Genomic DNA, 54,884 nt, shown 5'->3' with positions numbered 1-54,884 from the left:
GAGCTGGCCCAGGCGGCCCGGCGCTGCGTCGAGGACGGCCTGCGGCCCGAGCAGGTGGATGAGGCGGCCCTGGGCGCCCGGCTCTGGACGGCCGGTGTGCCCGATGTGGACCTGCTCATCCGCACCAGCGGGGAACACCGCATCTCGAACTTCCTGCTCTGGCAGTCCGCCTACGCTGAACTCCACATGACCGACCTCCTCTGGCCCGACTTCGGTCCCGCGGAACTGCAGCAAGCACTCGACGACTACGCCCAGCGCGAACGACGCTTCGGGGGGATCTGATGGAACGGACCACGCCCAAGGTGGACACGAAGAACATGACCGTGCGCGTGAGCACGGCCCTGGTCTTCGGGGTCTTCTTCTTCAGCCTCCTCTGGCTCGGCGACCGGCCCTGGGCCCCCTGGACCTACCTGGCCCTCATGGCCCTGGCCACCGTCATGGGCGTGCGCGAGCTGACCCTCATGGCCCGGGTGCGGGGCTTCAACCCCTCCCTGGTCACCGGATCCCTGGTGGGCTGCGGCATCCTGGCCCACTTCTTCCTCGCCACGGGCAGCCACGATCCCCTGCCCCTCTGGCTCGTCTTCGCCGCCGGAGCCCTGGTGATCCACTTCGGCGCCCTCTTCTTCGATCCGAAGCTGGAAGAGGCCCTGCCGAGCCAGGCCATCACCTGGCTGGGCGCCCTCTACCTGGGCTTCGGCCTGGGCTTCCAGCAGAAGCTCTTCATGCTGCAGGGCACCCTGCCCAAAACCGGCAGCCGCCTCATCCTGGCCCTCTTCATCATCACCTGGTTCGGCGACACCGCCGCCTACTTCGTGGGCAGCTACTTCGGGCGCCGCAAGCTGGCCCCCAAGGTCAGCCCCAAGAAGAGCTGGGAAGGGGCCTTCGGCAACCTGGGCGGCAACCTCCTGGGCGCCTTCCTCATGCAGGCCACGGTCTGCCCCGAGTGGTCCCTGGTGGATGTGGTGTCGCTGGGCCTGCTGCTGGGCATCGCGGGCCAGCTGGGCGATCTGGTGGAAAGCACCTGGAAGCGCAGCGCCGGCGTGAAGGATTCCTGCGTGGGCGTGAGCATCCCGGGCCACGGCGGCATCCTCGACCGCGTCGACAGCCTGGTCTTCGCGGCGCCGGTGCTCTATGCCTATGTCCACTTCGTGCACGGGTTCAATTAAGTGAGGGCGATCGCCCTCCTCGGCTCCACCGGGAGCATCGGCACCTCCACGCTGGCGGTGGTGCAGGCCCACCCCGAGCGGCTCCGCGTGGTGGCGCTGGCCGCGGGACGGAACCGGGAGCTGCTGAAGGACCAGTGCGAGACCTTCCGACCGCGCTGCGTGTCCGTGGGGTCCAGGGAGGATGCGGACTGGCTGCGGTCCGCCCTTTCCTACCGGCCGGAAGTCCATTGGGGTGACGAGGGCCTCCTGGCCTGCGCCCTCCATGCCGAGGCCGACACGGTGGTGGCGGCCATCGTGGGCAGCGCCGGGCTGGCCAGCACCGAGGCCGCGCTCAGGGCCGGGCGCCGGGTCTGCGTGGCCAACAAGGAGTCCTTGGTGGTGGGCGGCGCCCTCATGCACGAGGCGGCCCTGGCCGGCGGGGGGGAGTTGCTGCCCGTGGACAGCGAGCATGCGGCCCTGCACCAGCTGCTGGACGGGCGCGACCCGGCCTCCATCCGCGAGGTGCGCATCACCGCCAGCGGCGGTCCCTTCCGCGACTGGCCCCTGGCCCGCATCCAGGCCGCCACCATCGAAGAGGCCCTCAACCATCCCACCTGGAAGATGGGACCCAAGATCACCATCGACAGCGCCACCCTCATGAACAAGGGTCTGGAGGTCATCGAGGCCTCCGTCCTGTTCGGCCTCCGGGCGGACCAGGTGGCCGTCACCGTGCATCCCCAGAGCCAAGTGCATGCGATGGTCGGCTTCCACGACGGCAGCTACCAGCTGCAGGTCTGCGCCAACGACATGAAGCTGCCCATCCAGTACTGCCTGCTCTACCCGGACAAGCAGCCGGGCCCCGTGGCGCCCTACCCCTGGGAGGAGGCCCGCGCCTGGACCTTCGAGGCCCCGGATCTGGATCGCTTCCCCTGCCTGGGGCTGGCCTTCGAGGCCCTGCGGGAGGGCGGCACCGCCCCGGCCCTCCTGAATGCCGCCAACGAGGTGGCCGTGGCCGCTTTCCTCCAAGGGCGCCTCGGATTCTGGGACATCCAGGCCTGCAACCGGGACACCTTGTCCCGGCTCCCCGCAGAACCCCTGGGGTCGCTCCCCCAAGTGCTGGATGCAGACCAGGCCGCGAGGCGTCATGCTGAAGGATGGGTCCGAGCCCGGACCTGATCTTCGGGTGTCCATGAACCGTCTTCGCCTCTCTCTGTCGTCTGTCTTCGCCCTCGCCGCCGTGTCCGTCCTCGCCTTCAAGCTGCCCGGCGTCGGCTTCTGGGGCCCCATCCTGATGCTGGGCGGCCTGATCTTCCTCCACGAGGGAGGGCATTTCCTGGCGGCCAAGAGCATGGGCATGCCCGTGGAGGTCTTCTCCCTGGGCTTCGGCACCCGCCTCTTCGGCTTCAAGTGGCGCGAGACGGATGTGCGCCTCTCCCTCCTGCCCCTGGGCGGCTATGTGAAGCTGGCGGGCTTCAATCCCGAGGAACCCGGCGCCGAGGATCCCTACGGCTTCCTGCAGCAGCCCTTCCGCAAGCGCATGCTCTTCTACAGCGGCGGCATTCTGGCGAACCTGGCCACCACGCTGGTGCTCTTCACCGCCGTGGGCATCCACCAGGCGCGCGTCACCAAGGTGCTGGAAACCTGGACCGTGGTCGAGGTGGTCCCCGGCAGCGCGGCCGAGCAGGGCGGCCTCAAGGCCGGCGACGAGCTCCGCGGCATCGGGGATCTGAGCTTCCCGGGCACGGAGTGGGAGACCGCCGTGGCCTACATCCAGGCGCACGCGGATCAGCCCGTCCCCTTCCGCCTCACCCGCGAGGGCAAGCCCCTGGACCTCCCCCTCACGCCCCGCGCCGAGGGCGGCAAGGGCCGCCTGGGCTTCATGCCCCTGCCCGTGCCCACGCCCCTGGAGTTCCGCCCCTTCCGGCCCGGCGACCTGCTGGAAGGTGGCCGTTACGCCGTGGGCACCTCCTGGCGCCTCACGGGCCAGGTCTTCGGCTTCCTCAAGCGGCTCGTCAGCTTCCAGGCCAAGAGTGCCGAAGTGGCCGGGCCCATCGGCATCATCCGCCAGGGCAGCCGCGCCGCCCAGCACGGCTGGGAGACCTTCCTCTTCATGTGCGGCGCCATCAGCCTGCAGCTGGCCATCCTCAACGCCCTGCCCATTCCGGCCCTGGATGGCGGCCACATGGCCCTGCTGGCCTACGAAAAGCTCCGCCGCAAAGACCTGACCATCGAGCTGAAGGAGAAGATCCTCACGGGAGGCTTCCTCCTGCTGGCCTCCCTCATGGCCCTGGTGATCTTCCTCGACCTCCTGAAGCTGAGGAAGTAGGCCCAGCCCCTAGCCAGCCCCTGGCCGACCCGCATATACCCGCGTCAAACCCGCGGCAGCAGGATCCGGAAGGTGCTGCCCTGGTCGGGTGTGCTCTCCACCTGCAGGGCCCCCCGGTGCTGCTTCACGATGCCGTGGACCAGGGCGAGGCCGAGGCCCGTGCCCTTGCCCTTCCCCTTGGTGGTGAAGAAGGGCTCGAAGATGTGATCCACCAGCTCCGGGGCCATGCCGCAGCCCGTGTCGCGCACCTGGATCGCCACATACTCGCCCGGTTCGGCCCCATCCCAGGCCGCGCCATCCCCCGCCGCCAGGACCGCGTTCCGGGTTTCCAGCTCGATGCGGCCCTGCTCCCGGATCGCGTCCCGGGCATTGATGACCAGGTTCGTCACCACCTGCCGGAGCTGGGTGGGATCCACCTTCGCGGGCCAGAGCTCCGGCCCCGGCCTCCAGTCGAGCTTGATGCGGTCCCCCACCAACCCTCCCAGCACGCCAAGCATGGAGGCCACGGTCTCGTTCAGATCCACGGCCTCGGGGTGGACGGGTTGGCGCCGGGCGAAGGCCAGCATCTGCTCGGTCAGCTCGGCCGAGTGGCGGGCGGCCTTGACGATGTCCGCCAGGTACTTCCGCTCGGGCCGGTCCTCGGCCATCTGGTAGAGGGCCAGGTCTGCGTTGGCGAGGATGACGCTGAGCATGTTGTTGTAGTCGTGCGCCACGCCCCCCGCGAAGCGGCCCATGGTCTCCATCTTCTGGGCCTGGTGGAGCTGGGCCTCGAGCCGCGCCCGCTCCCGGCTGTGGCTGTCCTGGGCGGTGATGTCCCGGCCGATGCCGAGCACCCCCACCATGGCCCCGCTGGCATCGCGCATGGGGGTCTTGAGCGTCTCCAGGAGCACCCGTTCCCCGGTATCGGCCAGGGTCACCCACTCCTCGTTCACGCGCGGAGCGCCGGCTTCCATGGCCTCCCGGTCCTTCTGGCGGAAGAAGTCCGCCAGGTCCTTGGCGACGAAGTCGTAATCGGTCTTCCCCAGGATGGCCGCCTCCTTCGCCCCGAAGAACCGCTCGAAGGCGTGGTTGCAGGCGAGGTAGACGCCCTCAGGGTTCTTCAGCCAGACCAGGTCCGGGATGGCGTGGACCAGGGTGTCCAGCTGCGCCTCGCGGGTGGCGAGGCCCGCCACCAGGCGCTTCACCATGACGAACAGCATGGCGGCGGTCACGCCCACGAAGAGCCAGCCCTTGAGGATGCTCAGGCGCGTCATCCAGGCCACGCTGGGCGCCACCACCTCCACGAGGCGGTCGGAGAGCAGGATCCACAGCCCCGAGATCACCGCGTACCAGCCGGCGATCCTGGCGGCACCGGCCGTGGCGGCCACCGGCGTCGGCGGGCGGATCGAGGGGGACTCGGGCATGGGGGTCGTCCAGCTGCCAAGAGGCTAGCGCACTCCGGCGGTCCGCGGCGCGACGCAGGTCACAGTCCCATCACAGCCCCATCACAACCCCAGGCGCTCCTTCAGCCTCGGGGTCACGCTGCGGCTCACCTCGAGGTCCAGGCCCTCGCCCACGCGCACCGCGGCGCGGCCACCCTCCAGCGGCCGGAGGCCCAGCACCGCCTCCGGCCGCAGGAGCAGATGCCGCTGGATGCGCACAAGCTCCACACCCGGAAAGGCCGCCTCGACCTCCGCCAGGGTGGTCCAGGCGGTCCGATGGCGCTGCGGGGTGCCCTGGGCCGGTGCCCAGGCCCAGACGACCTCCTCCTCCACCTCGAAGTGGGTGGTGCGCCGGAGGTCGAGGAACACATGGCCCTCCCCGGCCTTCACGGGGAAGCGGAGGGAGGGCGCCGGGGGAGCCTCGGCGCGCCGGGGGGCGCCCTCCCGCAGGCGCGCCAGCGTCCGGGCCAGGCGGTCGGCGGAGATGGGCTTCAGGAGGTAGTCCGCAGCCGCCGCCTCGAAGGCCCGCACCGCATGTTCCGAGTGGGCGGTGACGAACACCACGGGCGGACCCTGGCGGCCGTCCGCCAGCTCGGCGGCCACCTCCAGCCCCGTGGCCCCCGGCATCTGAATGTCCAGGAACAACGCGTCCACATCCTTGGGCTCCCGCAGCCAGGCCAACACCGCGGCACCATCCGCCAACTCCGCCTTCACCTCGCAGCCGGCCTCCCGCAGCAGCCGCGCCAGCCGGGTCCGCGCCAGGGGTTCGTCGTCGGCCAGGGCCACACGCAGGGGTTTCATCGGCGCACCTCCAGATGCGGCAGGTCCACGGTGGCCACGGTGCGGTCGCCTTCGGAGCGCAGGTGGAGGGTCGCCGCCGGACCGTAGGCCAGCCGCAGCCGGGCTTCCAGGTTGCGCAGGCCCACCCCCGTGCCGGGCACCAGGCCCAGGCCGCGGCCCGAGTTCTCCACCCGCAGGCGGAGGCCGGCCCCTTCACGGTGGAGGGAGATCACCAGCTCTCCGCCCTCCGGGTGGGGCGCGATGCCGTGCTTCAGGGCGTTTTCCACCAGGGGCTGCAGCAGGAAGGGCGGCGCGGGCACCGCGTCGCAGGCCGGATCCCAGTCCCAGCGGACCCGCAGGCGGGCGCCAAGCCGAAGCCCCTCCACCGCCAGGAAGCGCTGCACCAGGCTGCGCTCCTCACCCAGGGGTGCCGTGGCCCGGTCCCCATGGCGGAGGAGGGCCCGGTACAGCTCGGACAGATCCAGAATGGCCTGCTCGGCCGCCAGGGGATCCTGCCGCACCAGCTCCGCAAGCCCGTTCAGGGAGTTGAACAGGACATGGGGGCTCAGCTGGCCCCGCAGCAGCACCCATTGGGCCTCGTCCAGCTTCGCCGCCATGGCCGCCTTTTCCTCGCCCGTGATCACCGAGAACGAGATGATGCCCCCGATGATGGTCATCATGGGCGCCCCCACGAAGAGGTTGACCATGAGGATCCCCCGGAAGCTGCCCTTGGCCCCCTGCGCCAGCCCCAGGGCCTCGGCCTTCAGGTTGGCGTGGCGCACCATGAACCAGCTGAGGGTGACCAGCACCAGCACCACCAGCGCATTGAAGAGCAGGGCCTGGGCCAGCCCGCGCCCGAGGGGCGCCCGGGAGCGGTCATCCCCGGTCCAGCGCCAGGGCAGGGGGCTGAGGAAGCCATAGGAGAACGACACCAGGAAGGGCATCAGCAGCGCGTTGGCCACGGCCCCCGGGTGCTTGAGCTGGACCGAGGCCGGCACCAGCACGAACTGGAAGGCTGTGAACAGCAGGGCGAAGGCCAGCACCACGGCCCAGGGCGTCCGCTGGCGCAGACGCTCCCGGAAGTGCTGTTGGAGGGGGCCGAGGCGCATGGTGCAAGCATGCCCGAGGCCCGGTCTTCTTCGTAGGCCCCGAGTGGGCGCTTCCGGCGGGCGGGTCCCGGGGGCCGCCGGGGGGCCCGGAGCCTCCGCCCAGCCGGGCCCGGAACGGAACGCCCCCGGCCGGCACCCAATCAGCACTGCCAATCCCACCCGGAGCCCCCATGCGCCGTCTGTTCATACCCGCCATCCCCGCCATGCTCGCCCTCGCCACAGGCCTGTCCCTGTCCGCCGCCGAAAGGAAGGTGCCCATGTCCCTGCACGAACTCACCCTCAACACCCTGGAAGGCAAGCCCCAGTCCCTCGCCGCCTACAAGGGCAAGGTGGTGCTGGCCGTGAATGTGGCCAGTGAGTGCGGCTACACGCCCCAGTACGCGGGACTCCAGAAGCTCTACCGCGAGTACAAGGACCGGGGGCTGGTCGTCCTCGGCTTCCCCTGCAACCAGTTCGGCGGCCAGGAGCCCGGCACCGCCACCCAGATCGAGGCGTTCTGCCAGAAGAACTACGGCGTCACCTTCCCCCTCTTCGAGAAGCTCGAGGTGAAAGGCCCCGGCCAGGCCCCCGTGTACCAGTTCCTCACCGCCAAGCACGGTGAACCGGCCTGGAACTTCCACAAGTACCTCGTCGGCAAGGACGGGCAGGTGATCCAGGCCTTCAGCAGCAAGGTGACCCCCGACGGCCCCGAGCTGAAAGCCGCCCTCGAGGCGGCGCTGAAATAGGCTGCTCGCGGAAGGCGCGGAAACCAAAGCACAGGGTTTCCCTTCCGCGTGGTCCCCGACCAGTTACTTGAGGGTCACCACGGCCGCCGGAGGCGCTTCGCGCATCTCGAGGTAGAGCGCCTTCACGCCGTTGATGAGGAACTGCATGGCCACGGCGGCGAGGATCAGGCCCATGAGCTTGTTCACCACCTTGGTGCCGATGGCGCCCAGGCGGGAGAACACCGCCGGGGCCTTGCGCAGGAAGAGATAGACGATCCAGGTGTTCAGCAGGATGGCCACGAGCACCACGCCGTACTCCAGCCAGGTCACGCCCGCGATCATGCCCATCACCGTGGACAGGGTGCCGGGCCCCGCCACCAGTGGAATGCCGAAGGGGATGATGGCGAAGTCCTCGGGCAGCTTGCGGCTGGCCTCGGCCTTCTCATCTTCGGTGCTGCGCTCGCGGGGGTCCTCGCCGTAGAGCATGGAGATGGCCCGGTAGAGCACCAGCACGCCGCCCACGAAGCGCATGGCCAGGGCCGTGAAGCCGAAGATGCTGAAGATGAACTGCCCCACCAGCGCGAAGGCCAGCATGGCCGCCCCCGCCGTGAGGGCGGCCTTCTTGGCGCTGCGGCGCAGGGCCGGACTTTCCATGCCCGTGGTGGCGCTGGCGAAGATGGCCGCCGCGCTGATGGGGTTGAGCACCGAGAACAGCGAAGTCGCCACGCCGAGGGCGAAGGACCAGGTGGGCAGGGGGCCGAGGTGGGGCATGGGGCCATGGTAGCGGGAGGAGAAGCTGAAAACGGAAGACTGGAGTCAGGACTCCGGACTTCAGACCTCGGTCCCCCCGCTACCATGGCCCCATGCGTGACCTCGAGGCCCTCCGGGACCAGCACAAGCGCCGCCTGGCCTGGATGCCCTGGCTCTACTTCGCTTTGAAACCCCGCCACCGGGCCTGGGCTGAGGCTTGGCAGGGCGAAGTGCAAGCTCAGTTGCTGGCCCAGGAGACCGTTCAGCTCGGCCAGGGCTGCTTCATCGCGCCGGACGCCGCCATCTTCGGCGAACCCGGCCGGGCCGTGGTGATCGGCGACCGCTGCGCCATCGCCGCCCAGGCCTTCCTCCACGGGCCCATCACCCTGGGCGACGATGTCAGCGTGAACGCGGCGGCCCGGCTCGATGGCGGGCGCAAGGGCATCGCCATCGGCGACGGCACCCGCATCGCCAGCGGCGCGGCGATCTACGCCTTCGACCACGGCCTGAAGCCGGACCGCGACATCAAGGACCAGCCCGTGCGCTCGCGGGGCATCCGCATCGGCCGCGATGTGTGGATCGGCGCCAATGCCGGCATCACAGACGGCGTCACCCTGGGCGACCACGCCGTGGTGGCCATGGGCGCCGTGGTGACGAAGGATGTGCCCGAGTGGGCCATCGTGGCCGGCGTTCCCGCGACAGTGGTGGGGGACCGCCGCACCCGCTGACGCGTCGCCCTTTGCCACACCAGGACCGCCCCGTGTTGCACGACGCGCGGCACCGCTCCCTGTGGAAATCGCCAAAGAGCTGCCATCAAACGCCTTTTCGGCTTGGCACGGGTTGTGACCTTCCCAAGTGCGGGGCGGATGCCGCCCCACCCCCGAAGGAGGTCCCATGCGACGCCTGGTCCTGCTTGCCCTCGTGACCCTCGCGGCCTTCCCCCTGTCCGCCCACGGCCCCTGGCGCGGCCCCCGCCGCGTGGTGGTGGTCGAGGACTCCTGCCGTCCCTACCGGAGCTGGGAGGGGAGCCGGCGCTGGGACGATGACCGCTGGGAACACCGCGGCCGCTACCGCCACGACGACTGCGACGAAGGTCGCGTGATCTTCCGGCCCCTGCCTCGACCGCTGGCGCCGCCCTTCCAGGGGCGCGTGGAGCTCTGGATCCGATGATTCCGGCCATTTGACAGCCTTTGTCCAACCACCCTCCCGACACTGGGAGGGTGGTGCGAGGCTCCCCATTCAGATTTTTTTCGATCCCGGCCTTGACGAAGACGAAAAAAAGACGAATACTGGGTGAACGGGACAAACGGAGCCCCCATGCGGACCCCCTTTCGCAGTTTCGGCTACAAGTTCAGCGGCTACTTCATGGAGTACGGCCCCATCGAGGCCGACAGCCTGGATGCGGCCAAGGCCCAGATCCGGCGCCGCCTCGGCGTGAGCCGCCTCCCCCTGGGCTTCCAGATCTGGGATCTGACGGAGCGCCCCCTCACCCGCTGGCGGGTGGACGCCGCCAGCTGATCTCCGGCGTCCCGTGGCGCCAGGTTCTTTGGCCCTTTTGGGTCAGCCCCGGTGGGCCTTCCACCAGGCCCGTCCCGCGGCCACATCCTGGGCGATCTGGTCCCGCAGCTCGTCCACGGAGGCGAAGCGCACCTCGCCGCGGATGCGGTGGAGGAAGCGCACCTCCAGGCGGGTACCGTAGAGGTCGCCCTCGAAGCCGGGCAGGTGGGTCTCCACCGTGAGCCGCCGGCCCTCGAAGGTGGGCTTCTCGCCCACATTGGTGAGGCCCAGGCGGGAGCCGCCGTGATGCGGCAGGTGCACCTCGGTCACATAGACCCCGAAGGCCGGCAGCTGCTCCTGCTCCCAGGCCAGGTTCGCCGTGGGAAAGCCCAGGTGGCGGCCCCGGCGGTCGCCCTCCACCACCACGCCCGTGAGGGTGTAGGGATGGCCCAAGAGGTCGGCCGCGGCCTCGACTTCCCCGCGGTCCAGGGCTTCGCGGATGCGGGTGCTGGACAGCCGCCCCCCGTCCGGGGCGAGCAGCGCCAGCGTGTGCACCTGGCAGTTGTGGGTGGCGCCCCAGGCCTCCAGCGTCGCCACGGTGCCGCTGCGGTCGCGGCCGAACGCGAAGGCCCGGCCCACATAGAGCTCCATCGGCACGAGGGCCCGCCCCAGGGCGTCCAGGAAGGCCCCGGGGCTCAGTTCGGAAAAGGCCCGGCTGAAAGGGATCACCCAGGCCAGGTCCATGCCTTCGGCTTCAAAGGCCGCCAGCCGCTGCTCGAGCGTCATCAGCAGCTTCGGCTTGCGCTGGGGCGCGACGATCACCGTGGGGTGGGGGTCGAAGGTCACCACCGCCGCCTTCAGGCCCAGGGCCTTCGCCCGGGCCGCCGCGAGGCGCAGCAGCTCCCGGTGCCCCGCGTGCACGCCATCGAAATTGCCCAGGGTGACCACGAAGGGCCCGGAAGCGGGGGCTGCCTCCAGCGTGCGGCGCCACACTTCCATCATTCAGTCCCACCCTGTTCGGCAGGCCAGGCCAGGCTGGCCACGACGCTTCCCGCCAGCACCGAGGCGATCACCAGCAGGCTGTACTGCACGGGGATGTGAACCCACTCCGCGATGCACATCTTCACGCCCACAAAGGAGAGCACCACCGCCAGGCCCGTCTTCAAGCGGTGGAAGCGGTCCATCATCTTGGCCAGCAGGAAGTAGAGGCTCCGCAGGCCCATGATGGCGAAGATGTTCGAGGTGTAGACCACGAAGGGATCGCGGCTCACGGCCAGCACCGCGGGGATGGAATCCACGGCGAACACCAGATCCGTCACCTCGATGGTGATGAGCACCAGCAGCATGGGCGTGGCGAAGTGGCGACCGTTCTTCTTCGTCCAGAAGTGCTCGTGGCCGCCCTTCTCATCGTAGGGCACGAAGCGCCGGAAGGCCCGCACCATGGGGTTCTGCGTGGGATCCGATTCCGAATCCTTCAGCAGCAGCATCTTCACGCCCGTGTAGATCAGGAAGGCGCCGAAGACATACATCATCCACTCGAAGCGGTTCAGCAGGGCCGTGCCCGCCAGGATCATGGCGGCGCGCATGATGAGGGCCCCGAACACGCCCCAGAACAGCACCCGGTGCTGGTGGCGCAGGTCCACCTGGAAGCTCTGGAACACGAGGACGAACACGAAGAGGTTGTCCACGCTGAGCGACTTCTCCAGCACATAGCCCGTGAACCACTCCAGGCCCTTCTGCGTGCCCTCCGCCTGGAAGATCAGCAGGTTGAAGATGAGGGCCAGCGTGATCCACACCGCGCTCCAGATCCCCGCCTCCCGCATGGAGGGCGCGTGAACCCGCCGGTTGAAGACGCCCAGATCCAGGGCCAGCATCATGAACACGAAAGCATGGAAGCCCACCCAGGCCCACCAGGGAGCGGCTTGCAACAGTGCGTCGACCAAGAATCCTCCAGACCTTCCAGCTTAACGAACCGGGGAAGGGGGGGCCCCTTCCCGCCCGTCAGCTCCCCACCGCTGCGCCACCTCGTGGTGGCCAGTCGTTGCGCCCCGCGGGGACCATGGCCGATCATGGCCCCGTGAGCCTCCCCCGCCTCTTCCTCGATGTTCCGCCCCCGGCGCCCGCCGCCGAGAACCTGGCCCTGCCCCTGGGGGCCGAGGCCGCGCGCCACCTCAAGGCCCTGCGCCTGAAGCCCGGCGCGGCCCTGGAGCTGGTGCTGGCCGACCAGGTCTGGACCGCCGACCTGGCGGAACTGGACCGCGGCCAGGCCGTGGCCCGCCTGGTGGCCCCCCTGCGCGAGGATCGCGAACCCCCCGTGGCCCTGGCGGCCTGCCTGCCCATCCCCGCCCAGCTCAGCCTCTTCGACGAGTGGCTGCCGCCCCTGGTGGAGCTGGGCGTCACGCTGATCCAGCCCGTGGTCTATGCCCGCAGCGAGTTCGACGCCGCCAAGACCGCCGCCCGCATGGAGCGCTGGACCCGCCTGATCCAGTCCGCCTGCGAGCAGAGCCACCGCAGCCGCCGTCCGGAGCTGCGGACCCCGATCCCCTTCGCGGGCCTGCTGGCCTGGGAGGCCCCCCAGAAATGGGTGGCCTACGAGCTGGCCACAGGGGAGGCGAACCCCGCCCTCCGCCGGGAGGCCCTGGCCTTCACCAGCGGTCCCGAGGGCGGCATCACCGAGGCCGAATTCGCGGCCCTGGCCGCCGCCGGCTGGGCGCCCGTGAGCCTGGGCCGCAGCATCCTCCGGGCCGTCACGGCCCCCGTGGCCCTCCTGGGGGCGGTGCAGTTCGAGCTGGGCAGGCCTTGAGGGCCCGGTCACACCCGATCAAGTAATTTATAACTATTCAAAATGAATGATTTGGATCGCTCAAGAATGCGCCCGCGCCGCCGATGAGTCTCTTTGTGCCCGGTCCGGCGTGCGTTCGGACGGCCCCGAGGAGAATCTTCCATGAAGCTTGTGACCCTTCTGTCTGCCGCCGCCCTGATGACCGCCTCCCTGTCCGCCGGTGACTACGATGCCCTCGGCAAGGCCATGCGCTCCACCTGGCCCCAGATGTCCACCGTGGCCGTGGTCTGCGACTCCGCCCACAGCAAGGGCGCCGTGGATGCCATCAGCGGCGCCATGACCGGCATGAAGATCATCGTCATCGATGTGAAGGGCCCCCAGGACATGGGCAAGGCCCTCGGCACCCTCGGCGGCCGCCGCCCCGATGCGGTGGTGCTGGTGGCGGGCGACAAGGTGGCCGGCGACGGCACCAGCGCCGCCTCCTTCCTGATCCAGCGCATGGCCGCCTCCAAGGTCCCCACCCTGGCCACCACCGAGGCGGGCGTCCGCCAGGGGGCCGTGCTCGGCGTGGGCCCCGGCACCGGCGGCAAGCTCCTGGGCAATGCCAAGGTGGCGGGCGTGGCCGGCGTGAGCCTCCCCGCCAACGCCAGCCAGATCTGAGCGATCTGACCCGGCCACACCCCAACTTGCGAGGTATGCTGGAGGCTCCCCCGGGAGCCTCCATGCGTGTACTGCCGCCTTCCTTGGCCGCCGGCCTTCTCCTTCCGGCCGCCCTGCTCGCCCAGAGCCCGGCGGGCCCCCATCAGGCCACCATCCAGGAAGCCCCCCTCCGCGCCCACCTGGCCTTCCTGGCCGATGACCTGCTGGAGGGCCGCGGCACGGGCCAGCGCGGGGCCGAGCTCACCGTGCGCTACCTGGAGACCCAGATGGAGGCCCTGGGCCTGCGCCCCGCCAAGGGCGACAGCTACCGGCAGCCCGTCTCCCTGCTGGGCCTGCGCACCCTCACGGGCCGCAGCACCCTCAGCTTCCTGGGGGGCGGGGCCTGCGCCACGCCGGCCTTCGGCACCGACATCGTCTATGGGGCCGGGCTGGACCGGGCCGAGCAGGCCTTCGACGCCCCCGTGGTCTTCGTGGGCTACGGCATCAGCTCCGCCCTGGATCGCTGGGACGACTACAAGGGCCTGGATGTGAAGGGCAAGGTGCTGCTCATGCTGGTGAACGAGCCCGCGCCCACCGCCGACGAGCCCCACCTCTTCGACGGCCCCGACCTCAGCTACCAGGGCCGCTGGACCTACAAGTTCGAGGAGGCCGCCCGGCACGGCGCCCTGGGCGTGCTGCTGGTCCACACCACCCCCGCCGCCAGCTACGGCTGGCCCGTGGTGCGCAACGGCTGGGACGCCGAGCGCTTCCAGCTGGCCCAGGGCCCCCTGGGCACGCCCCTCCAGGGCTGGGTCACGGAGGACCTGGCCCGCGCCCTCGCCCAGCAGGGCGGGCAGGAGCTGGACGCCCTGCGGGCCCAGGCCCAGCGCCGCGACTTCCGCCCCGTGGCCCTCGACCTGCGCCTGAAGGGCACCCTCCACAGCGCCGTGCGCACCGTGACGCAATTCAATGTGGCGGGCGTGGTGCCCGGCACCGACCCGGCCCTGAAGGCCGAGACGGTGATCTACTCCGCCCACTGGGATCACCTGGGCCGCGGCACCTCGGCCGACACCCACCCCGATCACGACGACATCTACAACGGCGCCGTGGACAACGCCTCGGGCTGCGCGGCCCTGCTGGCCATGGCCCAGACGGCCCTGCACGCGCCCGCCAAGCGCAGCCAGATGTTCCTCTTCGTCTGCGCCGAGGAGCAGGGCCTGCTGGGCTCGAAGGCCTACGCCGCCGATCCCCTCTGGCCCCTGGCGAAGACCGCCGCCGACCTGAACCTGGACAGCCTCAACTTCGTGGCCCCCACCCGGGACATCGGCCTGCCCTTCGCCAACCGCAGCACCCTGGGCGACCTGGGCGTGGCCGTGGCCAAGGCCTCGGGCCTGACGGTGGCCCCCCCGCGCCCCGACCTGGGCGGCGGCTACTTCCGCTCCGATCACTTCAGCTTCGTGCAGGCCGGCGTGCCCGCCCTCTCCGTGGGCGGCGGCCGCGACTACCTGGGCGCCGATCCCGCCGCCCTGAAGGCCAAGGCCGCCGCCTACGGCAAGCGCTACCACCAGGTGACCGACGAGTACGACCCCACCTGGGACCTGCGTGGCATGGTGCAGCAGACCCAGTTCACCTTCGACCTGGGCCAGGCCGTGGCCAACGCCCCCACCAAGCCCTCGTTCAAGTCCGCCCGTTAATTCGCGCGAAAACCCGACCCTTCCCCCGCCAATCCTTCGAGTATCCTGGGGCGAATCCCCCCAGGAGCCCGAGATGTCGGCTCAGCCCCAGCTTGTCGAGCGGTCGAGAGTAATGGGGTTCGTCCGCCTTTGTTCAGGTTTGCATAACCATTGGTGGAATCATCCATTCAAGCTTATTTCAATATTTATACCGAACCATAACCATCTTGGGCGACCTCTCTGCGCGGCGGGGCTAGTCGTCTAATTCTTAGTTAGGCCTCACCAACTTTCTACCCCTGCTTGTCCGCAGTTACCGTTCGCCCGTCGAACCAACACCGTTCGCAGTGGCCCACCCAGAAACACTAAGACTCTTGTCATCATCATCCATCCTGGTCGGCAACCTGGGTCCACGCCCAGCTTTTAAAGCCTTTGGGTCCACAGTTTCTGAAGGTCTGTTCTTTCCCTTTCAAATCTAGGAGCCGCGAATTCGGGCGTTCTCTCTCCCTCGCATCTCGCCGTGCCTAACCTCTCGCTCAAGCGGACCCAGGCGCAAGCGCCTGGTCCGCTTAGCTTCATTCGTTAGGCGTCGCCCCAGCATTGTTCACCATGGAGGTTCAGGCCGTGGATGCGAACCAAGTCCTCAAAGCTGCCCAAGCCACTCTCACGGGCTCAATGCCGTTCTCCGAGATCGTTGCAAGTCTCATAGGCAATGGAGTGGAGTATTACTTGGTGGATTACGCCTCTAAGTCATTTACCTTCTATAGCGCTGAAGGTGCTGCGGCGCATGCTCCACTTTCTTTCGAGGATCTTCCAGCCATCGCAGAAGACTTCGACAAGGTCTCACTGCGAGCCGCCATTGTTGATAGCCAGCAACATGGCCAGAAATTTCGAGATTTCTCCAAACGAGCTGTCGCTGCCGGAGTCCAAGGCTACCTTGCCTTCCTCCGAGGGCAGCGTGTGACCTATTTCGGTCGTCAGGGAGATCAACATACTGAATGGTTCCCCGGCGCCAAGCCCAGCGATGCCTAACCCTCAGCTCAACTCGGACCCCGCCTGCATTGCCTTCCGCTCTCTCTCAGCAGTTCGCTTCCTCGGCTCCGCTCAGCGCCTCGGTGCAGGAGGGTCCGGTTAGCTTCATTCGTTAGGCATCTCGCATGGAGCGTCAGTGCCAGATAAAAAGTATGACGACTCGAGACCGGTAATCCCTGCGGAATTAGCTAGGGCGGTGAAGGTCGAGGCCGGGCACAACTGTGCAATTAGACATTGCCCAGAGCACACATATCTAGAAATACATCACATTAATGAGAACAGAGTAGACAATCGGCTTGAAAACCTGATCCTGCTATGTGATAAGCATCATAAGATGGCTCATGCGGGTGTAATTGATAAAAAATCGCTTCATGAATATAAAAGTTTTCTCAAGTCGAATAATAAAGGAACATTATTGCAAAGATTCGAGAAATTGGAATCAATGGTGGCGGGTTCAAGAATGATTCCGCCCGTTGAAGAAACCTCAAATAAAACAATCAATCTTGTTTTGGAAGAGGCAGTACTTTTAGGAAACAAGCTGTGGAATACACCCAAAGGTAATGAACTGGGGCAGCAAATATTTTCTTTGGTTCGAAAACATGGCGCCCAGATGGGTATCGATTCGATCGACTTGATGGTGAGAAGAGGCGATTCATACTCTCGAACCGGACTATTCGGCCTTAGCATTCTTTATGATGAATTTTTTGATTATGCAAAATCCTTAAACCTGATTAATCACTTTGAAGGCGACGGGTTGCATGAGGTGGCTTTCTATTGTGCGCTTCGCGAACACTTTGCGGATGAAGAGGATTTTTCTGCTTGCCTGCGGTCGCCCGAGTTTGAATGGGGAGGACTCAAAGTTGGTTGCGATAAAGGTTATTTATTATCTAAATACCCAAATCGGGGAGCATCTGTCGTCTTGGATTGTTTAATATTTAAAGACCGGGGTAACGATGCCTAACCCTCCGCTCAACTCGGACCCCTCCTACATTGCCTTCCGCTCTCTCTCAGCTTCTCGCTTCCTCGGCTTCGCTCAGCGCCTCGGGGCAGGCGGGGCCGGTTAGCTTCATTCGTTAGGCAGCTCATGAATCCAACTGAATCGCCGGTAGGTGCAAATGGCTCAGAGTTCGTCATCGAGCTCTCTGGTCTCCTCCTGTTCATGAAGAGATTCCTTCAGCTCGGAGCAGTCTTAGCGCTGGCTAGTGGTCTCTATGACTCCATAAACCAGCGAAGCCTTTGGCACCTCGCCACTGCAATCCTCAACGGAGGGATATATTTTGCCCTCGCCACCTATGCCATTCGCACTTTCCCAAGAAAAGTTAGTCTTGAAGGTGATTCAGTCGTTTTTCACAAGGTTCCAACGACATGGTTCAACATTGGGCCAATCCTGGTTCCCCTTGGCATCACGCAACGGCTTGTTTGCCCCAAGGCTTCGGTAGCGCTTGAATGGATCGGCCGTTCCCTAGCCTTGAACGATATGAGCGAAGGCAAATCTATTCACCTTGCATCTGGTAAATACGCCGACCAATTGGCAGCCTGGTTCGCCAACGCGGGTATCACTGCGCCAATCGGTGGCTAAAGGTGTTCGCGTCGCGGCCTAACCCTCCGCTCAACTCGGACCCCGCCTGCATTGCCTTCCGCTCTTTCTCTTCGTTCCGCTTCCTCGGCTTCGTTCAGCGCCTCGGTGCAGGCGGGTCCGGTTAGCTTCATTCGTTAGGCCAATCCCATGGTTCTTACACCACTACCTAAAGACCTTTTGATTTACCATTCGGCCAAGCAGTTCTCAGTCGGTGCCGGAGCTATCGAGAAATTCACTCGCATTCCAGATTCAACAATGTTTGCAGTTCAGCCTTTTATTGTGTGCGCCGCATTTTCAGTCGAGCTTTACTTGAAGTGCCTTTTAGAAATTTCTGGAAAATCAAATGTCAAAGGCCATGACCTTTTAAAGTTATTTAGCCAACTACCAACCAAGGACAAAGAGGGAATTCTATTTTTCATTCGTGGTGCCTATGTCAATTTGTCTCTTCCGCTCACCTTTCTCGAAGAGCGCCTTGCTGAACTGGGAGAGGCATTTGTTGAATGGAGGTATGTGCATGAAGATAAAATTCTCTCGATAGATGTCCATTTTCTTCGCCAGTTCGCATGGGGCTGCCGGGAACATATTCACAATCTTCGCCCCGATTGGCCTAACCTTCCGCTCAACTCGGACCCTATCGCTGCGCGATAGGGTCCTCAAACAATTAAGCAACTGTGTTCCGCAGCAATAGGGCCAGTTAGCTGCTTTCGTTAGGAAGCCCCACTCCTAGGATCGATCCAATGGAAACCGAAGTTCAACCCTCCGAAGAGTCTCGTCAATCAATCATCGATTCAGAGCACTTGAAGATGCTCTCCCTGGGCTACTACATCAGCGCTGGTGTTTGCGCATTCTTTTCCCTCTTTGGGGCAATGTATATGTTTATGGGCGTACTGTTCATCACTTCATTCAAAAACATGCCAAGTAACGGGCCCAACAGTGCTCCACCGCCAGAATTTGGATGGATTTTCTTTGGTATGGGCGCCTTCATGTTCCTTCTCATGATTGCAATGGCTTCCATGAAATTCATGGTCGCTCGCCGCATTCAGCGCCGGACTTCTCGGACATTCTGCATGGTGATTGCAGGTATATCTTGCCTCGAAATTCCGTATGGCACGGCCCTCGGTGTTCTTTCTTTGGTGGTGTTTAATCGCGAATCCGTCATCAATCTATTCTCAGCCAACCAGCCTTCCTGACCCTCCACTCACCTCGGACTCCGCCAGCATGGTCTTCACCCCCTTTCAATCCTTGATGTCCTCATCCCTGTTCGGCACCTCGATGGGGCAGGTCTGGTTTGCTGCATCTCGCAGGTAGAGCCTGATTCCAGACCCCTGACCTGGAGGCCTTCGCCCATGTTCCTCCCCCTTCCGCCGCCTCCAGCCCAAGTGCCGGTTCAGACCTCCGCCCCGGCCAGCCGAGCCTCGGCGGAGCTGCCCCTGTTGCCGGGCTCGGATCCCCGGGTGCTGGGGGCCTACCGGTGGTCCTTGGCCCACTCGCCCAGCCTGCGGCAGCTGGTGCGGCAGCTGGCGGCGGCGGAGCGGAAGGCCCGCTACCGGCTGGTGCCGGGGCTGGAGCCGAACTACGGCCGCCTGCTGGTGCTCCCCACGGAGACCGACTACGAGGTGGATGTGCAGGTGCCCATCCTGGCCTGGAACCGCTGCGGCGATGCCCTGGAGCCCTGGATCGCCAGCGCCCTCTACCTGGCCCTGGAGACCGCCGCCAAGGGGAAGTTCCGGGCCACCCGGGATGAGCACCGCCTGCTGTTCCTGAAGGAGACCATGCAGGGCGCCTTCGCCTTCCAGGCGCTGGTCCGCCGCGAGCTGGCCCTGGCCGACCCGGTGCGCCTGAAGGACCTGCCGGACGGGAAGAAGCTCTACGACTCGGGCTTCGCCCCCGCGCGGGATCCCTCGGGCAGCCCCCGGCGCCGCGCGCTGCCCGCCGAGGCCTCCGTCGAGGTCACCGCCGGGGTCTCCGCCGCCATGCTTGAGGGCGTGCCCTTCGCGGTGCCGGCCCCGCCTCCCGCCGCCAAGGCCGGCGGGCTACCCCTGGCGCCTGGATCGGACCCCCAGATCCTGAGGGTCACCCGGTGGACCCTGGCCCACTCCCCCAGCCTGCAGGCGCTCGTCCAGCGGCTGGCCGCGGCCGACCGCAAGGCCCGCTACCGGCTCGCGCCGGGGCTGGATGCCCACTACGGCCGCCTGCTCGTGCAGGCCACGGACGAGGAGTACGAGGTCGAGATCCAGGTGCCGATCCTGCCCTGGAGCCGCTGCGGCGATGCCCTGGAGCCCTGGATCGCCAGCGCCCTCTACCTGGCCCTGGAGACGGCCACCCAGGGGAAGTTCCAGGAGACCGGCGACGAGAACCGCCTGCGCTTCCTGCGGGAGACCCGGAACGCCGCCTTCACCTTCCAGGCCCTGGTGCGCCGCGAGCTGGTGCTCGCCGACCCCGAGCGCCTGAAGGACCTGCCCAACGGGGAGGCCCTGTACGACTCGGCCTTCGCCCGGCCGAAGGATCCCCCGGGTGGCCCCGCGCGCCGGGCCCTCCCGCCGGAGTCGCCAGATCCGTCGTTGCCACCGGTGCTGTCGGTGCCGCCGCGGGCGCCTGGGCCGCGCTAACCTGACCCCGGCCTTTCCCGGAGCCCCCATGAAGCTCAAGCTCACCAGCGTGTTCGTGCAGGACCAGGCCGCGGCGCTGCGGTTCTACACCGAGACCCTCGGCTTCGTGAAAAAGACCGACATCCCCATGGGCGAGGTCCGCTGGCTGACGGTGGTCTCCCCGGAGGGCCCCGACGACCTGGAGCTGCTGCTGGAGCCCATGGGCCACCCGGCCGCCCCCACCTTCCAGGCGGCCATGTTCGAGGCGGGGATCCCCCTGGCGGCCTTCGCCACGGAGGACATCCAGGCGGACTACCAGCGGCTGCTGGGGCAGGGCGTGACCTTCCGCATGCCCCCCACCGAGGCCGGGCCGGCCACGGTGGCCGTGTTCGAGGACACCTGCGGGAACCTGCTCCAGCTGTACCAGGTCTAGCGGAACCAATCCCCTTCCCAGGCCCCGAAAAGGTGTCATCGTCGGGCCCGGAACCTGGAAGGGGGTGCGGCATGATGCTGGACTGGGAAGCCTACCGAACGCAGCTGGGTTCGACCCTCGGCGAGATGGGCCGGCTGAGCCCCGGGACGATCCGCGGCTACCGCGAGCTAGGCGAGGCCGGGGGAAAGACGGGGCACCTGGACGCCAAGACGCGGGAGCTCATCGCCCTGGGCGTGGCGGTCACCCGCCAGTGCGACGGCTGCATCGCCACCCACACGGAGCTGGCGGCGCGGCACGGGGCCACCCGGGAAGAGGTCATGGAGGCCCTGGGCGTGGCCATCGCCGTGAATGCCGGCGCCGCCCTGGTCTACTCGGCCCGGGTCATGGACGCCTTCGCCACCGTGGCGCCGAAGGCGGAATAACCCCGACGGGCCGCTCAGCCCCGGCTGACCGCGAAGGCCTGGAAGCCCTCGCCCTCCCAGCGCAGGGGGTGGGGCCGGAAGAAGGCGGTGGTGGCGCCATCCGCATCCGCCCCCAGGGCTGCGGGCCAGACGGCGGCGGGGCGCAGGTCCGGCCGGGCCTCGGCCAGCCACTCGCGATGGGCCTCGCCCTCTTCGGGCAGCCAGGAGCACACGGCGAAGATCAGGAGCCCGCCCGGGGCCAGGCGGTCGGCCGCGGCGGCCAGCAGACGGCGCTGGAGGCCCGTCAGCCGGGGCAGGTCGTCGTGGGCCAGCCAGGGCCACTCGGGGTGCTTCTGCAGGGTGCCGCTGCCGCTGCAGGGCGCGTCCAGCAGGATGAGGTCGAAGGTGGCGTCGGTGGTTTCGAGCCACTCGGCGGCGTCGGCCTGGATCACCTGGGCCTCGAGGCCCCGCTGCTGGAGGGTCTGGCGCAGCCGGGCCACGCGGCGGGGATGCACCTCCAGGGCCGTGAGCGCGGCACTGGGGTGGCGCAGGGCCAGGGTGGTGGTCTTGCCGCCGGGGGCGGCGCAGGCATCGAGGATGCGGGTGACGGGGCGCTCCCAGGCATAGGCCAGCAGGGCCTGGGAGCTGCGGTCCTGCACCATCCCCTGGGCCGCCTCCAGCCAGGGACGGGGGAAGGGGGCCTCGTCCGCCAAGCGGAGGCAGCCGGGCAGGTCCGCATCGGGCGTGAGGCCCTCGGGGGCCTCGCCCGCCAGCAGGCGGAAGGCGGGACGGGGCGGTCGCTGCAGGCGGGTCCAGAGGGTTTCCAGCTCGGCTTCAGCCAACTCCGGGGCCCGGTGGGGGGCCTGGTGGGGGGCCAGGGCCGCCCGCAGGGCCCGCTCGGCGGCGGCCGGGCGGTCCAGGGTGGCGGGCAGGGCGTCCAGCGCCGCGGCCAGGGCCGCACGATCCTTGGCGGCCCGGCGCAGGAGGGCGTTCACCAGGCCCTTGTGGGGCACGAAGCCCAGATCGCGGTCCGCCGCGAGATCCACGGATTCGTTCACGGCGGCGTGGTCGCTCACGCCGGGCAGCCAGGCCAGCTGGGCCAGCCCCATGGCCAGGGTCACCCGGGTGCCCAGGGGCACGCCGCGGCTGGGATCCTTGAGCTGGGGCGTCACCCAGGCCTGGAGCCGGCCCCAGCGCCGCAGGCAGAGGCCGAGCAGGGCCTGGGCCAGGTGCGCGTCCTCGCCCAGGTCGCGGTCCCAGATGTCCGGCACCCGGCCCTTCTCCCCGAAGACCTCGTGCAGGGCGTGGGCGACATGGAGGCGGGCGGGCGTGGGCATGGGGCTCCGAAAGGCAGAACCCCGATTATCCCGCGTTGGGGCCCAGGGTCCGATTTCAAATTCCACGGCACCGCGACGAAGGCCATCCGGGATGCACCGCAAGGAAAGGGCCCGCAGGGCGATGTGGTTCATCGTCCAAGGGCCCTGACGCCGCGGGGCGCCCGGATGGCCTCGTCCCGAAGGGCTGGGTGGGCAGCTGTCGCGATGCTGCGTCAGGCTCCTCGACCTTGGAACCACCAAGGCCATCGTCGCCTTCCTTGCTTCGCTCGGCTGCCCGCCCAGCGCGGCGTCGTGGAATTTGAAAACAGACCCTACAGCTCCTTGAGGATTTCCGCCTTCTTGGCCTCGTAGTCCTTCTTGTCCAGCAGGCCCTTCTTGTAGAGCTCCTGGAGCTTCTGCAGGCGTGCCTCGGGGCTGGCCTGGGCGGCGGGTCCACGCTCGGACTTGGGCTCTGCCCTGGACTCGGACCTCGTCTCGGGCCTTGATTCAGGCTTGACCTCGGCCCGGGCCGGGGTGGCCTCCGCGCGGCGCAGGGCCTCCTGCAGGCCGATGGCATCCTGGCACTCCCGCAGGGCCGTCTGGAAGATGCTGGCGTCGGGCTGCATGTCCAGGGCTGCGCGGAGGTAGGGCAGGGCCTCCTCGTACTGACCCTGGCTGAAGCGGATGATGCCGACATTGTATTGGGCCCGGGGGTAGTACTTGGGCTTCTGGCCCTTGTCCCGCTTCGACTGCTCCAGCCCGTCCAGGGCCAGGTCCAGGGCGCCGCGCAGGTCGCGGGCCTTGAGGCGGTCGTGGGCCTTGGCCATGCCGAAGACCTCGTCGTCGAAGAAGGTGAGCTTCCGCACCTCGCTCCAGGCCAGGAGCATGCGCAGCACCTTCACCTTGGCGGTCTCGAAGGCCAGGCGCCGCACCTCGGAATCGCGGGGATAGGCGGGGAAGCCCTCGTACGAGGTGTTGCTCAGGCTCGGGGCATCCTCCAGGCGCTGGGCGCCGAAGACGCGGCCGGTGCTGAGATCCACCACCTGCACGGTGGCGCTGAAATCCAGGCTGGTGATGCTGGTCCGCTTGAGGCGCACGATCTCCTGCTTGGTCTTGTAGTCGGTGCTGCGCTCCTCTTTGACGGACTGGTTGCGGCTGAGGTCGGAGCGGTTCACATTCACGATCACCAGCACGCTGGGGCCCAGCAGCTTGCCCAGTTTGGCGATGGTGGCGGGCTCCACGAAGCCGCTGGCGCCCAGCTCCTGCTCCTTCAGCACCGCGTCGAGGTGGGCGCGGTCCACCACCTCCACCTGGCGGCTCTGCACCAGGTCGGCCGTGAGGGCGTCCGCCAGCTCGCGGGAGTTGAGGTCGCGGGAGGGTGCGAAGGCCAGGCGCTCCACCTTGAGCCCCAGGCCCGGCGGGTGGACCACCGTCACCTCGACCTTGGGGTTGGCCAGCTCGCTCCAGAACTGGGCCTGGACGGGCAGGGACAGCAGGGCCAGGGTCGTGGGGATCAGCAGCCGCATGGGGACTCCGGAGGGCCGCCCCAGGCTAGCATGAGGCGGCCTGTGGCATGCTGGGCGCAGGCTTCCCGAGGAGTACCCCATGGCCCACCGCTATCCCCTCACCCTCGCCTGGACCGGCAGCACCCACGACGCTTCCTACACCCGCAACGCCACCGTCACGGCCCCCGGCAAGCACCCCATCGCCGTCAGCAGTGCGGCGGAGTACGCGGGCGAGGTCACCCGCTGGAACCCCGAGGACCTGCTGGGCTCGGCCCTCGCCACCTGCCACATGCTCACCTTCCTGGCCCTCTGCGCCAAGGCGAAGGTCGATGTGGTGGGCTACGAGGATCACGCGGAGTCCGTGCTGGACACCGTGGACAAGGTCACGCGCATCACCCAGGTGCACCTCCGCCCCGTCATCCGGGTGCCCCGCGGCACCAGCATGGCCAAGGTGGTGGAGCTCTTCGAGAAGGCCCACAAGTACTGCTTCGTGGCCAATTCCGTCACCTGCGAGGCGGTGATGGAGCCGCGCGTCGTGGAGGTCTAAGGCCCCCGTGCGCTGCCCCTTCTGCGGTCACCTGGAGGACAAGGTGGTGGACTCCCGGGAGTCCCGCGAGGGCGACTCCATCCGCCGCCGCCGGGAGTGCCTGTCCTGCGCCCGCCGCTTCACCAGCTACGAGCGGGTGGAGGAGGTGCCGCTGGTGATCCTCAAGAAGGATGGGCGGCGCGAGCCCTTCGACCGCCAGAAGGTCATGAAGGGCCTGCTCCTGGCCTGCCAGAAGCGGCCCGTGTCACTGGCCCGCATCGAGCAGCTGGTGGGCGACCTGCAGGCCCGGCTCATGGAGCGCCCCGACCGCGAGATCCGAAGCCGCGAGCTGGGCGAGCTGATCATGGACGAGCTGAAGGGCCTCGACCAGGTGGCCTATGTGCGTTTCGCCAGCGTCTACCGCGACTTCAAGGACCTGCCGGACTTCGTGAAGGCCCTCGAGGGCCTCATGCACAAAGAGGCGGCCACGGGGCGCGCGGCCTCGGCCGCGCCGATCCCGGCTCCAGCTTCGCCTTCCGCCCCGCCCGCGCTGGAGCCCTCCAAATCGGCCAAGCCCATGCCCCAGGCGCTGTTCCCGGGCGAGGCCGAGGCCCCCGTGCTGAGGACGCGGAAGAAGTAGCGGTATTCTATAGGGCCGAGGTTTTCCGTGGCCGACGATGTACTCCTGCCCCCCCCGCCCGACGAATCCCCCAAGCTGCCGGAAGAGTTGCCGGTGCTGCCCTTGCGGGATGTGGTGGTCTACCCCTATGTGATCCTGCCGCTGAGCGTGAGCCGCGAGAAGTCCATCCGAGCCGTGGATACGGCCCTGGTGGAGAACCGCATGATCCTCCTGCTCTCCCAGAAGCAGGTGGAGATGGACAACCCCCGGCCCGAGGACCTCTACCAGGTGGGCACGGCGGCGCTCATCATGCGCGTGCTGAAGCTGCCGGACGGCCGCATCCGCGCCTTGGTGCAGGGCCTCCAGCGCGTGCGCGTGGAGTACTTCACCGAGACCGAGAACCTCTTCAAGGCGCGGGTGGAGCCCCTGGCTGAACCCGAGCTGAAGTCCCCGGACCTGGAGCAGGACGCGCTGATGCGCAGCGTGAAGCAGACCCTGGAGAAGGCCGTGGCCCTGGGCAAGACGCTGCCCCAGGAGGTGCTGGTCATCGCGGGCAACCTGGACAACCCGGGCCGCCTGGCGGACCTGGTGGCCTCGAACCTGGACCTGAAGCTGCAGCAGACCCAGGAAGTGCTGGAGATCGCCCACCCGGGCCTGCGCCTCAAGCGCGTGAACGAGCTGCTCATGCGGGAGATCCAGCTGCTGGAAGTGCAGCAGAAGATCACCATGGAAGCCCGCGGCGAGATGGACAAGAGCCAGCGGGAGTACTACCTCCGCCAGCAGCTGAAGGCCATCCAGCAGGAGCTGGGCGAGGGCTCGGAGCTCTCCGAGGAGATCGCGGCCTTCCGCGACAAGCTGGCCAAGATGAAGGTGCCCGACGAGCCCCTGGTGGAGATCGAGCGCAACCTCAAGAAGCTCGAGCGCATGCACCCGGATTCCAGCGAGACCGCGGTGACCCGCACCTACCTGGAGTGGATGACCGAGCTGCCCTGGGGGCAGGTCACCGAGGACAACCTGGACCTCAAGCAGGCCAAGACCGTGCTGGACGAGGATCACTTCGGCCTCTCCAAGATCAAGGACCGCCTCCTGGAGTTCCTGGCCGTGCGCAAGCTCAAGCCGGATCTCCGCGGCACCATCCTCTGCTTCGTGGGCCCTCCGGGCGTGGGCAAGACCAGCCTCGGCAAGTCCATCGCCCGGGCGCTGGGCCGCAAGTACGCGCGCATCTCCCTGGGCGGCGTGCATGACGAGAGCGAGATCCGCGGCCACCGCCGCACCTATGTGGGCGCCATGCCCGGCCGCATCGTGCAGGCCCTGCACCAGATCAAGAGCATGAACCCCGTGATCATGCTCGACGAGGTCGACAAGATCGGCCGCGACATGCGCGGCGACCCGAGCGCGGCCCTGCTGGAGGTGCTGGACCCCGAGCAGAACCACACCTTCCGCGACCACTACCTGAATGTGCCCCTGGACCTCAGCCAGGTGCTGTTCCTCGCCAACGCCAACGAGCTCGAGCCCATCCACCCGGCCTTCCGCGACCGCATGGAGATCATCTACCTCAGCAGCTACACCCTGGAGGAGAAGGTCGGCATCGCCGAGCAGCACCTCATCCCCAAGCAGATGGAGAAGCACGGCGTCACCCACAAGCAGGTGGCGATCCCCCGGAAGGCCCTGAAGGCCATCATCACGGGCTACACGCGGGAGGCGGGCCTGCGCCAGCTGGAGCGCGAACTCGGCGCCGTGTGCCGCAAGGTGGCCCGCCGCGTGGCGGAGAAGACACTGAGGAAGAAGCTCACCCTCGACGAGAAGAGCATCCACGAGCTGCTCGGGCCCGTGAAGCTCCTCCAGGACGAGCGGCTGAAGGCCCCGCGCGTGGGCGTGGTGACGGGCCTGGCCTGGACTTCCGTGGGGGGCGATGTGCTCTTCGTCGAAGCCCTGAAGATGCCGGGCAAGGGCCTGCTGATCCTCACCGGCCAGCTGGGCGATGTCATGAAGGAGAGCGCCCAGGCGGCCCTCAGCTACATCCGCAGCCGGGGCGACGCCTTCCAGATCGATCCAGAGGTCTTCCAGAAGCAGGACATCCACATCCACTTCCCGGAGGGCGCCATCCCCAAGGACGGCCCCAGCGCCGGCCTCGCCATCGCCACCGTGCTGCTCTCCGTGCTGAAGGATGTCCCCGTGCGGAACACCCTGGCCATGACGGGCGAGATCGACCTGCGCGGCGAGGCCCTGGCCATCGGCGGCCTCAAGGAGAAGTCCCTGGCGGCCCTGCGGCTCGGCATCAAGGACATCCTCATCCCCCACGCCAACCAGAAGGACCTCGAGGAGATCGATCCTGAGCTGCGCAAGCAGCTGCGCTTCCACCCCGTGAAGCATGTGGAGGAAGTCTTCGAGCACGCGCTGGTGGGCTGGAAACGCCCCGAGGCCCTCAAGCCGACCCGAAAAAAGCGTTAGGTTTCATTTCAGGTTCCTGGCCTCGGGAAGCATCGGGCCGTACCCTTTCCCGGGGGTGCGTCCATGCTGACCGAGGCCTTTTCCCTGGTGCTGCAGCTGCCGCCCCTGGCCTTCAGCCCGGCGGCACCTTCCCCCTGGAACCCGCCCTACGAGCTGGTCTGCGAGGCGCGGGAGCTGGGCCGGCCGCCGACCCTGCGCCCCATCCGCGTCCCGAACCTGCCCCGCTTCTCCACCCCCAGGGCCGAGCGGCGGTACCTGGTGGGCCCCCGGATCGATACGGCCATCTGGGTGGCGGGCCTGCTCTTGAGCGGGGCCACCGGGGGCAGCGTGGACACGCGACCCCCGGAGGTGAAGCGCCTGGACCCGCACTGACCCCCGAAGCGGCCCTGCGCCCGCGGCCACCGGGTATGTTCCATGTGGAACACCACTTGCGGAGGCAGGAAGGGCCGGCGATTCGGTAGACTGGAGCCGCGAGGTGGGCGTGGGTCTTCTGGGTGGCCTGTTCGACAAATTCAAGCAGGGCCTGAAGCGCACCCAGGAGCTGGTGCTGGCGCCCATGGGCCGGCTGCTGGGCCTGCGGCGCCTGGACGAGGCCCAGCTCCAGGAGCTGGAGGATCTGCTGCTCCAGGCGGACCTGGGCGTGGGGGCCGTGGACCGGCTCATGGCCCGGCTCCGGACGGAGCTGAAGGGCGGCACGGAGATCGATCCCAAGGCCGTGCTCAAGGACGAGCTGCTGAAACTCCTCCGGCAGCGCCCCGCCCAGCCCTTCGTGGCTGCCACCCCCCAGGTGGTGCTGCTGGTGGGCGTCAACGGCGTGGGCAAGACCACCACCCTGGGCAAGCTGGCGGCCCACCTCAAGGCCCGGGGCGAGGGGGTGCTGGTGGTGGCCGGAGACACCTTCCGGGCGGCCGCCATCGACCAGCTGGAGCGCTGGGGCGAGCGGGCCGGGGTGCCGGTGATCCGCAACCAGATGGGCGGCGACCCGGCGGCCATCGCCTTCGACGGGGCCACCAGCGCCAAGGCCAAGGGCACCCCCTGGGTGCTCATCGACACCGCGGGCCGGCTCCATACCAAGGACCACCTCATGAAGGAGCTGGACAAGATCCGGCGCAGCCTCCAGAAGGTCATTCCCGAGGCCCCCCACCGGGTGCTGCTGGTGCTGGACGCCACCACGGGCCAGAACGGGCTGCAGCAGGCCGAGGTCTTCGCCCGTACCGCCGGCGTCACCGACCTGGTGCTCACCAAGCTGGACGGCAGCGCCAAGGGGGGCGTGGTGGTGCCCATCCTGGACCGCCTGAAGCTGCCCATCGCCTTCGTGGGCGTGGGCGAGGGGGTGGACGACCTGATCCCCTTCGACGCCGAGGCCTTCGTGGACGGCCTGCTCGATGCCTGACGACCCGATCCTCACGCCGGAGTTGGCCTGGGCCCTGGCCACGGGCGGCCCCTGGCCCGACCCGGAGGCCCTGACGGGCGATGCCCGCTTCATGGCCCTGGCCCTGCGCGAGGGCCTGAAGGGCGTGGGCCTCGCCAGCCCCAACCCCCCCGTGGGCTGCGTGCTCGTAAAGGGGAACCGGGTGATCGGCGCCGGGGTCCACACCCGTGCCGGCGACCCCCACGGCGAGATCATGGCCCTGCGCGACGCCGAGGCCCGCGATGCGGATGTGGGCGGTGCCACGGCCTATGTCACCCTCGAGCCCTGCTGCCACCAGGGGCGCACGGGGCCTTGCACCCTGGCCCTCATCCAGGCGGGCGTGGTGCGCGTGGTGGTGGGGGTGCGCGATCCCAACCCGCGGGTGGACGGGGGCGGCCTGGCCATCCTCCGGGCCCAGGGGCTCGCCGTCGAGGAGGGCGTCCTCGGGGAGGCGTGCGCCCGCTTCCACGCCCCCTTCTTCAAGCTCATCCGCACGGGCCTGCCCTGGGTGAGCCTCAAGCTGGCCCTGGGCTCCGACGGGGCGCTGGGGCCCGCGGGCCGGACCACGCCCATCACGCCGCCGGACATCCAGCGCCTGGGCCATGCCCTGCGGCGGGCCGCCGAGGCCATCGTCGTGGGCCGCCACACGGCCGAGGTGGACGATCCCCAGCTCACCGACCGCTGGTCCGCGCCCACGGCGCCCCACCGGATCTTCCACCGGGTGGTTCTGGACAACGCGGGTCAGGTGCCCGCCGGGGCCCGGGTCTGGCAGCCCGTCGCCGGCCAGCCCGCCCTCCGGGCCGTCACCGGTGATCCCGAGCCCCTGCGGGGCGTGGAAGACCTGCGCCTGCCGCCGGGCTCGCGGGGATGCAGTTTGCGTCACCTGTTGCACGAACTCGCGGCCCGGGGCGTGGGGCGGGTGCTCGTGGAGGGCGGGGGCACCCTGGTCCGCGGCTTCCTCGAGCAGGGCCTCGCCGATGAATTCCATCGCTTCCAGAGCGACGCGCCCGCGGGCGGAACCCCGCTGGACCTCAGGCTGCCGGCCTCCTGGGCCCTTCGCGGCCGGGCCCGATGGCCCGGGGGACGCTGGGAAGTCTGGCGTTAGTCTGTACGCCAGACTGGCCCCTGCGAGGTCCTGGCACGACCCTTGAACCTGGAAGCCATCCCACCCCGGAGCCCCCATGCGCCTTCCAACCTGGCGATTTCTCACCGGCCTCACCGCCCTGGTGCTCCTGGCCGCCTGCGGCGGCGGCGGCGGGAGCGATGTCCCCGCCTACTCCGATGCCAAGATCACCCTCCAGGCCCAGTTCGAGAAGCGACCCCTCACGCCCGCGGGCTTCGGGACCACCACCCTGCGTCCGGCCCGCTACTGCTGGGCCGAGGTGCGGGACGCCGGATCCAGCGCCCTGCTGGCCTCGGGCTACCTCGGCAGCGATGGCACCGGCACGGCCTTCGTGCCCCGGGGCGCCCAGGTCTTCGTACGGGTCTATGCCCAGTACCAGGTGCCCAGCGCCGATCCCAACAGCTTCTTCCTGCGGGGCAGCGTGAAGAACGCCCCGCTGCCCGGTACCACGGACCTGGCCACCTTCAGCGCCATTCCCGTATGGAGCGTCACCAGCAGCGCCTTCCTCGCCAACCAGGACGGCACCCTGGCCGTCACCGCCCTGGCGGGGAACCGCATCGCCGGAGCCTTCAACATCGCGGACCAGGCCGTGGCCTTCGGGGCGGCCGTGCGCGACATGGACGGCTCGGCCTCGCTGCGCCTGCCCAACCTGCACACCTTCTGGACCACCAGCACCAACCCCGCCGACCAGGCCCGCACCTACCCCGCCCTGGCCCCGGCCCCCGGGAACACCTACCTGGTGACCGACAGCAACCGCGCCATCTTCAGCCACGGCGTCTATGGCCTGGGCAGCGGCGCCGCCAACACGGAGACCGACGAGTGGGATGACGGGGTGCTGCAGGAGAGCTTCGCCCGCCTCCTCTTCGCGGACCACAGCTACAAGGCCGATGGCAGCAGCAGCCTCTCCCTCCTGCGCCGGGACAACGACAATGTGTGGGTGGACCGCACGGAGCAGAGCGAATCCACCGCCGCCTTCGTGGCCGGTTTCTCCGACTTCCTGGCCGGGGCCGTGCGGAACGACAGCCGCCTCCTGGACAGCTATGTGGATGCGGGTGGCGTGGCCCAGGTCTACACCTTCGACCTCAGCAGCCACGGCGCCGTGCCCCTCGCGACCAAGGGCGAGTTCACCCGCGGCTCCATCGCCGTGAGCCTCTGGGGCCTGTGGAAGAACGCCCTGGGGGGCGCCCAGCCGGGCCTCCAGACCCTCTGGGCCGCCGTTCGTTCCACCACGCCCTACGCCGATGGCACCGGCGAGTACGAGCAGGCCACCCTGGGCTGCTACCCCACCTACCTGCAGGGCGTGGCCAGCCGCGTCAGCACCTCCACCTGGAGCACGATCCTGACCGAGCTGGCCCTCGAGGCCGTGCCCAACCCCAACGCGACCTATTTCGCCGGCACGGCCCTCTGGCAGACCAGCGGCCTGCCCCTCAGCGCCGCGGGCACGCTCCAGACCTACGCCCCCAGCGCCGACCTCTACTACGACCGGAACCAGAGCCAGGCCTGGCGCTTCACCCACGGGGGCGGGGCCCGCACCATCACCATGACGCCCACCGGCGGCCAGGACTTCTACCTGGAGCTCATCGGCCCCGGCGGCTGGGTCATGGGCAGCTTCAGCACCCCCGGCAGCACCCGCACCCTGAGCCCCTCCAACCTGCCCGCCGGCGTCTATGTGGCCCGGGTGCGCGCCGGGGCCACCACCGCCACCGGAACCTACGGCTACACGATCAGCGTGAATTGACCGGCCCCCGGGAAACGGACCGGCGAGCGCCGGAAACCCGCCCTCAGCCGCCGCCCACCAGCCGCACGACCTCCAGGCGATCCCCCTCCTTCAGGGGGGTGGCCCGGTGGTCGGCGCGGCGGATGACTTCGCCGTTGAGTTCGATGGCGCTCCCGAAGGCGGGCAGGGCCAGCCAGGCCGCCAGATCGGCCACCGTGCTCAGGGCCGGGGTTTCCCGGACCTCCCCATTGATCTGGAGCTTCACCGGGCCTCCGCGGCGGCCTGGAAGCCCTTCTCCAGGTCGGCGATGAGGTCGGGCTGATCCTCGATGCCCACGGAGAAGCGCAGCAGGCCATCCGAAATGCCCAGGCGGGCCTTCACCTCGGGGGCGGTCTTCAGGTGGCTCATGCTCGCGGGATGCTGGATGAGGCTTTCCACGCCGCCCAGGCTCACGCCGCGGGTGATCACCTCCAGGGCCTCGCAGAAGCACTGGCCCGCGCGCAGCCCGGCCCGCAGCTCGAAGCCGATCATGGCCCCGAAGCCCGTCTCCATCTGGCGGGCGGCGACCTCATGGCCGGGATGGGTGGGGAGGCCCGGGTAGTCCACCCGCGCCACATGGGGCTGCCAGAGCAGCCACTGGGCCAGGGCCTGGGCGTTGTCCGAGGCCCGACGAACCCGCAGGGCGAGCGTCTTGAGGCCCCGGTGCAGCAGCCAGGCCGCCATGGGATCCAGGGTGGGCCCCATGACTTTGGTGAGGTGCCAGCAGGCCACCACATCCGCGTCGGAGCCCGCGATCACGCCCGCCACCACATCCGAGTGGCCCGCCAGGTACTTGGTGGCCGAGGCCACGCTGAGGTCGAAGCCGAAGCGCAGGGGCTTCGTGTGGATGGGGCTGGGGAAGGTGTTGTCCGCCACGGTGCGGATGCCGTGCCGCTTCCCGAGAGCCGCCACCGCCGCCAGATCCGTGAGGGCCAGGGTGGGATTCGAGGGTGTCTCCACCCAGATCATGCGGGTCTCGGGCCGGATGGCCGCCGCCCACTCGTCCAGATCCAGTGTGTTCTGGATCCAGGTGACCGTCAGGCCCCGCTGGGCCTCCCAGCGGCGGATGAGCTGCTCGGTGCCCAGGTAGATGGCGGCGGGGGCCACCAGGTGATCGCCCGCCTTGAGGAAAGCCTCGAAGACCAGCGCGAAGGCCGCCATGCCGGAGGCCGTCACCAGGGCTCGTTCGGCGCCCTCCAGCTCCGCCAGCACGGCCTCGACCTCGCTGCTGTTCGGATTGCCCCAGCGGGTGTAGAAGGCGGGCGGCTCGATGGCGGCTGCGAACTCGGCGCCCTCGCGATTCTCCAGCAACTCAAAGACGGAGGTCTGGAAGATCGGCGTGGTCACGGCCCGGGTGGGATTGAAGTGCTTCCCGGCGTGGATGGCGGTGGTGGTGGGTCCCCAGGGCTTGGGCATCGGCGTGGCTCCGATCCCCAGGATAGGCCCGTCGGCCCTACCGCTTCCAGAACACGATGGCCAGGGCCACCACGGCGAAGGCGATCACGACCACCAGCCGCCACACGGTGGGCCGGTCGTCGGCGGCATCGACCGTTCCCCCGTCCTCCATGGCCGCGCGGGTCAGCTCGTCTTCCGGCGTGGGGATCAGGCTGCCGCAGTCCAGGCAGCGGAAGGGCTCGCCGGGCGTCTCGATGGCATCCACGACCACGCGGCCGCACCCGTGGCAGACATGGCCCACACCGGGATGGTAGGCGGCGAGGGCGGACGGGATCTCGTTGCTCATGGGGTCAGCATGGGGTGCGGATCAGGCCTTGGCCAGGGCCTCCGCCAGGATCTCGTTCACCCGCTTCGGATCCACCTTGCCGCCGCCGGCCTTCAGCACCTGCCCCACGAGGAAGCCCCGGAGGCCCTCCTTCCCACCCCGGAGCTGCGCCACGGGACCGGGATGGGCCGCCAGCACCCCGGCCACCAGGGCTTCGATGGCCGCGCGATCGGTCGTCTGGGTCAACCCCTTGGCGGCCACGATGGCCTCCGCCGGGCCCTCTCCCGCCAGCAGGGCCGGAAAGACCTGATCGCGCGCGGCGCCATGACCGATCTGGTGGGATTCCACCAGCCGGATCAGGCCCGCCAGGCCCTCGGGGGGCACGGGGAAGGCCTCGATGTCCAGGTGCCGCTCGTTCAGTGTGCGGCTCACCTCGCCCAGCATCCAGTTGGCGGCGGCCTTGCCGCTCCCGCAGGCGGCCGTGAGGGCCTCGAAATAGGCCGTGAAGGCCGGGCTCTGAAGCAGGGCATGGGCCTCATCCAGGCCCAGGCCGAAGGCCGCCTGCCACCGGCCGGCCTTGGCCTCCGGCAGTTCGGGCAGGGTCGCCCGCACGGCTTCCACTTCTTCGGGCCGGATCCCCAGGACCGGCAGGTCCGGCTCCGGGAAATAGCGGTAGTCCATGGCGGCTTCCTTGGTGCGCTGGGCCCGGGTCTCCCCGGCCTGGGCGTCCCAGCCGCGCGTCTCCTGGCGCACGGGCAGGCCCCGCTCCAGCAGCCCGGCCTGCCGTCCGATCTCGAAGGCCAGGGCCTGCTTCACGAAGCGGAACGAGTTGAGGTTCTTCACCTCCACCCGGGTACCGAAGGCCTCGCCCGCCCGCCGCAGGCTCACATTGGCGTCGCAGCGGAAGCTGCCCTCTTCCAGGCTGCCATCGCAGATGCCCAGGAAGACCACCCGCCGGTGCAGGGCCTTCATGAACTCCGAGGCCTCCTGCGGGCTCCTGAGATCCGGCGCGCCCACCACCTCCAGCAGCGGCACCCCGGCCCGGTTGAGGTCCACCAGGCTGACGCCGGGGCGCTGGTCGTGGCTGCTCTTGCCGGCATCCTCCTCCAGGTGGGCCCGCTCGAGGCGGATGCGCACCGGACCGGCCCCGCCGCGGACCGCGGGATCGCCGGGGATCTCCAGCTCGCCACCTTCCACCAGGGCCACGGGCCCCTGGGTGATCTGGTAGCCCTTGGGCAGATCCGGATAAAAGTACTGCTTGCGGTAGAAGGAACTGTCCGGCCGGATCCGGGCGCCCACCGAAAGCCCCAGTGCGAGGGCCATGCGGACGGCTTCGCCGTTCAGGGCCGGCAGGGCCCCGGGCAGGCCCAGGCACACGGGGCAGGTCTGGCTGTTCGGCGCCGCCCCATAGCTGTTCCGACAGGCGCAGAACATCTTGGACCGGGTCCGCAGCTGGACATGGACCTCCAGACCGATGATGGCTTCAAACCCCGAATTCATGGGCGCTCCCGCCCCAGTGTAGGCGGGCTGCGGTCCATCCGGGCCTCCGGGCAAACCCAGCGATTCCAGGAGGTGTTTCATAGATCGAAAAAACACCAACAAAAAGTCCTTGTTTTTCAAGCCATCTTTCCTGTTTTTGGCTTGTTAAAGGCAACCGCGTCTCTATGTTTGCCGTTACACACGAGCCTGATGGTGTGGCTGCTGGACCGGACCCTTCCGGCCTGGGAGTTCCGTCTATCGACTCCGGGGGTTTCCGCCCCGGAGGGCAAGGTATGGTCACCGGAGCCAGGCATGACCCTGTTCCAATCCGCGCAACAGCTGGCCGTCACTCGGAACCTCCAGGCCTTTTTCCAGCCGATCCTCGAGCTCCGGGGCGATGTGCTGCGCTTGACGGCCTTCGAGGGCTTCGCCCACGGTGCCGACGAGTCCTTCCTCGGCACCCCGGACCTGATGGGCGCGCCCGGGGACGGGGCCATGGACCGCACCCTCCTGGATGTGGCCTGCCTCACCCGGGTGCTGAGGGCGGGCGGAGAGCTGCCGGACAGCACCCTCCTGTCCCTCAATGTCCACACCTCCACCCTGGCCCTGCTTCCCGAATTTCCGGTCTTCCTGGCCGAATGCGCGGCCGAGGCCGGCATCCCCCTCACCCGGCTGATCCTGGAGCTGAATGTCCAGAGCGGGTCGGGGCAGGGCACGGAGCACCTCGATGTCCTGGAGGACCTCCGGGCCCACGGGGTGGGCGTGGCGCTGGACGATGTGGGGGTGCGCGAGACCAACCTGGATCAGATCCTGGAGATCCGGCCGGACATCCTGAAGCTGAGCCCCCTCCTGACCCGGGGGCTGCTCCGCGACCCCCGGCGGCAGGCCATCCTGGAGGCCCTGGTGGACATGACCCGCAAGATGGGCGGACGGGTTCTGGCGAAGAACCTGGAGAGCGTGGAGGACTTCCGCATCGCCCGCTGGATGGGGGTCACCCTGCTCCAGGGCTACCTTTTCGGGGTTCCGGGACCCATCGCCCTCTGGAAGGAGCATCCCTTCCCCCAGGAGTGGCACCTCCGCAGCTTCATGCGGCGGCCCGCCCGCCTCGTCCAGCCCCCGGAGCCTATTTCCCGAGACAGAATCCACTGAAGAGCTCGTCCAGGGCGCTCTCGGCGCGGTCCTCCCCCGTGAGCCGGGCCAGCAGGCCCCAGGCTCCCTGGAGCAGGGAGGCAGGCAGCTCCGGGGGGCAGGCCGGCGGCAGGGCCAGCAGGAGGTCCAGCTGCCGGGCCAGGTCATCCAGCAGCTCCACCTGGCGGTCCGTGGCCAGGGCCCCCAGACAGGCGTCCGGCGCCAGACCGCCCAGCACCCGGTCCTTCAATGCCGTCTCCAGGGCGTCCAGGTCCCCCTGGTGCGCGGCGATGGCCACGCCGGAGACCGGGCTCGCGGATTCAGCTTGGTCCGCGAAGGTCCGGACCTCCAGAACCTTGCCCGCGAAGGGGGCCAGGGCCTCCTGGAGCACAGGATCGGGGTCGGGATCCTGGATCGGCCGGAGGTGGAGCACCAGGTCGGCCCCCTCCAGCACCGGTCGGACCCGGGCCACGCCCAGGCGCTCGACCGGATCCGCCGTTTCGCGCAGGCCCGCGGTGTCGAACAAGCGGAGGGGCAGGTCCCGCCACTCGCAGCGAACCTCCAGCACATCCCGGGTGGTGCCCGGGATGTCCGTGACAATGGCCCGGTCCTCCCCCGCCAGGGCGTTGAACAAGGTGCTCTTCCCGGCATTGGGCCGGCCCACCAGGGCCAGACGGAGGCCATGCTGCAGGTGCCGCGCGGCCCGGGCGCGGGCTTGTTCCACGTGGAACCGGGCGCGGATCGGGGCAAGCGCTTCAATTAAGCGCCCCATATTCACAGAGATTCCTTCGTCCTCCCCGTAGTCCACCGCCGCCTCGGCCTGGGCCATCCAGGGAGTCAGGGCCTGGCGGGCCGCCGCCACCCAGTCCGGGACGGCGCCGGCCCGGGCCTGGGCCAGGCGGATCTGCGTGTCGGTCTCCGCCGCCACCAGGTCCCGCAGCGCCTCGGCCTCCAGGAGCCCCTGTTTGCCGTTCAGGAGGGCCCGGCGGGTGAACTCCCCGGGTTCCGCCAACCGGATGCCCAGGGTGCCGAGGTGGGCCACCAGGCGCCGGACCAGCCGGGGGTTCCCGTGAACCTGGAACTCCACCAGGTCCTCGCCCGTGTAGCTGGCGGGGCCGGGGAAGAACAGGACCAGGGCCTTCTCGCGGAAACCATCCCAGCGGAGGGTGCGGAGCGAGGCCCGCCGGGGCTCGGGCAGGGCCAGGAGGGGAGCCAGGGGGGCCCGCAGGTCCGCCCCCGACACCCGCACCAGGGCCACCGCCGAGGGCAGCAGGGCCGTGGCGGGGGCGCAGATGGGATCGGGGGCCGGATGCACCGGGCCAGTCTACTTCCGGAAGACCTTCACGGGCTTGAAGGTTCCGGTGCCTTCGCTTTCCGTGCCCAGGCCCTCCTCGCGGCTCACCACCAGGTGCACCCAGCGGCGCTCGCGGGCGCTGAGGGCACCCAGGGTGTGGCTGCCCAGCTCGCGGGCCCGGTCGGCGGCGAACCGGCCCATGGCCATGACTTCCTGCATGCGGAACAACCGCACGCCCTTCACATCGAGGTAGGCCAGCTTCTGGTCCTCGCGTTCCCCCTGGGCCTCGTGGACCAGGAACTGCAGGGCATCCAGCGCCACGCCGCGCTCGGCGGCGAACCGGCCCGCATCCGGGCCCGAGAGGGCCAGGCGGTTGGGGAAGGCCTCCTCGTCGCCCGAGGGCGCGGCCTTGGCCTCCACCGCCAGACCCAGATGGGCCGACCAGCGGGCGATGAGTTCGGGCACGGATTCCAGACTGGCGCCGCTCTTCCGCATGGCTGACCTCCTAGACCGTGATCGCCTGGGGCTTGTAGGACCGCATGATCCACCAGGTCTGGGCGAGGCCGATCATGTTGAACACGAAGTAGTAGATCGTAAGCCCGGCGGGGCTCTGCGCGAAGAAGAAGGTCATCATCGCAGGCATGAGCACCAGCATCATCTTGCGCTGGGCGGGGTCGCCCACCGCGGGCGTCACGGCCTGCTGGGCGAACATGGACGCGCCCATGAGCACCGGGAAGATGTAGTAGGGATCCTTGGCGGACAGGTCGGTGATCCAGCCGAAGAAGGGCGCGTGGCGCAGCTCGAAGACGGCGTTCAGCATGGACCAGAGGGCCAGGAAGATGGGCATCTGCAGCAGCATGGGCAGGCAACCGCCCATGGGGTTGTGGCCGTTCTTCTTGTAGAGCTCCATGAGCTCCTTCTGCATCTCGGCCTTCTTGGTCATGTCGCTGCCGAACTTCTCGTACTTGGCCTGGATGGCCTTCTGGTGGGGCTCGAAGTCCTTCATGCGCAGCATGGAGATGGTCTGCTTGGTGTTCAGCGTCCAGGTGGCGAGGCGGATGATCACCGTGAAGATCACAATGGCCCAGCCCCAGTTGCCCACGAGGGCGTGGACCTTCTTCAGGATCCAGAAGAGCAGGTGGGCCACGGCGCCGAAGAAGCCGTAGTCGATGACCTTGGTGTAGGGCTTTTCAAAGGCCGTGAGGGTCTCGGCCTGCTTGGGCCCCAGATACAGGGCGGCGCTCAGGTGGCCGTTCTCGGGCAACAGCTGATAGCCCGAGGCGTCGCGACCGGCGGGCCGGGGCAGCTTCCAGAGGGCGGCGAAGTAGTGGTTGCGCTGGTTCTTCTCGTCCTTCTCGAGGCCCGCATCCAGGCCCAGGCGCTCGGCCGAGGGCGGCAGCACCTTGCGCTTGGCCCCCATGAAGCTGAAGAAGGGGTCATGCAGCATCTCCGCCCAGGTCACGGCCTCGACCGACTTCTCCGTGAGCGAGAACACGCGGCCCAGGTGCTTCACGGGCTCGTCGGAGGCGGGGTTCGCCACCAGCAGCACGGGCGCGTTCCGAGGCGTGGTCCCCTCCACCCGGAGGGTCAGGCCCTTCTGGGGGACGGCATAGCTCAGCCGGTCGCCGGCGGCATTTTCGAAGATGACCGTGGTCCCCTCGGCACCCTTCTCCTCGCGCACCGTCTCGAAGCCCTGGCCCTGGAAGGCGGCCAGCCCCGCGAAGGTGTCGGGGAAGAACTTCGTGCCGTCCTGCAGCCAGACGGCCTGTTTGAGGGCGCCCGTGGCCACCTGCCAGGTGAGGCGGAAGTCCGTCGTGGACAGGGTGTGCATGGCCGCCGGGTCCGCAGCCGGAACACCCGACACGGCCGCAGGGGCCGGAGCCTGCACAGGGGCGGTTGGCTGGGCGGGCGCCTTGGGGGCCTCGACCACCGGGGCTTCAACCCTGGGCACAGGCTTGGCGTACCGGGAGCTGACCCAGAACTGGCCGGCGAGCAGGATCAGGCTGCCGACCACGAACAGGAGGACATTGCGGTTTTTCATGGGGTGTCCACGGGGGGGAGACGGCGAAGGGCCAGCGCGAGCTGGCCTTCGATATCCCGGAGGGTGAGCCTGTCGAGGGGAGGGGCGAGGCGCGCAGGCCGCACCCAGACGATCCAGGGGCGGCCGGCGATTCGCTCGGAAAGACCGAGGAAGGCCATCCGCACCTGACGACGGAAGCGGTTGCGTTGGACGGCGCGGCCCGTCTTGCGGGGCGAAGTCACGAGGAGCAGGGGTCCGGGCTGACCCAGGTCATCACCCGAGCCGTCGCCAGTGCGGCGCCAGGCCCGGATGTCCAAAAACGCCTCGGGCCCCAGCAGGGGCCGGGGCAGGGGCGTAGGTACCGCGTGGTCCCTTTGGCGGACCGTACGGAATCGGCCCTTGAAGATCACGGGAGCGGCGTCAGACCGCCAGGACGTGGCGGCCCTTCGCGCGGCGGCGCTTGAGCACCAGGCGGCCGTTCTTGGTCTTCATGCGGCTCAGGAAGCCGTGGGTCTTCGCGCGGCGGCGATTGTTGGGCTGAAAGGTGCGCTTCATCATTCCACCTCGGGGGTCTCTCCTCCCGGGGAGGAGGACGAACCTTCGAGGGTATCAGCGGTGGTCCCAGGACTCAAGGGCATTTCCATCCTCCCATCCCTCCCGCGGGGTGCTAGATTTGGGATCCTCCCCGCGAGCTTGTCGTGGCCGATGGCGTCGCAACCCGCCCTCTCGATGCCCGTGCCTGCGCGGAGGCGCCGCGTCGGCGCCAACCCCTCCTGCTCCTCCACCGCATCCGGTGAACCCATGCCATCCGCCGATCCCGCCGCCCTCTGGGACACCATCCGACTCGGGCTTTCCAAGCAGCTCCCGGAAGCCAGCTTCAAGGAGTGGATCGCCCCCTGCGAGCCGCACAAGGTCGAGGACGGGGCGCTGTGGATCCAGGTCCCGAGCGCGGCGGCGAAGCTCTGGATCGAGCAGCAGCTCCCCGAGGAGTTCAACGATGCTTTGGCCCAGGGCGGGCTGGCGGACCTGCGCCTCGTGTTCCAGGTCAGCGGCGCTCCCGCGGCCCCCAAGGCTCCGGCGCGGAAAGGTTCGGCCTCAGCCGGGGCTGCGGCCACCGAGCCGCCGGTGTCCTTTCCGCACCTCTTCAACCGCTACACGCTGGACCGCTTCGTGGAGGGCCCCGGCAGCCAGCTGGCCTTCGCGGCGGCCAAGGCGGTGGTGGACAACTACGGCAAGGCCGCCACGCCCCTCAGCATGAACCCGCTGTTCATCTACGGCGGCGCGGGGCTCGGCAAGACGCACCTCATGGTGGGCATCGGCAAGGGCCTGCTGGCGCGGAGCCCCAAGCTGCGGGTGGCCTACCTCAAGGTGGACCACTTCTTCAACGAACTCACCGTCGCCATCCGGGCCAAGAACACCGAACCCATGCGCAAGAAGTACCAGCAGAACGATGTGCTCCTGCTGGACGATGTGCAGACCCTCGGCAAGATGGAGCGCACGCAGGAGGAGATCTTCTACATCCTCGAGTACCTCCTCCAGAACGGAAAGCAGATCGTCATCACCTCGGACAAGCCGCCCCAGCGCCTGGAGGGCTGCCATGAGCGGCTCATCACCCGCTTCAAGTGGGGCCTCACCGCGGACATCCAGCCGCCGGACTTCGAGACGCGCATCGCCATCCTGAAGAAGAAACTGGAGGACGCGGACTTCAAGAATGTGCCGCCCATCCCCGAGGATGTGCTCACCTTCATCGCCCACAAGGCCAAGGGCAGCGTGCGCGACCTGGAGGGCTTCCTCACCCGCGTCATCTTCCAGGCGAGCCTGGTTGGCGTGCCGCCCTCCCTTGAGGTCGCCCACGCGGCCTTCCAGGGCCAGAGCGGGGAAGAGCCCACCGCCGCGATCCCCCCCGAGCGCATCTTCCGCATGACGGCGGAGACCTTCAATGTCCCCTTTGTGGACCTGATGAAGAAGCGCTCCCGGCAGCAGGCCATCCTGCTTCCGCGCCAGGTTGCGATGTACCTGGCCCGCGAGATCGCGTCCATTCCCTTCATGGACATCGGCCGCTCGTTCAACATGCACCACTCGACCGTCATGAACGCCATCGGGTCCGTGCGGGAGCGCATGAAGCGCGATCCTGAATTCCACAGGATGGTCCAGGCCCTGCTGAACAGCATCCATTGACAATGCGGCTGTTAATCAGATATCCACAGAACCGCACAACCCCCATTCCACACGGTGTTCCGGCACCGGGTTCTCGCCACCCGAAACCCCCCTTCTCCTCAGCCCCCACGGGGTTGTCCACAGCCTGTCCCAGGCAGGGAAACTCCGGTAGGATAGGGCTTTGAGTCGTCTTTCCACAGGTTGCCCCGGGCATCAGCATCATCAAGGGTGATTCATGAGTCTTCAGTTACAGGTTTCCAAGGATCGTCTGGATCGCACCCTCGGGATCCTGAGGCATGCCTTGGACCGTCGGGTCACGCTTCCGATCCTTCAGCACATCCTCGTGGATGTGCGCCCGAAGGAAGTCGTCATGAAGGCCACGGACATGGAACTGGCCTTCGAAGCCACGGTGCCTGGCGAAGGCCAGGGGCAATGGACCATGGCCGTGCCCGGCAAGAAGTTCATCGAGACTGTGAAGGTCTTCCCCGAAGGCATCCTCAGCCTGGAGTGCCCTGATGCGGGGGGCCGCCTGTGGCTGCGGGCCAAGGGCATGAATTCCGAGCACAACATCCAGCCCGGGGAGGGCTTCCCCGAACTGCCCGCCCCCAGCAAGGAATTGCCGGTGGTGAGGATTCCTGTGCTGCGATTCAAGCGGGCCATCCAGCTGGGCTCCATTGCCGTGAGCAAGGACGCCACCAAGCCCACCCTGTCGGCGGTGCTCCTGCACCTGTCCAAGCACCATGTCCGCGTCGTCTCCACCGACGGCTTCCGCCTGGCGGTGGCCGAGGTGCCCTGCGACACGAAGCTCAAGGATGAAGTCCGTCTCATTGTGCCCAAGCGGGCCCTGGACCTCATCCCCACCCTGCTGGGCGACGAAGGCGAGGTCGAACTCTGCTGGGATGGGACCACGCTCTACCTCGACCAGCCGGGCCTCAAATTCAGCACCCGCCTTGTCACCGGCAACTACCCGGCCTACGAGAAGGTGCTGCCCGCCGAGCTGCCCAAGCGCGTGATCATGGATCGCGAGGTCTTCCTCCGCACCCTGCGCTTCGTGGGCCTGAAGAAGGACGACTACAACAAGAATGTGCGCCTGTTCTACGAATTCCCCAACCTGCGCACGGTCTTCCAGCACCCCGACGAGGGCGTGAACCAGGCCACGCTGCCCTTCACGGGCGAAGAGCACCCCTTTGAGCTGGCCTTCAACATCGACTACCTCACCGAGCTGCTGGAGCGGCTCCCCGGCGAGGAGGTGGTCTACCAGTTCAAGGACGAAGTGGGCCAGGGCGTCTTCATGTCCCCCAGCCTCGAGGACTTCAGCTTCCGCTATGTCCTCATGCCCGTGCGCTTCGCCAACAGCGCCACGGCCTGATCTGCACCGCACTTCACCGATTTCAACAAAGCGAGTCTTGATGTCCGAAGAAGTCTTCACCTCACGCGTACACACTCCCCAGGAATCCGACAGCTACACCGCCGACAACATCACGGTTCTGAGAGACCTCGAGGCCGTCCGCAAGCGGCCCGGCATGTACATCGGCGATACCGACGATGGCAGCGGCCTGCACCACATGGTCTACGAAGTGGTGGACAACGCCGTTGACGAGGCCCTCGCGGGCTTCTGTACCCGCGTGGATGTGGTTCTCCACAACGACGGCAGCTGCAGCGTCGAGGACAACGGCCGCGGCATCCCCGTGGACCTCCACAAGGAGGAGGGCCGCAGCGCCGCGGAAGTGATCATGACGGTGCTCCACGCCGGCGGAAAATTCGACAACACCAACACCGACGGCAAGAACGCCTACAAGGTGTCCGGCGGCCTGCACGGCGTGGGCGTGTCCTGCGTAAACGCCCTGTCCTCCAAGCTCTGGCTCACGGTCTGGAAGGATGGCCAGGAGCACGCCATGACCTTCTCCCAGGGCAAGGCGGACGCCCCCCTGAAGGTGGTCGGCCCCACCGCGCGGCGCGGCACCCGGGTCCGCTTCCTGCCTGATCCCGAGGTCTTCAACAATGTCCTCGACTTCAGCTTCGAGACCCTGAGCCAGCGCCTGCGCGAGCTGAGCTACCTGAACCAGGGCGTCCACATCCGCATCACGGACGAGCGCACCGGCGACAACCAGGATTTCATGAATGCCGGGGGCATCAGCTCCTTTGTGGAGCACCTGAACCGCAACAAGCCGGTCCTCCACAAGCCCCCGATCTACATCAAGGACGAGAAGCAGGACACCACGGTCGAAGTGGCCCTCCAGTGGAACGACTCCTACCAGGAGACCCTCTACTGCTTCACGAACAACATCCGCAACCGCGACGGCGGCGCGCACCTGGAGGGCTTCCGGGCCGCCATGACCCGCGTCATCAACGCCTATGCCGAGAAGAACAACCTGCTGAAGAGCGCCAAGGTGAGCCTCTCAGGGGAGGATGTCCGTGAGGGCCTGACGGCAGTTCTTAGTGCCAAGGTCCCTGATCCCAAGTTTTCCAGCCAGACCAAGGACCGCCTCGTGTCCAGCGAGGTCAAAGGCATCGTCCAGACCATCGTCTACGAGAAGCTCTCCGCGTTCTTCGAGGAGAACCCCCGGGAAGCCAAGGCCATCCTGGAGAAGGCCATCGAGGCCGCCCGCGCCCGCGAGGCCGCCCGCAAGGCCCGCGAGCTGACCCGCCGCAAGGGCGCCCTCGACGGGGGCGGCCTGCCGGGCAAGCTGGCGGACTGCCAGGAGAAGGATCCGGCCCTCAGCGAGATCTTCCTGGTGGAGGGCGATTCCGCCGGCGGCAGCGCCAAGCAGGGCCGCCATCGCGCCACCCAGGCCATCCTGCCCCTCAAGGGCAAGGTGCTCAATGTGGAGAAGGCCCGCTTCGACCGGATCATCGGCGCCGTGGAGCTCCGGATCCTCATCCAGGCGCTGGGCACCGGCATCGGCAAGGATGAGTTCAAGGTCGAGAACCTCCGCTACCACAAGATCGTGCTGATGACCGACGCCGATGTGGACGGCGCGCACATCCGCACCCTGCTGCTCACCTTCTTCTACCGGCAGATGCCGGAGCTGGTGGAGCGCGGCCACCTCTATATCGCCCAGCCGCCCCTCTACAAGGTGAAGAAGGGCAAGACGGAGAAATACCTCAAGGACGAGCGCGCCCTGGAGGAGTTCCTCTTCCAGAAGGCGCTGGACGGCTGGTCCCTCAGCCTGCCGGACGGCACGGAGCACCGCGGCCCCGTCCTGGTGCGCGAGATGAAGAAGTGGGGTGAGGTGCAGCAGCTCTTCGGCAAGCTGGAGCGCCGCGGCTACGCCCGGCCCCTGGTCCGCGCGCTGCTCGCCGAGGGCCTGCTGGACGAAGACCGGTTCACCCATCGGGAAGGGCTGGAGCAGCTGGCCGCCGCCCTCGTGAAGCAGAAGCTCGGCACCTGCGAGATTGAGACCATCGAAGGCGAGGAGCGTCCCGCCGAGGGCGAGGAGCCCGCGATGACCACCCCGGCCAGCCATCGCCTCCGCCTGGTCCGCATGCACCTGAGCCGCCCCATCACCCTCTGGATCGACAGCCAGGTGGCCCACTGGGGTGAATTCCGCCGCCTGGCCGCCCTGCAGGTCGAGCTGGCCGGGTTCCGCGGGGGCGAGTTGCGGCTCCGCCGCCTCAAGGACATCAAGGATGTCCCCAAGGACAAGGACAAGGACAGCGAGGACGAGGTCGAGGAGGGCACCCCCAAGCTCGGCAAGGAGCAGGTGTTCACGGACCCCGAGGAAATGCTGGCCATGGTCCTCGAAGAGGGCAAGCGGGGCCTGGGCATCCAGCGCTACAAGGGCCTGGGCGAGATGAACCCCGAGCAGCTCTGGGAGACCACCATGGATCCTGAGCGCCGCACCCTGCTGCAGGTCCGGGTGGACGATGCGGTGGCAGCCGACGAGATCTTCACCGTCCTCATGGGTGATGCCGTGGAACCCCGTCGTCGCTTCATCGAGACCAACGCCCTCCTGGCGGAGAACATCGACATCTAAGTTCTGTTTTTGCAGGATGTCGAGCAAAGTTCCACGTAGAACACCGGAAGCCACATGAACCCGAACCGTATCGAGCCCCTGGAAATCGAAAAAGAAATGCGGAAGTCCTACCTGGACTACGCCATGAGCGTCATCGTGGGCCGGGCCCTGCCCGATGTCCGCGACGGCCTCAAGCCGGTGCACCGTCGGGTGCTGTTCGCCATGAAGGAGGCGGGCAACGACTGGAACCGGGCCTACAAGAAGTCCGCCCGCACCGTGGGCGATGTGATGGGTAAGTACCATCCCCATGGCGACTCCGCCATCTACGACACCCTGGTCCGCATGGCCCAGCCCTTCTCCATGCGCCATGTGCTGGTGGACGGCCAGGGCAACTTCGGCTCCATCGACGGCGATTCCGCCGCGGCCATGCGCTACACCGAGGCCCGCCTGTCCCGCCTCGCCAACGAGATGATGGGCGACATCGACCAGGACACGGTGGATTTCGGCCCCAACTACGACGGCAGCATGCAGGAGCCCCTGACCCTGCCCGCCCGCTTCCCCAACCTCCTGGTGAACGGCTCCCAGGGCATCGCCGTGGGCATGGCCACCAGCATCCCCCCCCACAACCTGCGGGAGTGCTGCCACGCCCTGGTGGACCTGATCGACCATCCGGGCCTGGGCCTCGAGGGCCTCATGGCCCACATCAAGGCCCCGGATTTCCCCGGCGGCGGCATCATGCTGGGCACCGAGGGGGTGCTGGACGCCTACCGCACGGGCCGCGGCCGCTGCGTGGTGCGGGCCAAGTCCCATGTGGAGCAGATCCGTCGGGCCGGCGACCGCGAGCAGCTGGTCTTCACGGAACTGCCCTACCAGGTGAACAAGGCCACCCTCATCGAGAAGATCGCCGAGCTGGTGCGCGAGAAGAAGATCGACGGCATCAGCGACCTGCGCGATGAATCGGACCGCGAGGGCATCCGCCTCGTCGTCGAGCTGAAGAAGAACGAGCCCAGCGACATCGTTCTGAACCAGCTCTACCAGCAGACTCAGCTCCAGAACAGCTTCCCCATCACCATGCTCGCCATCGTGAACGGCCAGCCCCGCATCTGCACCCTGCGGGAGGTGCTGCAGGAGTTCATCGGCTTCCGCCGCGAGGTGGTGACCCGCCGGACCCTGTTCCAGCTGCGGAAGGCCGAAGACCGCCACCATGTCCTCATGGGCCTCAAGATCGCCCTGGACCACCTGGATGCGGTCATCAAGCTCATCCGCGGCGCCAAGAGCCCCGAGGAGGCCAAGGCCGGCCTCATGGCGGGGGCCTTCGCCACCGCCGCCGCCATCAAGAAGGATCCCAGCCTCTGCCTCTCCGCCGTGCAGGCCCAGGCCATCCTGGACATGCGCCTCCAGCGGCTCACCGGGCTGGAGCGGGAGAAGATCCTCGACGAGCTGGCCGAGCTCGAAAAGCAGATCGCCAGGCTCAAGGCCATCCTGGCCGACGACAAGCTGCTCCTGCAGGTCATCAAGGAGGAGCTGCAGCAGGTGGCCGACCAATTCGGCAATGACCGCCGCACCGAGATCGTGGGCTACTCCGGCGAGATCCGCATGGAGGATGTGGTGCCGGACGACCCGATGGTCGTCACCATGTCCAAGGCGGGCTACATCAAGCGCACCGACCTCACCGCCTACCGCCGCCAGCGGCGCGGCGGCAAGGGCAAGGTGGGCATGAAGACCAAGGACGAGGATTTCGTCGAACAGCTCTTCATGACCAAGGCCCACGACACCCTCATGGCCTTCACGGATAAAGGCATCGTCTACGCCCTCAAGGTTTACGACCTGCCGGAAGCCGCCGCCTCCACCCGGGGCAAGCACATCCGCAACCTCATCTCCCTGAAGGACGGGGAGAATGTGGTGACCCTCATGGCCCTGCGGGACTTCCCCGAGGGCGAGACCCTGGTCTTCGCCACCAGCGATGGCACGGTGAAGAAGTCCAGCCTGGCCGCCTATGCCAACATCCGGACCAACGGCCTCATTGCCCTCAACATCGATGAGGGCAACAGCCTGGTGGCGGTGCGCCGCTCCACGGGCACCCAGCAGATCGTCCTGGCCACGGCCCAGGGCAAGGCCATCCGCTTCCCCGAAGAGGATGTCCGCGCCACGGGCCGCGCCACCACGGGCGTGCGGGGCATGAAGCTGGCGAAGGGCGACCACATCGTGGACATGGAAGTGGCCGATCCCCTGCCGGACCTGCCGGAAGGCGTGGAACCCGACGAGAGCACCGAGGACCACGGCATGCTGCTGACAGTCTGCGAGAAGGGCTACGGCAAGCGCAGCCTCGTCCAGGACTACCGCCTCCAGGGGCGCGGCGGCACGGGCGTCATCAACATCCGGGCCGGCGTCCGCAACGGCCAGGTGGTGGGCTTCAAGCTCGTCAAGCCCGGGGAAGGCTGCCTCCTCATCAGCCAGGAGGGGATGGTCATCCGCTTCCTCATCGACGAAGTGCGCAAGACGGGCCGCAATGCCCAGGGCGTCAGCCTCCTCAAGCTGGCCAGCGCCGACGACCGCGTCGTGGGTCTCGCCAAGATCGACGCCAGCGCCATGGCCCTGGATGAAGAAGAGGATCTCGCCGAGGCCGAGGCGGCCCACCCGGGGCCGGATGAAAGCGGCGAACAGCCGAAATTGGGACTCTAGGGGAAAGCCCCAGTCCCCTGGGCCGATGAAAAACGGTGCGGAGCCATCCGCACCGTTTTTTGTTAGAGGTAGGCGGCCCAGTCCCCGTCCGGCACTTCCACGGCCTCCCGCTCCAGCCGGGGCAGGCGTTCCACATGGAACACATAGACCCAGGCCTGGTACCGGTGGCCCCCCTCCAGGACGACAGGCAGGATCTGGCGGGTGAAGAGACCCTCCTCCACGCCCTCCAGCGGATCGAGGTCCGCGAGGGCGGACTCCAGGTCATCCTCGGAATCATAGCCCACGAAGTCCCCCCGGACCCAGCCGGGCCCCGGGGGAGGGGCCCCGGGCTCGGCACCGGCCACCAGGGCGGGATAGCCCGCAGGCAGGTGGAAGAGGCGACCGGCGACCCAGGCTCCCGTGAGGCCCTCGGGGTCGGTCCGGCGGAGCCAGGCATGCCGGGGCCCGCCCTCGCGGAGGGTCCCGTAGACGAAGAGGCCGTCAGCGGTCATGGGAGGGACCCGCCTCGGGGCTCAGCAGGCCCAGCTCTTCCATGGCCGCCACCAGGTCGCGGATCCGGAAGGGCTTGGCCAGGAAGCGCTGGTACGGGCCCTCCAGGAGGCCGGGCCGTGCCTCGGCGTTGTACCCGCTGATGAGCAGGGCCGGGAGGTTGGGCCGGGAGCTCCGGATGCGGCTGAGCACATCGGCTCCGTGGAGCCTCGGCATGACCAGGTCGAGGATGACCAGGTCCCAGCCCGAAGGATCGGCCTCGAAGGCCTCCAGCGCCTCCTGGCCGTCCGCGGCCGCCACGACCTCGAACCCGTGGTCCTGGAGGACCTCCTGGGTGAGCTCGCGGATGCCGGCCTCGTCGTCGGCCAGAAGGATCCGCCGGGTCCGCAGCGGGGCGAGGGGGGGGACCGAAAGGGGCTCCAGGGCCTTCCCCTGGGGCAGGCCCAGCTCGGCGCGGGTCCCTTCTCCGGGGCGGCTGTGGAGGGTGAGCCAGCCGCCCATCTGCCGGGCGAGGGAGAAGGCGATGGAGAGCCCGAGCCCCCGGTTCCGGCCCACGGAACGGGTCGTGAAGAAGGGGTCGCAGGCCCGGCGCAGCACCTCGGGGGTCATGCCCGGGCCGTCATCTTCGAGGATCAGGCGGACCCAGGGATCCTCCCGCTCGGCGCGGAGCTGGATCTGGCCGGCGCCCGAGAGGGCTTCCACGGCATTGGCCACCAGAAGCTGAAGGGCCTGTCGCAGGAGCTCGGGATCCAGGCCGACCACCAGGCCCTCCTGAAGATCGACCTGGAAGTCGATGCGGTCGGGCAGGGCGGCCGTTTCCAGGAGGAAGGGCGCGAGGGCCTCGCGGAGGGGCAGCGAGAAGGCCCGAAGGGGGGCCTGGTGCGACAGGGCCTTCAGCTGGTGAACCGTGCGCTCCATGGCGAGGGTGGCATCCTCCATCCGGCCGGTGGCGATGGTGGCCTCTGGGGAGCCCGGCGGCAGCAGCCGCAGGCGATCCAGGTTGCCCAGCAGGACGGTCAGCTGGTTGTTGAATCCGTGCACCAGGCCCCCCGCCAGGGTGGCCACGGCCTCCATGCGCTGGCCCTGGAGCTCCCGCACCTCCAGGGCCCGGCGGGCGGCGCGGGCCTCCTCGGCGGCGGCGGCCGTGATCAGGGCCGCGAGGGCCAGGACCATGAGGTAGAGCTGGGAGAAGCGGAAGGCCTCCTGGGGAAGCGCCCGGCCCTGGACCCAGAGGAGCGCGAGCATGCTGAGGGAGAGCAGGGCCACGCCCCAGGAGGTGCCGCGGGGGCCGAAGCGGAGGGCGACCCCCAGCATCGGGAGCACCAGGGCGAACTGGAGGGCCAGGCCCACATCACGCGAGAGCCCCGGGTTGATCCGGGCCCCGAACAACAGGAGCAGGCAGAGGCCTGCCAGGGTGAGTCCCTCCAGAACGGGGTGTCTCAACCGAGAGAGGGCGGTCGCTTCCGGGTCCGCCTCTCGGGGGATGAAGGCGTGGAGGAGGACGGGGCCCAGGCAGAGCAGGGCGGTGAGATCCCCCAGGAACCAGGAGAGGCTGGTGGCCAGGGGATCCCTGAACCCCCCATCCCGGTGGGCGAGGCCCACCACCTGGGCCCCCAGCCCCGCCGAAAAGAAGGCGCTGGCCGCCGCCGAGACCCCGAGCCAGCGGAGCAGGTCCCGGACCTGGCGCAGGTCTGGCCGGCCAACCCCCAGGCGCACCAGGATCCGCCAGGCGATCAGCGGCTCGAGGGTCTGGAGGACGACCATGGCCAGGGCATGGGGCCAGGGCAGCCAGCCGCCGAGATTCAGGGCCAGGGAGCCCAGCGCCAGCCCCCAGACGGCCTCGGCGCCCAGGATGAAGAAGGCCGTGTGGGCGACGGCGGCGGCAGGCCAGAAGAGGTAGGCCTGGAAAGGGAGGCCTGAGGGGAAGGGCGTCTTGGCGGCGCCCAGGTAGATCAGGGCGAGGCCGAGAATACAGAGGATCCGCTTCCCCGGGCCGAGCCCCCCCGGGTCGCCGAAGCGGCCTGGGGGAGAGCTGGACGAGCGGAGAGGACCCGCCACCGGTTATTCAGGGATGGGGAACTGATCGGTCAGGTGGAAGACTTCCTGCCGGACGCGGGCGAAGGTGCTTTCATCGCCGCGGTGCCGCAGGGTGACATCGAAGAAGCGGGCGATCTGGTCCATTTCCGCCTCCTTCATGCCGCGCGTGGTGAGGGCGGGGCTGCCCAGGCGCACGCCGGAGGGTTTGAGGGGCGGGTTGGGGTCGAAGGGGATGCCGTTCTTGTTGGTGGTCATGCCGGCCCGGTGCAGGCAGTTCTCGGCCTCGTGGCCCAGCAGCTCGTGGTCGCGCAGGTCCACCAGGAACAGGTGGTTGTCCGTGCCGCCGCTGACGATGCGCCAGCCACGCTCCTGCAGGCCCTTGGCCAGGGCGTGGGCATTGCAGATGACCTGGCCGCTGTAGGCCTTGAACTCGGGCTGCATGATCTCGTGCAGGGCCACCGCCTTGGCGGCGATCACATGCATGAGCGGGCCACCCTGGACGCCCGGGAAGACGGCACGGTCGAGATCCTTGGCGTACTGGGACTTGCAGAGGATCAGGCCACCGCGGGGGCCCCGCAGGGTCTTGTGGGTGGTGGTGGTGACATAATCCGCGTGCGGCACGGGGCTCGGGTGGTGGCCCGTGGCCACCAGGCCGGCGATGTGGGCCATGTCCACCATGAGCAGGGCACCCACCTCGTCGCAGATCTCGCGGAAGAGGGGGAAGTTCCAGGTGCGGCTGTAGGCCGAGGCGCCCACGACGATCATCTTGGGCCGGTGCTGGCGGGCCAGGGTGCGGACCTCGTCCATGTCCACCCGCTCGTCTTCCTGGCGCACATGGTAGGGCACGAACTTGTAGAGGATGCCGGAGCTGTTCAGGGGGTGGCCGTGGGTGAGGTGGCCGCCGTGGGCCAGATCCAGGCCCATCACGGTGTCGCCGGGCTTCAGGGCCGCGAGGTAGACGGCCATGTTGGCCTGGGCGCCGCTGTGGGGCTGCACATTGGCATGCTCGGCGCCGAAGATCTGCTTGGCCCGGTCGCGCGCCAGGTTCTCGACGATGTCCACCTGGCTGCAGCCGCCGTAGTAGCGCTTGCCGGGGTAGCCTTCCGCATACTTGTTGGTGAAGTGGGAGCCCATGGCCTGCATGACGGCGCGGGAGGCGTAGTTTTCCGACGCGATGAGTTCCAGGTGGTGCCGCTGGCGCTGCACCTCCAGCTCGAGAGCCTGGAACACGGCGGGGTCGGAGGTTCGGATGACTTCGTACATGGCGGGGGCTCCCGGGTGATGCCCCTATCCTAGCCGCGGTGCGCCAGGGCCAAGGAAGCCTCTTCGTGAGCGGAATCACAGGTCCGCGGCCGTGCGACACTGGAGGGCCGGAGTTCTTATGCCCTTTCTCCCGCCCCACGATGGTCCCGAGCTGGAGCGATTCGAGCACCCCCTGGCCAGCCGGTACGCCAGCAAGGCCATGGTGCGCCTGTTGTCGCCGCTGTACCGCCAGCGGGTCTGGCGGCGGCTCTGGATCGCCCTGGCGGAAGCCGAATCCGAGCTGGGGCTGCCGGTGACGAAGGCCCAGGTCGACGAGCTGAAGGCCACCCAGGACGCCGTGGATCTCGAGGCCATCGCCCGCCACGAAGCGGCCCTGCGCCACGATGTCATGGCCGCCATCCACGCCTGGGGCGAGCAGGCGCCCGGCGCGCGGCCCATCATCCACCTGGGCGCCACCAGCTGCTTCGTGACGGACAACGGGGACCTGCTCATCGCACAGGAGGCCCTGACCCTGTTGCGGCGGCGCCTTCAGGACGCGATCTCGGCCCTGTCGGCCTTTGCCGCCCAGTGGCAGGACCAGCCCACGCTGGGCTTCACCCACTTCCAGCCCGCCCAGCCCACCACCGTGGGCAAGCGCGCCACCCTGTGGATCCAAGACCTGCTGCTCGATCTGGAGGACCTGGACCACCTCATCCGCACCACCCCCGTGCGCGGCGTGAAGGGCACCACGGGCACCCAGGCCAGCTTCCTCGAACTCTTCGAAGGCGACGGCGCGAAGGTGGAGGCCCTGGAACAGCGCTTCTGCGAGAAGGTGGGCTTTGCCGCGATCCCCGTCAGCGGCCAGACGGCCACCCGCAAGCTGGAGGATCGCATCGGCCAGGTACTCTGCGGCATCGCGGCTTCCGCCTCGAAATTCGCCTGCGACCTGCGCCTGCTCCAGCACCTGAAAGAGGTCGAGGAGCCCTTCGAGTCGAAGCAGATCGGCTCCAGCGCCATGCCCTACAAGCGCAATCCCATGCGCTCGGAGCGCATCAACAGCCTCGCCCGCTTCGTCCTGGGCCTCATGCCCTCCAGCTATCAGACCAGCGCCAGCCAGTGGATGGAGCGCACCCTGGACGACAGCGCCCACCGCCGCCTCACCATCAGCCAAGGCCTGCTGGCGGTGGACGCCATTCTGGTGCTCTTCCGCAATGTGGCCTCGGGCCTCGTGGTCTACCCGAAGATGATCGAGGCGCGCCTCGGCCAGGAGCTGCCCTTCATGGCCGCCGAGGTGCTCCTCATGGAGGCCGTCAAGCGCGGCGGCGATCGCCAGGATCTCCACGAGCGCTTCCGTGGCGCCGCCCTCGAAGCGGGGCGTCGCATCAAGGCCGAAGGCCGTCCCAACGAGCTGCTGAAGCTGCTGGCGGAGGATCCCGCCTGGGCCATGACCGAAGCCGAACTGGCGGCCCTGCTGGACGCGCGCCGGTTCACCGGCCGCGCCGGAGACCAGGTGCGCCAGTTCCTGGCGGGCCCCGTGGCCGCCGCCCTGAAGGACCACGCCCCGGCCGACGAAGCCGCCGTGCGCGTTTGACCGCGAAAGGTTTGACCATGCTGAAACTCGCCGTGATCGGTGCCCAGACGATGCTGGGCCGGGAACTCGTGGGTGCCCTGGAGGCCCGGGACGCGTCCGTGGTGCCCCTTTCCATTGGCGCGCTCTCTGTGGAAGAGGAGGTGGGCGACCTGGTGGTCTTCGCGCCGAGCCAGGCGCTCCTGGAGGGCCTGGATGCCGTGATCCTGGCGGATACGCCGGATCCGGCGCTGCTGGCGACCTTCCCGGGCCGCATCCTGGATCTGCGGGCGGAGCCCGAGCCGAAGACCGACCCCATGCCCCTGGCGGGCCCCTGGCCCAAGGGCACGATGGCCCTCCGGGGCCGGCCCGCCCTGGAGCAGGTGCTGGCCCTGCTGCCGGCCCTGTTGACCGGCCTGGGCGAAGTGGGCGGCACCCACCTGCGCTCGGTGGCCTGGATGGGCGACCGGGGCCTGGATGGCCTCGTGGAGCAGACCCTCGCCATCCTCAACGGCGAGGATCCGGATCTGGCCAAGCTGGGCTACCGCCAGGCCTTCGAGGTGGTGCCCGTGGCTCCCGTCGCAGGCCGAGGGCGCCTGCTGGAGATCCGGGTCCCCTCTTTCCATGGGGACCTGCTGGTGCTTCAGATCCGTGCCCTGGAGGGCCAGTCCCTGGCCAGGAAGGATGCTCCCGCCGGCGTGAAGTGGGTGGAGGCCCCGCCCAGCTCCCGCGATGTGGCCGTGAGCGCCGACCTGCTGGCCCACCTGGATCTCACAGGCGACGGGAAGGCCGGTGTCCTCACCCTGGGCTTCGACCCCGTCCTGTGGGGCATCCTGAGGCCTGCGATGCGGGTGCTGGGGCTGATGGACTGACGCAATCATGGCCAAGAAACTCGACGAACCCCAGGAGCGCGGGGACTTCTTCAAGTCCCTGGGCACCCTGTTCGCGGGGTTCGTGGCCAATCGGATCGAAGAGGCGGTGACGGGCCTGGGGCCCAAGCTTCTGCGTCCGCCCGGGGCCCTGGACGAGCTGGCCTTCCTCACCAAGTGCACCCGCTGCGACAAGTGCATGCGGGCCTGCCCCGAGAATGCCATCCTCAAGGCCGGACCCGCGGCCGGGCTGGCCCTCGGCACCCCCTACCTCGATCCCCGCAGCGTCCCCTGCTTCCTGTGCACGACGCTGCCCTGCGTGGCGGAATGCGATGACGAGGCCCTGGTCTGGCCGCGGCTTGTCCAGGTCGACGGCTCGGAGCTGGACGGTCCGCGGGCCGTCCGCATGGGCACGGCCCGCGTGAAGCCGGGCCTCTGTGCCACCTGGGGCACCTTGGATCGCGAGGCCCGGGCTTGCCGCGTCTGCGTGGACCGCTGCCCCTATCCGGAGGAGGCCCTTCGGATGGTGGCCGGCGAGGGGGATGCCCTCCCCCACCCGGTGGTGGACGCCGACATCTGCACGGGCTGCGGCCTCTGCGTCTTCGCTTGTCCCGCCGAACCCGCGGCCATCGTCGTGGAACCCCGGCGGGACTGAGCCGGCCTGAAGCCTAGGCGATGCTG

At 68.4% G+C, this 54,884-nt stretch carries 55 protein-coding genes (2 of these 55 running past the window's edge); 34 read left to right on the top strand and 21 right to left on the bottom strand.

Annotation, left to right across the window (positions count from 1 at the left end):
• The 4 genes in view from uppS to QZ647_RS15010 are tightly spaced (at most 13 nt apart) and all read left to right on the top strand, a layout consistent with a single transcriptional unit that may run on beyond the window.
• Positions 1-282: the 3' end of a polyprenyl diphosphate synthase gene (gene uppS / locus QZ647_RS15025; protein WP_291272942.1), read on the top strand. It extends 405 nt beyond the left edge of the window; 282 of the gene's 687 nt are visible here — the last part of the coding sequence; its start codon lies off the left edge, out of view; it ends in the stop codon at positions 280-282.
• Positions 282-1,166, top strand: a complete 885-nt coding sequence (locus QZ647_RS15020) for a phosphatidate cytidylyltransferase (protein WP_291272941.1) — start codon at positions 282-284, stop codon at positions 1,164-1,166. The genes uppS and QZ647_RS15020 overlap by 1 nt, the downstream gene beginning before the upstream one ends.
• Complete coding sequence (gene dxr / locus QZ647_RS15015; RefSeq protein ID WP_291272940.1) at positions 1,167-2,321, top strand: 1-deoxy-D-xylulose-5-phosphate reductoisomerase; 1,155 nt, start codon at positions 1,167-1,169, stop codon at positions 2,319-2,321.
• A 13-nt stretch (positions 2,322-2,334) separates the two neighbouring features.
• Positions 2,335-3,471, top strand: coding sequence for a M50 family metallopeptidase (locus QZ647_RS15010; RefSeq protein WP_291272939.1), 1,137 nt, complete (start codon positions 2,335-2,337; stop codon positions 3,469-3,471).
• A 44-nt stretch (positions 3,472-3,515) separates the two neighbouring features.
• Here the strand turns inward: QZ647_RS15010 and QZ647_RS15005 are convergent, their stop codons facing one another.
• From QZ647_RS15005 to QZ647_RS14995, 3 genes are all read right to left on the bottom strand, one after another.
• Entirely contained in the window at positions 3,516-4,874 is a 1,359-nt protein-coding gene (locus QZ647_RS15005) for a PAS domain-containing sensor histidine kinase (RefSeq protein WP_291272938.1), read from the bottom strand.
• A gap of 81 nt (positions 4,875-4,955) precedes the next feature.
• On the bottom strand, positions 4,956-5,693 hold the full coding sequence (locus QZ647_RS15000; RefSeq protein ID WP_291272937.1) for a LytTR family DNA-binding domain-containing protein: 738 nt from the start codon (positions 5,691-5,693) through the stop codon (positions 4,956-4,958).
• Positions 5,690-6,781, bottom strand: coding sequence for a histidine kinase (locus tag QZ647_RS14995; RefSeq protein ID WP_291272936.1), 1,092 nt, complete (start codon positions 6,779-6,781; stop codon positions 5,690-5,692). Before QZ647_RS14995 ends, QZ647_RS15000 begins: the two co-directional genes overlap by 4 nt.
• Positions 6,782-6,984: 203 nt before the next feature.
• Here QZ647_RS14995 and QZ647_RS14990 point away from each other — a divergent pair, with 203 nt between their 5' ends.
• Positions 6,985-7,506: a glutathione peroxidase gene (locus QZ647_RS14990; protein WP_366526198.1), complete on the top strand. Its 522-nt coding sequence runs from the start codon at positions 6,985-6,987 to the stop codon at positions 7,504-7,506.
• 63 nt (positions 7,507-7,569) lie between these two features.
• On the opposite strand, the gene QZ647_RS14985 is transcribed toward QZ647_RS14990, so the two are convergent.
• Complete coding sequence (locus tag QZ647_RS14985; protein ID WP_291272934.1) at positions 7,570-8,256, bottom strand: MarC family protein; 687 nt, start codon at positions 8,254-8,256, stop codon at positions 7,570-7,572.
• Positions 8,257-8,348: 92 nt separating this feature from the next.
• Between QZ647_RS14985 and QZ647_RS14980 the strand changes: the two genes are divergently transcribed.
• The 3 genes from QZ647_RS14980 (at position 8,349) to QZ647_RS14970 (ending at position 9,753) form a co-directional block, all read left to right on the top strand.
• Complete coding sequence (locus tag QZ647_RS14980; RefSeq protein WP_291272933.1) at positions 8,349-8,963, top strand: acyltransferase; 615 nt, start codon at positions 8,349-8,351, stop codon at positions 8,961-8,963.
• 166 nt (positions 8,964-9,129) lie between these two features.
• Positions 9,130-9,405: a hypothetical protein gene (locus tag QZ647_RS14975; RefSeq protein WP_291272932.1), complete on the top strand. Its 276-nt coding sequence runs from the start codon at positions 9,130-9,132 to the stop codon at positions 9,403-9,405.
• Between the two features lie 147 nt (positions 9,406-9,552).
• Positions 9,553-9,753 (top strand): hypothetical protein, encoded by a 201-nt coding sequence (locus tag QZ647_RS14970; RefSeq protein WP_291272931.1) that lies wholly within the window; start codon positions 9,553-9,555, stop codon positions 9,751-9,753.
• A 42-nt stretch (positions 9,754-9,795) separates the two neighbouring features.
• Here QZ647_RS14970 and QZ647_RS14965 read toward each other — a convergent pair whose 3' ends face one another.
• Both QZ647_RS14965 and QZ647_RS14960 read right to left on the bottom strand, forming a co-directional pair.
• Positions 9,796-10,734 (bottom strand): bifunctional riboflavin kinase/FAD synthetase, encoded by a 939-nt coding sequence (locus QZ647_RS14965; RefSeq protein ID WP_291272930.1) that lies wholly within the window; start codon positions 10,732-10,734, stop codon positions 9,796-9,798.
• Positions 10,731-11,675, bottom strand: coding sequence for a TerC family protein (locus QZ647_RS14960; RefSeq protein WP_291272929.1), 945 nt, complete (start codon positions 11,673-11,675; stop codon positions 10,731-10,733). Before QZ647_RS14960 ends, QZ647_RS14965 begins: the two co-directional genes overlap by 4 nt.
• 116 nt (positions 11,676-11,791) lie before the next feature.
• Here QZ647_RS14960 and QZ647_RS14955 point away from each other — a divergent pair, with 116 nt between their 5' ends.
• The 11 genes from QZ647_RS14955 (at position 11,792) to QZ647_RS14905 (ending at position 20,877) form a co-directional block, all read left to right on the top strand.
• On the top strand, positions 11,792-12,535 hold the full coding sequence (locus QZ647_RS14955) for an RsmE family RNA methyltransferase (protein WP_291272928.1): 744 nt from the start codon (positions 11,792-11,794) through the stop codon (positions 12,533-12,535).
• Positions 12,536-12,676: 141 nt separating this feature from the next.
• A complete protein-coding gene (locus tag QZ647_RS14950; RefSeq protein ID WP_286354503.1) occupies positions 12,677-13,174 on the top strand; it encodes a hypothetical protein in 498 nt (165 codons plus the stop codon).
• A 62-nt stretch (positions 13,175-13,236) separates the two neighbouring features.
• Entirely contained in the window at positions 13,237-14,847 is a 1,611-nt protein-coding gene (locus tag QZ647_RS14945) for a M28 family peptidase (RefSeq protein ID WP_291272927.1), read from the top strand.
• A gap of 600 nt (positions 14,848-15,447) precedes the next feature.
• Positions 15,448-15,855, top strand: coding sequence for a DUF1398 family protein (locus QZ647_RS14940; RefSeq protein WP_291272926.1), 408 nt, complete (start codon positions 15,448-15,450; stop codon positions 15,853-15,855).
• Between the two features lie 136 nt (positions 15,856-15,991).
• Positions 15,992-16,816: an HNH endonuclease signature motif containing protein gene (locus QZ647_RS14935; protein WP_291272925.1), complete on the top strand. Its 825-nt coding sequence runs from the start codon at positions 15,992-15,994 to the stop codon at positions 16,814-16,816.
• 123 nt (positions 16,817-16,939) lie between these two features.
• Entirely contained in the window at positions 16,940-17,434 is a 495-nt protein-coding gene (locus QZ647_RS14930) for a hypothetical protein (protein WP_291272924.1), read from the top strand.
• A gap of 147 nt (positions 17,435-17,581) precedes the next feature.
• Positions 17,582-18,082, top strand: coding sequence for a hypothetical protein (locus tag QZ647_RS14925; protein WP_291272923.1), 501 nt, complete (start codon positions 17,582-17,584; stop codon positions 18,080-18,082).
• Between the two features lie 89 nt (positions 18,083-18,171).
• Positions 18,172-18,624 carry a hypothetical protein gene (locus QZ647_RS14920; RefSeq protein WP_291272922.1) on the top strand — a complete coding sequence of 151 codons (453 nt, stop codon included), beginning with the start codon at positions 18,172-18,174 and terminating at the stop codon, positions 18,622-18,624.
• Between the two features lie 156 nt (positions 18,625-18,780).
• A complete protein-coding gene (locus QZ647_RS14915; RefSeq protein WP_291272921.1) occupies positions 18,781-20,043 on the top strand; it encodes a hypothetical protein in 1,263 nt (420 codons plus the stop codon).
• A 28-nt stretch (positions 20,044-20,071) separates the two neighbouring features.
• Positions 20,072-20,455 (top strand): VOC family protein, encoded by a 384-nt coding sequence (locus QZ647_RS14910; RefSeq protein WP_291272920.1) that lies wholly within the window; start codon positions 20,072-20,074, stop codon positions 20,453-20,455.
• A gap of 74 nt (positions 20,456-20,529) precedes the next feature.
• Positions 20,530-20,877, top strand: coding sequence for a carboxymuconolactone decarboxylase family protein (locus QZ647_RS14905; protein WP_366526197.1), 348 nt, complete (start codon positions 20,530-20,532; stop codon positions 20,875-20,877).
• Positions 20,878-20,891: 14 nt separating this feature from the next.
• Here QZ647_RS14905 and QZ647_RS14900 read toward each other — a convergent pair whose 3' ends face one another.
• Together QZ647_RS14900 and QZ647_RS14895 are read right to left on the bottom strand one after the other, a co-directional pair.
• Positions 20,892-22,193 carry an RsmB/NOP family class I SAM-dependent RNA methyltransferase gene (locus QZ647_RS14900; RefSeq protein WP_291272918.1) on the bottom strand — a complete coding sequence of 434 codons (1,302 nt, stop codon included), beginning with the start codon at positions 22,191-22,193 and terminating at the stop codon, positions 20,892-20,894.
• 311 nt (positions 22,194-22,504) lie between these two features.
• Complete coding sequence (locus tag QZ647_RS14895; protein ID WP_291272917.1) at positions 22,505-23,698, bottom strand: CsgG/HfaB family protein; 1,194 nt, start codon at positions 23,696-23,698, stop codon at positions 22,505-22,507.
• A 79-nt stretch (positions 23,699-23,777) separates the two neighbouring features.
• Here QZ647_RS14895 and QZ647_RS14890 point away from each other — a divergent pair, with 79 nt between their 5' ends.
• The 7 genes from QZ647_RS14890 to QZ647_RS14860 all read left to right on the top strand — a co-directional run bounded on the left by QZ647_RS14890 (position 23,778) and on the right by QZ647_RS14860 (position 31,545).
• Positions 23,778-24,224: an OsmC family protein gene (locus QZ647_RS14890; RefSeq protein ID WP_291272916.1), complete on the top strand. Its 447-nt coding sequence runs from the start codon at positions 23,778-23,780 to the stop codon at positions 24,222-24,224.
• A gap of 7 nt (positions 24,225-24,231) precedes the next feature.
• Complete coding sequence (nrdR, locus tag QZ647_RS14885) at positions 24,232-24,843, top strand: transcriptional regulator NrdR (RefSeq protein WP_291272915.1); 612 nt, start codon at positions 24,232-24,234, stop codon at positions 24,841-24,843.
• A gap of 27 nt (positions 24,844-24,870) precedes the next feature.
• Positions 24,871-27,273 carry an endopeptidase La gene (gene lon / locus QZ647_RS14880; protein WP_291272914.1) on the top strand — a complete coding sequence of 801 codons (2,403 nt, stop codon included), beginning with the start codon at positions 24,871-24,873 and terminating at the stop codon, positions 27,271-27,273.
• A 63-nt stretch (positions 27,274-27,336) separates the two neighbouring features.
• On the top strand, positions 27,337-27,645 hold the full coding sequence (locus tag QZ647_RS14875) for a hypothetical protein (protein ID WP_291272913.1): 309 nt from the start codon (positions 27,337-27,339) through the stop codon (positions 27,643-27,645).
• 103 nt (positions 27,646-27,748) lie between these two features.
• Positions 27,749-28,666: a signal recognition particle-docking protein FtsY gene (gene ftsY, locus QZ647_RS14870; protein WP_291272912.1), complete on the top strand. Its 918-nt coding sequence runs from the start codon at positions 27,749-27,751 to the stop codon at positions 28,664-28,666.
• Positions 28,659-29,789, top strand: coding sequence for a bifunctional diaminohydroxyphosphoribosylaminopyrimidine deaminase/5-amino-6-(5-phosphoribosylamino)uracil reductase RibD (gene ribD, locus QZ647_RS14865; protein ID WP_291272911.1), 1,131 nt, complete (start codon positions 28,659-28,661; stop codon positions 29,787-29,789). The genes ftsY and ribD overlap by 8 nt, the downstream gene beginning before the upstream one ends.
• A gap of 76 nt (positions 29,790-29,865) precedes the next feature.
• Positions 29,866-31,545 (top strand): hypothetical protein, encoded by a 1,680-nt coding sequence (locus QZ647_RS14860; protein ID WP_291272910.1) that lies wholly within the window; start codon positions 29,866-29,868, stop codon positions 31,543-31,545.
• A 43-nt stretch (positions 31,546-31,588) separates the two neighbouring features.
• On the opposite strand, the gene thiS is transcribed toward QZ647_RS14860, so the two are convergent.
• The 4 genes from thiS to gatB are packed head-to-tail and all read right to left on the bottom strand — an operon-like array spanning position 31,589 to position 34,783.
• Positions 31,589-31,789, bottom strand: coding sequence for a sulfur carrier protein ThiS (thiS, locus tag QZ647_RS14855; protein ID WP_291272909.1), 201 nt, complete (start codon positions 31,787-31,789; stop codon positions 31,589-31,591).
• On the bottom strand, positions 31,786-32,979 hold the full coding sequence (locus QZ647_RS14850; RefSeq protein ID WP_291272908.1) for a PLP-dependent aspartate aminotransferase family protein: 1,194 nt from the start codon (positions 32,977-32,979) through the stop codon (positions 31,786-31,788). The genes thiS and QZ647_RS14850 overlap by 4 nt, the downstream gene beginning before the upstream one ends.
• Before the next feature lie 37 nt (positions 32,980-33,016).
• Positions 33,017-33,304 (bottom strand): hypothetical protein, encoded by a 288-nt coding sequence (locus QZ647_RS14845; RefSeq protein WP_291272907.1) that lies wholly within the window; start codon positions 33,302-33,304, stop codon positions 33,017-33,019.
• 21 nt (positions 33,305-33,325) lie between these two features.
• Positions 33,326-34,783 carry an Asp-tRNA(Asn)/Glu-tRNA(Gln) amidotransferase subunit GatB gene (gatB, locus tag QZ647_RS14840; protein WP_291272906.1) on the bottom strand — a complete coding sequence of 486 codons (1,458 nt, stop codon included), beginning with the start codon at positions 34,781-34,783 and terminating at the stop codon, positions 33,326-33,328.
• A gap of 291 nt (positions 34,784-35,074) precedes the next feature.
• Between gatB and QZ647_RS14835 the strand changes: the two genes are divergently transcribed.
• Positions 35,075-35,911, top strand: coding sequence for an EAL domain-containing protein (locus QZ647_RS14835; protein ID WP_291272905.1), 837 nt, complete (start codon positions 35,075-35,077; stop codon positions 35,909-35,911).
• Here QZ647_RS14835 and QZ647_RS14830 read toward each other — a convergent pair.
• Genes QZ647_RS14830 through rpmH form a run of 5 tightly spaced genes read right to left on the bottom strand, consistent with a single transcriptional unit; the run spans position 35,886 to position 39,759 of the window.
• Complete coding sequence (locus tag QZ647_RS14830) at positions 35,886-37,205, bottom strand: tRNA modification GTPase (protein WP_291272904.1); 1,320 nt, start codon at positions 37,203-37,205, stop codon at positions 35,886-35,888. The genes QZ647_RS14835 and QZ647_RS14830 overlap by 26 nt on opposite strands.
• 9 nt (positions 37,206-37,214) lie before the next feature.
• Positions 37,215-37,679, bottom strand: a complete 465-nt coding sequence (locus QZ647_RS14825; protein WP_291272903.1) for a hypothetical protein — start codon at positions 37,677-37,679, stop codon at positions 37,215-37,217.
• A 10-nt stretch (positions 37,680-37,689) separates the two neighbouring features.
• Positions 37,690-39,225 (bottom strand): YidC/Oxa1 family insertase periplasmic-domain containing protein, encoded by a 1,536-nt coding sequence (locus QZ647_RS14820; protein ID WP_291272902.1) that lies wholly within the window; start codon positions 39,223-39,225, stop codon positions 37,690-37,692.
• A complete protein-coding gene (locus QZ647_RS14815) occupies positions 39,222-39,614 on the bottom strand; it encodes a ribonuclease P protein component (protein ID WP_291272901.1) in 393 nt (130 codons plus the stop codon). Before QZ647_RS14815 ends, QZ647_RS14820 begins: the two co-directional genes overlap by 4 nt.
• Positions 39,615-39,624: 10 nt before the next feature.
• Entirely contained in the window at positions 39,625-39,759 is a 135-nt protein-coding gene (rpmH, locus tag QZ647_RS14810) for a 50S ribosomal protein L34 (RefSeq protein ID WP_026852422.1), read from the bottom strand.
• Positions 39,760-40,005: 246 nt separating this feature from the next.
• Here rpmH and dnaA point away from each other — a divergent pair, with 246 nt between their 5' ends.
• The 4 genes from dnaA to gyrA all read left to right on the top strand — a co-directional run bounded on the left by dnaA (position 40,006) and on the right by gyrA (position 47,999).
• A complete protein-coding gene (dnaA, locus tag QZ647_RS14805; RefSeq protein WP_291272900.1) occupies positions 40,006-41,382 on the top strand; it encodes a chromosomal replication initiator protein DnaA in 1,377 nt (458 codons plus the stop codon).
• 214 nt (positions 41,383-41,596) lie between these two features.
• Positions 41,597-42,730, top strand: a complete 1,134-nt coding sequence (gene dnaN, locus QZ647_RS14800) for a DNA polymerase III subunit beta (protein ID WP_286354527.1) — start codon at positions 41,597-41,599, stop codon at positions 42,728-42,730.
• A 40-nt stretch (positions 42,731-42,770) separates the two neighbouring features.
• Positions 42,771-45,338 (top strand): DNA topoisomerase (ATP-hydrolyzing) subunit B, encoded by a 2,568-nt coding sequence (gene gyrB / locus QZ647_RS14795; protein ID WP_291272899.1) that lies wholly within the window; start codon positions 42,771-42,773, stop codon positions 45,336-45,338.
• A gap of 54 nt (positions 45,339-45,392) precedes the next feature.
• A complete protein-coding gene (gene gyrA, locus QZ647_RS14790) occupies positions 45,393-47,999 on the top strand; it encodes a DNA gyrase subunit A (RefSeq protein ID WP_291272898.1) in 2,607 nt (868 codons plus the stop codon).
• A gap of 62 nt (positions 48,000-48,061) precedes the next feature.
• On the opposite strand, the gene QZ647_RS14785 is transcribed toward gyrA, so the two are convergent.
• The 3 genes from QZ647_RS14785 to glyA are packed head-to-tail and all read right to left on the bottom strand — an operon-like array spanning position 48,062 to position 51,788.
• Positions 48,062-48,490 (bottom strand): gamma-glutamylcyclotransferase family protein, encoded by a 429-nt coding sequence (locus tag QZ647_RS14785; RefSeq protein ID WP_291272897.1) that lies wholly within the window; start codon positions 48,488-48,490, stop codon positions 48,062-48,064.
• Positions 48,480-50,546: an ATP-binding protein gene (locus tag QZ647_RS14780; RefSeq protein WP_291272896.1), complete on the bottom strand. Its 2,067-nt coding sequence runs from the start codon at positions 50,544-50,546 to the stop codon at positions 48,480-48,482. Before QZ647_RS14780 ends, QZ647_RS14785 begins: the two co-directional genes overlap by 11 nt.
• Positions 50,547-50,549: 3 nt before the next feature.
• On the bottom strand, positions 50,550-51,788 hold the full coding sequence (glyA, locus tag QZ647_RS14775) for a serine hydroxymethyltransferase (protein WP_291272895.1): 1,239 nt from the start codon (positions 51,786-51,788) through the stop codon (positions 50,550-50,552).
• Positions 51,789-51,906: 118 nt separating this feature from the next.
• Here glyA and purB point away from each other — a divergent pair, with 118 nt between their 5' ends.
• Genes purB through QZ647_RS14760 form a run of 3 tightly spaced genes read left to right on the top strand, consistent with a single transcriptional unit; the run spans position 51,907 to position 54,858 of the window.
• Positions 51,907-53,358, top strand: coding sequence for an adenylosuccinate lyase (purB, locus tag QZ647_RS14770; protein ID WP_291272894.1), 1,452 nt, complete (start codon positions 51,907-51,909; stop codon positions 53,356-53,358).
• A gap of 17 nt (positions 53,359-53,375) precedes the next feature.
• Positions 53,376-54,206, top strand: a complete 831-nt coding sequence (locus QZ647_RS14765) for a hypothetical protein (RefSeq protein WP_291272893.1) — start codon at positions 53,376-53,378, stop codon at positions 54,204-54,206.
• Between the two features lie 7 nt (positions 54,207-54,213).
• Positions 54,214-54,858: a 4Fe-4S dicluster domain-containing protein gene (locus tag QZ647_RS14760; RefSeq protein WP_291272892.1), complete on the top strand. Its 645-nt coding sequence runs from the start codon at positions 54,214-54,216 to the stop codon at positions 54,856-54,858.
• A gap of 13 nt (positions 54,859-54,871) precedes the next feature.
• Here the strand turns inward: QZ647_RS14760 and lipA are convergent, their stop codons facing one another.
• Positions 54,872-54,884 carry the 3' end of a lipoyl synthase gene (lipA, locus tag QZ647_RS14755; protein WP_291272891.1) on the bottom strand. It continues 914 nt past the right edge of the window, so only the last 13 of its 927 coding nucleotides appear in the window; its start codon lies off the right edge, out of view; the stop codon is at positions 54,872-54,874.

The sequence above is a fragment of the Geothrix sp. genome (genome assembly GCF_020622065.1).
Classification (GTDB): domain Bacteria; phylum Acidobacteriota; class Holophagae; order Holophagales; family Holophagaceae; genus Geothrix.
The sequence above is the reverse complement of the archived record's forward strand: the minus strand, read 5'-3'. Positions and strand labels throughout refer to the sequence as shown.

What these genes read in the sequence shown, in the direction of transcription:
- QZ647_RS15020 (WP_291272941.1), top strand. Translation starts at nt 282, where the DNA reads ATGGAACGGACCACGCCCAAGGTGGACACGAAGAACATGACCGTGCGC.
- QZ647_RS15010 (WP_291272939.1), top strand. Translation starts at nt 2,335, where the DNA reads ATGAACCGTCTTCGCCTCTCTCTGTCGTCTGTCTTCGCCCTCGCCGCC.
- QZ647_RS15005 (WP_291272938.1), bottom strand. Translation starts at nt 4,874, where the DNA reads ATGCCCGAGTCCCCCTCGATCCGCCCGCCGACGCCGGTGGCCGCCACG.
- QZ647_RS15000 (WP_291272937.1), bottom strand. Translation starts at nt 5,693, where the DNA reads ATGAAACCCCTGCGTGTGGCCCTGGCCGACGACGAACCCCTGGCGCGG.
- QZ647_RS14995 (WP_291272936.1), bottom strand. Translation starts at nt 6,781, where the DNA reads ATGCGCCTCGGCCCCCTCCAACAGCACTTCCGGGAGCGTCTGCGCCAG.
- QZ647_RS14990 (WP_366526198.1), top strand. Translation starts at nt 6,985, where the DNA reads ATGCTCGCCCTCGCCACAGGCCTGTCCCTGTCCGCCGCCGAAAGGAAG.
- QZ647_RS14985 (WP_291272934.1), bottom strand. Translation starts at nt 8,256, where the DNA reads ATGCCCCACCTCGGCCCCCTGCCCACCTGGTCCTTCGCCCTCGGCGTG.
- QZ647_RS14980 (WP_291272933.1), top strand. Translation starts at nt 8,349, where the DNA reads ATGCGTGACCTCGAGGCCCTCCGGGACCAGCACAAGCGCCGCCTGGCC.
- QZ647_RS14975 (WP_291272932.1), top strand. Translation starts at nt 9,130, where the DNA reads ATGCGACGCCTGGTCCTGCTTGCCCTCGTGACCCTCGCGGCCTTCCCC.
- QZ647_RS14970 (WP_291272931.1), top strand. Translation starts at nt 9,553, where the DNA reads ATGCGGACCCCCTTTCGCAGTTTCGGCTACAAGTTCAGCGGCTACTTC.
- QZ647_RS14965 (WP_291272930.1), bottom strand. Translation starts at nt 10,734, where the DNA reads ATGATGGAAGTGTGGCGCCGCACGCTGGAGGCAGCCCCCGCTTCCGGG.
- QZ647_RS14955 (WP_291272928.1), top strand. Translation starts at nt 11,792, where the DNA reads ATGGCCGATCATGGCCCCGTGAGCCTCCCCCGCCTCTTCCTCGATGTT.
- QZ647_RS14950 (WP_286354503.1), top strand. Translation starts at nt 12,677, where the DNA reads ATGAAGCTTGTGACCCTTCTGTCTGCCGCCGCCCTGATGACCGCCTCC.
- QZ647_RS14945 (WP_291272927.1), top strand. Translation starts at nt 13,237, where the DNA reads ATGCGTGTACTGCCGCCTTCCTTGGCCGCCGGCCTTCTCCTTCCGGCC.
- QZ647_RS14930 (WP_291272924.1), top strand. Translation starts at nt 16,940, where the DNA reads ATGAATCCAACTGAATCGCCGGTAGGTGCAAATGGCTCAGAGTTCGTC.
- QZ647_RS14925 (WP_291272923.1), top strand. Translation starts at nt 17,582, where the DNA reads ATGGTTCTTACACCACTACCTAAAGACCTTTTGATTTACCATTCGGCC.
- QZ647_RS14920 (WP_291272922.1), top strand. Translation starts at nt 18,172, where the DNA reads ATGGAAACCGAAGTTCAACCCTCCGAAGAGTCTCGTCAATCAATCATC.
- QZ647_RS14915 (WP_291272921.1), top strand. Translation starts at nt 18,781, where the DNA reads ATGTTCCTCCCCCTTCCGCCGCCTCCAGCCCAAGTGCCGGTTCAGACC.
- QZ647_RS14910 (WP_291272920.1), top strand. Translation starts at nt 20,072, where the DNA reads ATGAAGCTCAAGCTCACCAGCGTGTTCGTGCAGGACCAGGCCGCGGCG.
- QZ647_RS14905 (WP_366526197.1), top strand. Translation starts at nt 20,530, where the DNA reads ATGCTGGACTGGGAAGCCTACCGAACGCAGCTGGGTTCGACCCTCGGC.
- QZ647_RS14900 (WP_291272918.1), bottom strand. Translation starts at nt 22,193, where the DNA reads ATGCCCACGCCCGCCCGCCTCCATGTCGCCCACGCCCTGCACGAGGTC.
- QZ647_RS14895 (WP_291272917.1), bottom strand. Translation starts at nt 23,698, where the DNA reads ATGCGGCTGCTGATCCCCACGACCCTGGCCCTGCTGTCCCTGCCCGTC.
- QZ647_RS14890 (WP_291272916.1), top strand. Translation starts at nt 23,778, where the DNA reads ATGGCCCACCGCTATCCCCTCACCCTCGCCTGGACCGGCAGCACCCAC.
- QZ647_RS14875 (WP_291272913.1), top strand. Translation starts at nt 27,337, where the DNA reads ATGCTGACCGAGGCCTTTTCCCTGGTGCTGCAGCTGCCGCCCCTGGCC.
- ribD (WP_291272911.1), top strand. Translation starts at nt 28,659, where the DNA reads ATGCCTGACGACCCGATCCTCACGCCGGAGTTGGCCTGGGCCCTGGCC.
- QZ647_RS14860 (WP_291272910.1), top strand. Translation starts at nt 29,866, where the DNA reads ATGCGCCTTCCAACCTGGCGATTTCTCACCGGCCTCACCGCCCTGGTG.
- QZ647_RS14850 (WP_291272908.1), bottom strand. Translation starts at nt 32,979, where the DNA reads ATGCCCAAGCCCTGGGGACCCACCACCACCGCCATCCACGCCGGGAAG.
- QZ647_RS14845 (WP_291272907.1), bottom strand. Translation starts at nt 33,304, where the DNA reads ATGAGCAACGAGATCCCGTCCGCCCTCGCCGCCTACCATCCCGGTGTG.
- gatB (WP_291272906.1), bottom strand. Translation starts at nt 34,783, where the DNA reads ATGAATTCGGGGTTTGAAGCCATCATCGGTCTGGAGGTCCATGTCCAG.
- QZ647_RS14835 (WP_291272905.1), top strand. Translation starts at nt 35,075, where the DNA reads ATGACCCTGTTCCAATCCGCGCAACAGCTGGCCGTCACTCGGAACCTC.
- QZ647_RS14825 (WP_291272903.1), bottom strand. Translation starts at nt 37,679, where the DNA reads ATGCGGAAGAGCGGCGCCAGTCTGGAATCCGTGCCCGAACTCATCGCC.
- QZ647_RS14820 (WP_291272902.1), bottom strand. Translation starts at nt 39,225, where the DNA reads ATGAAAAACCGCAATGTCCTCCTGTTCGTGGTCGGCAGCCTGATCCTG.
- rpmH (WP_026852422.1), bottom strand. Translation starts at nt 39,759, where the DNA reads ATGAAGCGCACCTTTCAGCCCAACAATCGCCGCCGCGCGAAGACCCAC.
- dnaA (WP_291272900.1), top strand. Translation starts at nt 40,006, where the DNA reads ATGCCATCCGCCGATCCCGCCGCCCTCTGGGACACCATCCGACTCGGG.
- dnaN (WP_286354527.1), top strand. Translation starts at nt 41,597, where the DNA reads ATGAGTCTTCAGTTACAGGTTTCCAAGGATCGTCTGGATCGCACCCTC.
- gyrB (WP_291272899.1), top strand. Translation starts at nt 42,771, where the DNA reads ATGTCCGAAGAAGTCTTCACCTCACGCGTACACACTCCCCAGGAATCC.
- gyrA (WP_291272898.1), top strand. Translation starts at nt 45,393, where the DNA reads ATGAACCCGAACCGTATCGAGCCCCTGGAAATCGAAAAAGAAATGCGG.
- QZ647_RS14785 (WP_291272897.1), bottom strand. Translation starts at nt 48,490, where the DNA reads ATGACCGCTGACGGCCTCTTCGTCTACGGGACCCTCCGCGAGGGCGGG.
- glyA (WP_291272895.1), bottom strand. Translation starts at nt 51,788, where the DNA reads ATGTACGAAGTCATCCGAACCTCCGACCCCGCCGTGTTCCAGGCTCTC.
- purB (WP_291272894.1), top strand. Translation starts at nt 51,907, where the DNA reads ATGCCCTTTCTCCCGCCCCACGATGGTCCCGAGCTGGAGCGATTCGAG.
- QZ647_RS14765 (WP_291272893.1), top strand. Translation starts at nt 53,376, where the DNA reads ATGCTGAAACTCGCCGTGATCGGTGCCCAGACGATGCTGGGCCGGGAA.
- QZ647_RS14760 (WP_291272892.1), top strand. Translation starts at nt 54,214, where the DNA reads ATGGCCAAGAAACTCGACGAACCCCAGGAGCGCGGGGACTTCTTCAAG.